The sequence below is a fragment of the Luteibacter sp. ME-Dv--P-043b genome (assembly GCF_030209605.1).
Lineage (GTDB): Bacteria > Pseudomonadota > Gammaproteobacteria > Xanthomonadales > Rhodanobacteraceae > Luteibacter.
The window spans coordinates 113,374-159,274 of the sequence record NZ_JARVRT010000021.1 but is presented as its reverse complement, the minus strand read 5'-3'; the positions used below and the strand labels follow the sequence as shown (position 1 = coordinate 159,274).

The 45,901-nt window shown below is 65.7% G+C and carries 45 protein-coding genes (1 of these 45 cut by a window edge); 19 read left to right on the top strand and 26 right to left on the bottom strand.

Annotation, left to right across the window (positions count from 1 at the left end; translation table 11 throughout):
* Positions 1-88: 88 nt before the first annotated feature.
* Positions 89-601 carry a DUF4232 domain-containing protein gene (locus QRN34_RS13985; protein ID WP_285405291.1) on the bottom strand — a complete coding sequence of 171 codons (513 nt, stop codon included), beginning with the start codon at positions 599-601 and terminating at the stop codon, positions 89-91.
* Between the two features lie 142 nt (positions 602-743).
* Here QRN34_RS13985 and metF point away from each other — a divergent pair, with 142 nt between their 5' ends.
* Positions 744-1,565: a methylenetetrahydrofolate reductase [NAD(P)H] gene (gene metF, locus QRN34_RS13980; RefSeq protein WP_285405289.1), complete on the top strand. Its 822-nt coding sequence runs from the start codon at positions 744-746 to the stop codon at positions 1,563-1,565.
* Between the two features lie 53 nt (positions 1,566-1,618).
* Positions 1,619-2,656, top strand: coding sequence for a CDP-glycerol glycerophosphotransferase family protein (locus QRN34_RS13975; RefSeq protein WP_285405287.1), 1,038 nt, complete (start codon positions 1,619-1,621; stop codon positions 2,654-2,656).
* 3 nt (positions 2,657-2,659) lie between these two features.
* Here the strand turns inward: QRN34_RS13975 and QRN34_RS13970 are convergent, their stop codons facing one another.
* Positions 2,660-3,448: a glycosyltransferase family 2 protein gene (locus tag QRN34_RS13970; RefSeq protein WP_285405285.1), complete on the bottom strand. Its 789-nt coding sequence runs from the start codon at positions 3,446-3,448 to the stop codon at positions 2,660-2,662.
* Between the two features lie 150 nt (positions 3,449-3,598).
* Between QRN34_RS13970 and QRN34_RS13965 the strand changes: the two genes are divergently transcribed.
* From QRN34_RS13965 to QRN34_RS13955, 3 genes are all read left to right on the top strand, one after another.
* Entirely contained in the window at positions 3,599-4,111 is a 513-nt protein-coding gene (locus tag QRN34_RS13965; protein ID WP_285405283.1) for a DUF4124 domain-containing protein, read from the top strand.
* Between the two features lie 85 nt (positions 4,112-4,196).
* The gene (locus QRN34_RS13960) at positions 4,197-5,114 is read left to right on the top strand and encodes a branched-chain amino acid transaminase (protein ID WP_036137753.1); all 918 of its coding nucleotides are present in this window, start codon (positions 4,197-4,199) and stop codon (positions 5,112-5,114) included.
* A 64-nt stretch (positions 5,115-5,178) separates the two neighbouring features.
* Entirely contained in the window at positions 5,179-5,991 is an 813-nt protein-coding gene (locus QRN34_RS13955) for a DUF2846 domain-containing protein (protein WP_285405281.1), read from the top strand.
* Position 5,992: 1 nt separating this feature from the next.
* On the opposite strand, the gene QRN34_RS13950 is transcribed toward QRN34_RS13955, so the two are convergent.
* From QRN34_RS13950 to QRN34_RS13915, 8 genes are all read right to left on the bottom strand, one after another.
* Positions 5,993-6,868, bottom strand: coding sequence for a hypothetical protein (locus QRN34_RS13950; protein WP_285405279.1), 876 nt, complete (start codon positions 6,866-6,868; stop codon positions 5,993-5,995).
* Positions 6,869-6,879: 11 nt separating this feature from the next.
* Positions 6,880-8,379 carry an esterase-like activity of phytase family protein gene (locus QRN34_RS13945; RefSeq protein WP_285405277.1) on the bottom strand — a complete coding sequence of 500 codons (1,500 nt, stop codon included), beginning with the start codon at positions 8,377-8,379 and terminating at the stop codon, positions 6,880-6,882.
* Entirely contained in the window at positions 8,379-10,691 is a 2,313-nt protein-coding gene (locus tag QRN34_RS13940; RefSeq protein WP_285405303.1) for a TonB-dependent receptor, read from the bottom strand. The genes QRN34_RS13945 and QRN34_RS13940 overlap by 1 nt, the downstream gene beginning before the upstream one ends.
* 162 nt (positions 10,692-10,853) lie before the next feature.
* Complete coding sequence (locus tag QRN34_RS13935; RefSeq protein WP_036137760.1) at positions 10,854-12,137, bottom strand: HAMP domain-containing sensor histidine kinase; 1,284 nt, start codon at positions 12,135-12,137, stop codon at positions 10,854-10,856.
* A complete protein-coding gene (locus tag QRN34_RS13930; RefSeq protein WP_036110317.1) occupies positions 12,121-12,807 on the bottom strand; it encodes a response regulator transcription factor in 687 nt (228 codons plus the stop codon). The genes QRN34_RS13935 and QRN34_RS13930 overlap by 17 nt, the downstream gene beginning before the upstream one ends.
* A gap of 196 nt (positions 12,808-13,003) precedes the next feature.
* Positions 13,004-13,939 carry a 30S ribosomal protein S6--L-glutamate ligase gene (gene rimK / locus QRN34_RS13925; RefSeq protein ID WP_285405273.1) on the bottom strand — a complete coding sequence of 312 codons (936 nt, stop codon included), beginning with the start codon at positions 13,937-13,939 and terminating at the stop codon, positions 13,004-13,006.
* Positions 13,936-14,385, bottom strand: coding sequence for a RimK/LysX family protein (locus tag QRN34_RS13920; protein WP_285405271.1), 450 nt, complete (start codon positions 14,383-14,385; stop codon positions 13,936-13,938). The genes rimK and QRN34_RS13920 overlap by 4 nt, the downstream gene beginning before the upstream one ends.
* 187 nt (positions 14,386-14,572) lie before the next feature.
* Complete coding sequence (locus tag QRN34_RS13915) at positions 14,573-15,880, bottom strand: MFS transporter (RefSeq protein WP_285405269.1); 1,308 nt, start codon at positions 15,878-15,880, stop codon at positions 14,573-14,575.
* Positions 15,881-16,015: 135 nt separating this feature from the next.
* Here QRN34_RS13915 and QRN34_RS13910 point away from each other — a divergent pair, with 135 nt between their 5' ends.
* On the top strand, positions 16,016-17,884 hold the full coding sequence (locus QRN34_RS13910) for a DUF1302 domain-containing protein (protein ID WP_285405267.1): 1,869 nt from the start codon (positions 16,016-16,018) through the stop codon (positions 17,882-17,884).
* An 18-nt stretch (positions 17,885-17,902) separates the two neighbouring features.
* On the opposite strand, the gene QRN34_RS13905 is transcribed toward QRN34_RS13910, so the two are convergent.
* Positions 17,903-19,108, bottom strand: coding sequence for a GAF domain-containing sensor histidine kinase (locus tag QRN34_RS13905; protein ID WP_285405244.1), 1,206 nt, complete (start codon positions 19,106-19,108; stop codon positions 17,903-17,905).
* A gap of 156 nt (positions 19,109-19,264) precedes the next feature.
* On the opposite strand from QRN34_RS13905, the gene QRN34_RS13900 reads away from it, so the two are divergent.
* On the top strand, positions 19,265-20,392 hold the full coding sequence (locus QRN34_RS13900; protein ID WP_285405243.1) for a Gfo/Idh/MocA family oxidoreductase: 1,128 nt from the start codon (positions 19,265-19,267) through the stop codon (positions 20,390-20,392).
* 7 nt (positions 20,393-20,399) lie between these two features.
* Here QRN34_RS13900 and QRN34_RS13895 read toward each other — a convergent pair whose 3' ends face one another.
* From QRN34_RS13895 to fabR, 4 genes are all read right to left on the bottom strand, one after another.
* Positions 20,400-21,176 (bottom strand): HAD-IIA family hydrolase, encoded by a 777-nt coding sequence (locus QRN34_RS13895; protein WP_036137774.1) that lies wholly within the window; start codon positions 21,174-21,176, stop codon positions 20,400-20,402.
* Positions 21,177-21,243: 67 nt separating this feature from the next.
* Positions 21,244-22,452, bottom strand: a complete 1,209-nt coding sequence (gene nhaA, locus QRN34_RS13890; RefSeq protein WP_285405242.1) for a Na+/H+ antiporter NhaA — start codon at positions 22,450-22,452, stop codon at positions 21,244-21,246.
* Positions 22,453-22,561: 109 nt separating this feature from the next.
* Positions 22,562-23,017: a hemerythrin domain-containing protein gene (locus QRN34_RS13885; protein ID WP_285405241.1), complete on the bottom strand. Its 456-nt coding sequence runs from the start codon at positions 23,015-23,017 to the stop codon at positions 22,562-22,564.
* Positions 23,018-23,132: 115 nt separating this feature from the next.
* Complete coding sequence (gene fabR, locus QRN34_RS13880; protein ID WP_285405240.1) at positions 23,133-23,786, bottom strand: HTH-type transcriptional repressor FabR; 654 nt, start codon at positions 23,784-23,786, stop codon at positions 23,133-23,135.
* Between the two features lie 92 nt (positions 23,787-23,878).
* Here fabR and QRN34_RS13875 point away from each other — a divergent pair, with 92 nt between their 5' ends.
* Positions 23,879-24,949 (top strand): ferredoxin reductase, encoded by a 1,071-nt coding sequence (locus QRN34_RS13875; protein WP_285405239.1) that lies wholly within the window; start codon positions 23,879-23,881, stop codon positions 24,947-24,949.
* Between the two features lie 9 nt (positions 24,950-24,958).
* Positions 24,959-26,080, top strand: coding sequence for an acyl-CoA desaturase (locus tag QRN34_RS13870; RefSeq protein WP_285405238.1), 1,122 nt, complete (start codon positions 24,959-24,961; stop codon positions 26,078-26,080).
* 72 nt (positions 26,081-26,152) lie between these two features.
* Here the strand turns inward: QRN34_RS13870 and QRN34_RS13865 are convergent, their stop codons facing one another.
* The 6 genes from QRN34_RS13865 to QRN34_RS13840 form a co-directional block, all read right to left on the bottom strand.
* Positions 26,153-26,728, bottom strand: a complete 576-nt coding sequence (locus QRN34_RS13865; protein ID WP_285405237.1) for a hypothetical protein — start codon at positions 26,726-26,728, stop codon at positions 26,153-26,155.
* Between the two features lie 73 nt (positions 26,729-26,801).
* Positions 26,802-27,626, bottom strand: coding sequence for a hypothetical protein (locus QRN34_RS13860; RefSeq protein ID WP_285405236.1), 825 nt, complete (start codon positions 27,624-27,626; stop codon positions 26,802-26,804).
* A gap of 149 nt (positions 27,627-27,775) precedes the next feature.
* Positions 27,776-29,107, bottom strand: a complete 1,332-nt coding sequence (locus QRN34_RS13855) for a sigma-54 dependent transcriptional regulator (RefSeq protein WP_285405235.1) — start codon at positions 29,105-29,107, stop codon at positions 27,776-27,778.
* Entirely contained in the window at positions 29,098-30,534 is a 1,437-nt protein-coding gene (locus QRN34_RS13850; RefSeq protein ID WP_285405234.1) for a HAMP domain-containing sensor histidine kinase, read from the bottom strand. Before QRN34_RS13850 ends, QRN34_RS13855 begins: the two co-directional genes overlap by 10 nt.
* 81 nt (positions 30,535-30,615) lie before the next feature.
* Positions 30,616-30,840, bottom strand: coding sequence for a hypothetical protein (locus tag QRN34_RS13845; protein WP_036137792.1), 225 nt, complete (start codon positions 30,838-30,840; stop codon positions 30,616-30,618).
* Between the two features lie 126 nt (positions 30,841-30,966).
* On the bottom strand, positions 30,967-31,314 hold the full coding sequence (locus tag QRN34_RS13840) for an energy transducer TonB (RefSeq protein ID WP_285405233.1): 348 nt from the start codon (positions 31,312-31,314) through the stop codon (positions 30,967-30,969).
* 169 nt (positions 31,315-31,483) lie between these two features.
* Here QRN34_RS13840 and QRN34_RS13835 point away from each other — a divergent pair, with 169 nt between their 5' ends.
* Positions 31,484-32,314 carry a transporter gene (locus tag QRN34_RS13835; protein ID WP_345782904.1) on the top strand — a complete coding sequence of 277 codons (831 nt, stop codon included), beginning with the start codon at positions 31,484-31,486 and terminating at the stop codon, positions 32,312-32,314.
* Between the two features lie 86 nt (positions 32,315-32,400).
* On the top strand, positions 32,401-32,901 hold the full coding sequence (locus QRN34_RS13830; protein ID WP_285405231.1) for a hypothetical protein: 501 nt from the start codon (positions 32,401-32,403) through the stop codon (positions 32,899-32,901).
* Between the two features lie 68 nt (positions 32,902-32,969).
* Here the strand turns inward: QRN34_RS13830 and QRN34_RS13825 are convergent, their stop codons facing one another.
* The gene (locus tag QRN34_RS13825; protein WP_285405230.1) at positions 32,970-34,592 is read right to left on the bottom strand and encodes a methyl-accepting chemotaxis protein; all 1,623 of its coding nucleotides are present in this window, start codon (positions 34,590-34,592) and stop codon (positions 32,970-32,972) included.
* Positions 34,593-34,961: 369 nt separating this feature from the next.
* Between QRN34_RS13825 and QRN34_RS13820 the strand changes: the two genes are divergently transcribed.
* From QRN34_RS13820 to QRN34_RS13810, 3 genes are all read left to right on the top strand, one after another.
* Positions 34,962-35,393: a hypothetical protein gene (locus QRN34_RS13820; protein WP_285405301.1), complete on the top strand. Its 432-nt coding sequence runs from the start codon at positions 34,962-34,964 to the stop codon at positions 35,391-35,393.
* A gap of 241 nt (positions 35,394-35,634) precedes the next feature.
* Complete coding sequence (locus QRN34_RS13815; RefSeq protein WP_285405229.1) at positions 35,635-36,663, top strand: hypothetical protein; 1,029 nt, start codon at positions 35,635-35,637, stop codon at positions 36,661-36,663.
* Between the two features lie 257 nt (positions 36,664-36,920).
* Entirely contained in the window at positions 36,921-37,511 is a 591-nt protein-coding gene (locus QRN34_RS13810) for a DUF3060 domain-containing protein (RefSeq protein WP_285405228.1), read from the top strand.
* A 42-nt stretch (positions 37,512-37,553) separates the two neighbouring features.
* Here the strand turns inward: QRN34_RS13810 and QRN34_RS13805 are convergent, their stop codons facing one another.
* Positions 37,554-38,792 (bottom strand): OmpA family protein, encoded by a 1,239-nt coding sequence (locus tag QRN34_RS13805; protein WP_285405227.1) that lies wholly within the window; start codon positions 38,790-38,792, stop codon positions 37,554-37,556.
* Positions 38,793-39,075: 283 nt separating this feature from the next.
* On the opposite strand from QRN34_RS13805, the gene QRN34_RS13800 reads away from it, so the two are divergent.
* The 5 genes from QRN34_RS13800 to QRN34_RS13780 all read left to right on the top strand — a co-directional run bounded on the left by QRN34_RS13800 (position 39,076) and on the right by QRN34_RS13780 (position 43,632).
* Complete coding sequence (locus QRN34_RS13800) at positions 39,076-39,318, top strand: zinc-ribbon domain-containing protein (protein ID WP_285405226.1); 243 nt, start codon at positions 39,076-39,078, stop codon at positions 39,316-39,318.
* Positions 39,319-39,418: 100 nt separating this feature from the next.
* Positions 39,419-39,802, top strand: coding sequence for a VOC family protein (locus tag QRN34_RS13795; protein WP_285405225.1), 384 nt, complete (start codon positions 39,419-39,421; stop codon positions 39,800-39,802).
* A 179-nt stretch (positions 39,803-39,981) separates the two neighbouring features.
* Positions 39,982-40,818 carry a helix-turn-helix transcriptional regulator gene (locus QRN34_RS13790; RefSeq protein ID WP_285405224.1) on the top strand — a complete coding sequence of 279 codons (837 nt, stop codon included), beginning with the start codon at positions 39,982-39,984 and terminating at the stop codon, positions 40,816-40,818.
* A gap of 143 nt (positions 40,819-40,961) precedes the next feature.
* Positions 40,962-42,155 (top strand): FAD-dependent monooxygenase, encoded by a 1,194-nt coding sequence (locus tag QRN34_RS13785; protein ID WP_285405223.1) that lies wholly within the window; start codon positions 40,962-40,964, stop codon positions 42,153-42,155.
* Positions 42,156-42,804: 649 nt separating this feature from the next.
* Positions 42,805-43,632 (top strand): hypothetical protein, encoded by an 828-nt coding sequence (locus tag QRN34_RS13780; protein ID WP_285405222.1) that lies wholly within the window; start codon positions 42,805-42,807, stop codon positions 43,630-43,632.
* Between the two features lie 7 nt (positions 43,633-43,639).
* On the opposite strand, the gene QRN34_RS13775 is transcribed toward QRN34_RS13780, so the two are convergent.
* The 3 genes from QRN34_RS13775 to QRN34_RS13765 all read right to left on the bottom strand — a co-directional run.
* The gene (locus QRN34_RS13775; protein WP_285405221.1) at positions 43,640-43,888 is read right to left on the bottom strand and encodes a plasmid partitioning protein RepB C-terminal domain-containing protein; all 249 of its coding nucleotides are present in this window, start codon (positions 43,886-43,888) and stop codon (positions 43,640-43,642) included.
* Between the two features lie 691 nt (positions 43,889-44,579).
* The gene (locus tag QRN34_RS13770) at positions 44,580-45,299 is read right to left on the bottom strand and encodes a DUF6624 domain-containing protein (RefSeq protein ID WP_285405220.1); all 720 of its coding nucleotides are present in this window, start codon (positions 45,297-45,299) and stop codon (positions 44,580-44,582) included.
* A 465-nt stretch (positions 45,300-45,764) separates the two neighbouring features.
* Positions 45,765-45,901, bottom strand: partial view of a MobA/MobL family protein gene (locus tag QRN34_RS13765; RefSeq protein ID WP_285405219.1) — the 3' end only. Its footprint extends 628 nt past the window's final position; the window shows 137 of its 765 coding nt (coding positions 629-765); its start codon lies off the right edge, out of view; the stop codon is at positions 45,765-45,767.

Sequence of the window (45,901 nt, the reverse complement as noted above, 5' to 3'; positions counted from 1 at the left end):
GAGCGAGTTCGGCCGCTTGCGGCCGCTGCTCGAGCGCAGAGGGTGACCGCCCGACACCTCCTCCCCGGTAACGCGCGAAGAACCTTTTTTATGGCTTCGATGTCATCGGCGGTTGCTCGACCTTGGCCGGCGCATCGCCCTGCGTGCAAACGTGGGCCTGCATGGGCCCCTCGATCATGGCAGTAGCGCCGAAACGGACGCGGACACGCGCCGAGGTGAAGCAGCGGCTCCGATCGTAAACCTCACCACTTATCCAGCGCAGGGTGGTCACCGCCTCTGCGCCTGGCGCAACCCGCACCGGCAACACGATGGGACCGGGATGCATGCCGGGAGGTGCGTTGCGTAGGGTCGGTTGCTCGGCGCCCGAGGCATCCAGGAACACGACGGTCGGCAGGCCGGGAAGCAGGCAAGGCGTGTGGCCCGTGTTGCGCACGATCAGCCGCGTGCCGCCGTGTGACATACCGTTGAATTCGCCGTCGCCCGCGTCGGTGCGCACGGCGAGGTCTTCGGCGTGGCAGGCGGTGGGTGGAGGGGCAGAAGCGCCGGTGGCGGCGAGTCCCTTGGTAGCGATGAGCGTAGCGAGTGCGAGGGAAGCGATCATGACGGGTCTCCTTGATGCCTCGTTTCTAGAGGCTACCGGTTGAACGGACGTGCAACAGGGCGGAGGCACCTTCCCCAACAAGCATCTTTCCATCGAGATATAAAGATATATACAATGGCAGCGACCCTCCTGGATGCCGACCATGCCTGCGATCAGCTTCGAATTCTTCCCGCCCAAGACCGAAGAGCAGCGCGTCCAGCTCGATGCCGCGGTGAGCCGACTGAAGAAGAGCGAGCCGGACTACGTCTCGGTGACCTTCGGTGCCGGCGGCTCGACCCTCAGCTACACGGATAAGACCGTGAAACAGCTGCGCCAGGAGCACGGGCTGTCGGTGGCCCCGCACCTGTCTTGCATGGGCGGCACGCGAGCCGAGATTGGCGAACTGCTCGACACGTACAAGGCCTCGGGCTGCCGGCGCATCGTCGCCCTGCGCGGCGACCTTCCCTCAGGCATGGCCACGCCAGGCGATTTCCGCTACGCGGCGGAGCTGGTCGCCTTCATCCGCGAGCACAGCGGCGATCACTTCCACATCGAGGTGGCGGCCTATCCCGAGACGCACCCGCAGGCGGAGAATGCCCTGGCCGACCTGCGCCATTTCCGGAACAAGGTGGACGCGGGCGCGGATGGCGCGATCACCCAGTATTTCTTCAATGCCGACGCATACTTCCGCTTCGTGGAAGACGTGACCCGCCTCGGCGTGAGTATCCCCATCGTGCCCGGCATCATGCCGATCGCCAATTTCAGCCAGCTGCGCCGTTTTTCGGAGCAGTGCGGCGCGGAGATTCCGCGGTGGATCGTCAAGCGCATGCAGGCCCATGGCGACGACGCGGCAGCGGTACGTGAACTGGCGGCAGACGTGGTCGCCGAACTGTGCCGCCGATTGATCGACGGCGGCGCACCGGGCCTGCACTTCTACACGATCAATCGCGCACGCGCGACGACGGCGGTGCTCGACCGGTTATAGAGGCGTCGTCTTCTATACTTCGGCCCGTTCACCGACCCACCAGGAATTCCTGCATGCGTGCCTGCGTCATGTTCGCCACCGAGGCCTATGCGCTGCCGATCCTGCGCCCCCTGGCAGCGGCTGCCATGGCGCGGGGTATCGCGGTGCGCTGGCTGACGACCGATGCCGTGGCGGCGCGGCTGGGCAACGACGAAGTGCGCCTGCGCCAGCTGTCCGAAGCACGCGCCTTCGCGCCGGATGCGACGTTCTGCGCTGCGAACTGGGCGCCACCCGGCATCCCGGGGCTCAAGGTGCAGGTGTTTCACGGCTTCAACGCGAACAAGCGTGAGCCGGACCGCGGCCACTTCGCCATCCGCGGTTTTTTCGATCTGTACACCACGCAGGGGCCCGCGACGACGTTGCCCTTCCAGGCGCTGGCGGCGCAGCACGGTCATTTTGCCGTGGTCGAGACGGGCTGGCCCAAGCTCGATCCCCTGTTCGGCCCCGAGCCCAGCCCACTGATGGCACGCGATGGTCGACCGGTGGTGATGTTCGCCTCCACTTTCAGTCATCGCCTCAGTTGCGCACCGGCGATGCAGGAGACGTTGCGTTCGCTGATCGCCCGTGGCGACCGCCAGTGGCTGCTGACACTGCACCCGAAATCCGAGCCGGAACTCATCCAGGCCTATCGCGCGCTGGAGGCGCCCAATGCGCGCTACCTGGATGCCGAGCGCCTGATCGACATGGAACGCGCCGCGGACGTGCTGGTCTGCGACACCTCGTCGGTGATCCACGAATTCGCGGTGCAGGACAAACCGGTGGTCACCGTGGCGAACCGGCGGCCCGAGCCGTTCATGCTGGACGTGGCGACGCCGGCCGACGTGGATGCGGCCATCGACGTGGCGTTGTCGCACCCGGCAGCGTTGATGGCGGCGCTCAAGGCCCACGGCGACGACATCCACCCCTACCGCGACGGGCGTTCGAGCGAGCGTGTGCTCGATGCGACCGACGCCATGCTCGCTACCGGCGCGGCGCGGCTCGGGCGCAAACCGCTCAATCCCGTGCGTCGCTATAAGGCCTGGCGCGATCGCGCGGCCCTGTTCGCCCGGTAATGGTCAGGGCTTGAAGCCCTTCTGCAGCAGGTATTGCTTCACGTACTTGCGTCGGACGTATTCCACGCGCAGCAGGGCATAGATCAGCCCGCGCCAGCCGTCGAGGAAGCCGCCACGGAAGACATAGCCCTTGAGGAAACGGAACGCGGGACTGAGCACGATCTGCGCCAGGCCCGTGCGCTTGCGCTTGGCGAAGGCCTCTTCGGCCATGAGATGCGCGTAGCGTTCCTGCTTGGCCAGCATGGCTGAGAGCGAACGGTAGGGATCGTGGTCGAGCCAGCCGTCGATGGCATCCGTGCGGCCTTTGACCACGACGGACTCGTGGATCTCCCGGGCACCGTGCCAGCCCGCGGTGCGCCGGTCGAACAGGCGCACGACACGATCGGAGCCCGCGTTGCCGTGCTTCATCACCTTGCCGAGGAAGCGGTTGCGCCGGACGATGCGGAACGCGGCGGTGTCGCCGGTGCCCTTGGCGAAGCGGGCCAGGATCGCCGCACGAAGACTGGGGTCCACCCATTCGTCCGCGTCCAGGCAAAGCACCCAGTCGTTCCGCGCGGCCGCCACGGCAAAATCCTTCTGCGTACGGAAGCCGTCGAACGGGCGGTGGATCACGCGCGCGCCCGCCGCTTCGGCCAGCGCGACGGTCGCGTCCAGCGAGCCGCCGTCCACGACGACCACGTCGTCGCAGAAGTCGGCGGAGGCGAGGCAGGCGACGATACGGTCGGCTTCGTTCTGCGCGATGACGCACAGGGAGATCGGCAAGCGCGACGTGTCGGCGGGGGTCGGGGCCATGAAGGTGTGGGCCGCTGCGTGGTGGGATGTGCCACTTTACCAGAGCCCCCCTACCGGACCGGTCGCGCTTCTCGCCCTCCGTTGCCGTCCGTCACCGTCCGTGGAGGCGTCGTGGGAGACGATGGTCACCCCCTTCCTCGCATGCCTCCCGTGAACCGTCAGCGCCTCCTTCCCATCCTCTGCACCCTGCTTGCGATCGCCGTACCTGCCGCCGCGCAGACGGCCATCCATCGTTGTGTGGGGACGGACGGGCGCCCGGCCTTTACCGACCAGCCCTGCGCGACCATCGGTGCCACCCCGGTCCTGCCGCCCGCGGCCACGTCGGCCCGTCCCGGCGGAGCCGCCGCCGATGGCGCCACGGCGGGGCTGCTCTGCGCCAAGAGCCTGGCGGACCTGCGCACCGGCATCGCCCAGGGCTTCGCCCTGAAAAGCGCCAACCGCATCGGCGGGCTGGTGTTGTGGAATGCCTCCGGGCAAAGCGCGACCGAGGGCATGCGCAGCATCGAGGCGCTCATCCGTCAGCCGCTGGTGTCGCTGGACGGCGACGAGGCGGTGGGCATCGACGTGGCGACCTCCGTACCCGGCGGCGGGCTCGCCACACGGCATGCGCACTTCGACGTGGTCCGCGACTCGGGTTGCCTGTGGCTGCGCCCGCGGCCCTGAGTCTTCCACCGATGCCCTGACGCAACGCGCCATGTGCCGCCGGCTGGCACCCGTTATCATGGGCGGTCCCCTCCGGAGCGCTCACATGTCGCAGAATTACCCCGAATGGATCTGGCAGAACGGGCAGATCAAGCCCTGGCGCGATGCCACCGTCCACGTCATGGCCCACGCGCTGCATTACGGCTCGTCGGTCTTCGAAGGCATCCGCAGCTATAAGACGCCCGACGGCGCGGCGATCTTCCGCCTTACCGACCACCTCAAGCGCTTGTACCTGTCCGCGAAGATCTACGACATCGAGATTCCGTATTCGATTGAGGAGCTTGCGGCCGCGTGCCGTGAGGTAGTCAAGAAGAACGACCTGCAGGCGGCCTACCTGCGCCCGGTCGCGTTCCGCGGCCTGGGCGGTTTCGGCCTCTCCGCCGACTGCCCGACCGATGTGGCCGTCGCCACCTGGCCCATGGGTCCCTACCTCGGGCCCGAGGCGCTGGAGAACGGCATCGAAGCCTGCGTCTCCAGCTGGCAGCGGTTCGCGCCCAACACCATCCCGGCCGGCGCCAAGGCGGGCGGCAACTACCTGTCCGGCCAGCTGATCGCCCGGGAAGCGCGCCGCCTCGGCTTCGGCGAGGGCATCGCACTGGCCTCCACCGGCCTGCTGAGCGAAGGCGCCGGCGAGAACCTGTTCCTGGTCTTCGACGGCGCGCTGCACACCCCTCCGGCCAGTGCGTCGATCCTCACGGGCATCACGCGCCACACGCTGATGACGCTTGCCCGCGAGGAAGGCCTCGAGGTGATCGAGCGCGACCTGCCGCGCGAGTACCTCTACCTGGCCGACGAGATCCTGATGTGCGGCACGGCGGCGGAAGTCACGCCCATCCGCTCGGTCGACGGCAAGCAGATCGGCACCGGCAAGGCCGGCCCGATCACGCGCCGCCTGCAGGAACTGTTCTTCGGCCTGTTCAGTGGCAAGACGACCGACCGCTGGGGCTGGCTCGAACCGTTGTGATAAAACATCGCGCGCAGGGGTGTGCCCTGCGCGCGATGTTCCGCATTCCACAGGGGGAAAACACATGAAGGTCCAACAGGTCGCCGTCTGGGCGATAGCCGCCGCGTGCGCCGTCAGCGGTTGCGCCAGCGTGCACAAGGCCGGCCAGGACGCCGACGCGCGGGCGAAGCGTTTCGCACCGGTGCCGGACAAGGCCGTGGTCTACATCTACCGCAACGAGATCCTCGGCACCGCGATCAAGCTTCCGGTACTCGTCGATGGCATCGCCGTGGGCGACACCGGTCCCAACAGCTTCCTTGAAGTTGCCGTTCCCGGCGGCAACCACATCATTACGTCCAAGGGCGAAACGGACTCCACCCTCTCCCTGGCCACTACCGCGGGCCAGGTGTATTACGTCTGGCAGGAGGTGAAGGTCGGCATGTGGGCAGCCAGCTCGCTGCTGCACCGTGTAGACGAAACCAAGGGCCAGAAAGGCGTGCGCGAGAGCAAGCTGCTCGTGACTGAAGCGCCGGCGCTACGGGCTCCCGACGACGCCATGGTCGCCCCGGCCAGTGTTGCACCGGCCCATGCCGACGCTGTCGCAGCCCGCGTGACCGCGCCGCAGCGCGGGGCGGTGCCCTCATCGGCGTCGATGGCCGCGCCAGCCGCGCCAGTGAAGGCCGAGTACGGCCTGGCCGCCATGGACAACCGTATCGGCAAGCCGATGTTCGAAGCGGCGCAGGACGTGGCATCCGCCCACCAGTGCGAGCGGATGCTGCGCGTGCGCAGCGTGGACGGGGACAACGCCCACTTCTTCAGCCGTTGCGACAGTGGCGGTGCACCGATCGAGATCCTGTGCAACGCCACCAGCTGCCACGAAGGCCCCCCTCAGGGGTGAATCAGTTACAGAAGCCGTTCGGGAACGACGACGAGCGATAGGCGTACAGCCAGCTCGTCTTGCCGCCGTCGTTGGCGATGTTCCAGCCGTTGCCGATCGAGCCCATCGCCGTGTTCAGCACCTGCGAACGCTGCAGCACCGGCGTGGTGAAGTACTTGTCCGCATCCGCGTCCACGCGGAACGACAACTCGGCCAGTGCCGGCGTGGCTGCGCCGTCCACGTACCACAACGTGAGCGTGAACTCGGCCACGGACTGGCCCAGATCGGCGGTGGGGCCGTCGTATTCCTGCTGCGTCACGGTAACGCCGGCCACCTTCGACAGCGTGGACGACGACAGCGACGACAACGCGGAAGCGCCGGGGAACTGTTTGATCAGGTCCGCCACCGTGCCGGGCGTGGTCGTCGCATCCTGCTTGGTCGAATGTGCCAGCACGAGGCCGCCGGGCGTGACGTCCGTTTCCAGCTTGGTCTTCTTGTTCTTGCCCGCGCCGGACACGTCCGTGGCGTAGGACAGTTCCTCGTCCGGGTGGCGGAACTTGAACTGGATGTCCAGGTCGTCGCCGGCGCGCGTGCGCACCGAGTAACCCGCCTTCATCAGCGCGCAGCTGTGCGCCGTGTCGTAATAGGCCAGCGTGTCACGGTTGCCCGCGGCGAAGCCGCCGCCGACCGTCTTGTCGAAGCCCAGCGCGCTCAGGCGCGTGGACAGGTTCTGCAGCAGCGTACCGGCCGCGCTGGACGGGTTGCTGGCGAAGCGCGACGCGTCCAGCAGCACTTTGTATTCCTTGCTGTCGACATAGGCCGGGCTATTGGCGTGGCTGGCGAACGAGCCCAGCAGGAGGCTCGCCGAAAGCAGCGAGAGAACCGTACGTTTCATCATGCGCGTAACCCTTATCGGTGGTGGGGAGCGGTGGCGGAACGCATGCCCGGCAAGCTCAGCCGGTACACGAGGATGCGGTTGTCGTTGTCGATGTCCGAATCGCAGCGCTGGCCGTCCATGACACAGTGCCGCGCGATGAAGTCGTTGTCGTTGCCGACCAGCAAGAACCAGTCGTCGGGATGCGCGGGATCGAGTGCGGGCACCAGGTCCATCGCCTCCCATTTCTCCGACAGCTGTGCCTTGCCCGCCTCGTCCGCTTGCATACCGAGGCCGAAACGGGCCAGGTTGGCCGGGTCCAGCAGGTTCACGAACGGCCGCGTGGTGGCCGTATGGATGTCCGTACGCAATACACCGTGCGCATCGATGAGCGGTGTGGCGGCGGTTTCGTACGGCGTACCCGCGAGGTTGGTGGCGCCGTCGGTATCCACCAGCAGGACGCTCTTGAAGACGATGGGCCGCTTGCCCTCGGCGCCGTAGCCACTGCCGTCACGAGCCAGCATGAGGAACCGATGGTCGTCGAGCGCGCGGATCTCGCTCTGCGCCGCGGTGCGGTTCGGGCTGCCGCCGTCACCCCGATCGGTATAGGACGGCAGGCGCACCACGTAGTGCGCGATGGGCGCCGACGGCACCGTGGTGCGGCTCGTGTCATAGACGACGACGCGCGCGAGCGTGCGGCCGGACGCGTCGCCGGGCGCGCTGTCCTGCACCAGGGCACTTTGCAGCACCACGAACAGGCGCGTGCCGTCGGGCGACAGCGCCATGCCTTCCACGCCCTGGTTGTTGCGCCGGCCCGTGGCCGGCGGACGCAGCGAGGTGAAGTCCGGGCGACCGGCGGCATCCCGCGGGCGCACCGCGAGCGGCGGCACCACGATGCCGGTGAGTCGTCCACGCGGGTCGAAGCGATATACGTTGGCCGCGTATTCGTCGCCGACGTAGAAACCGCCATCGGGCGTGAACTGCAACGACTCGGCGTCCAGCGACACCTTGCCGGCCCCCGTCCCCTTCGCCGGTGACGGCAACACGATGCCATGCTCGCTACGGGTACCCTGCCCCGGCTCGGCGCCGGTGAAGGGCCGGCCATCGAAGTCGCGCAGTTCCCGCCCGCCGTCCGGCAGCAAGGTCAGTTGCGGCGTGTCGCCCAGGCGCAGGGTGAGCCTGAAGCGGTGCAGGCGTCCCCGGTAATCGAAGAAAAGCTGGTGCTCGGGGTCGTTGCGCCCGCGATCCGGCAAGGTCCACAACACGCCGGTGTACGTATCGCCCTCCCGTTTCCAGGTGCCCGGCTGGATCGCCAGCGACGAGAACGAGCCCAGCGTGTCACCGAGGAAATCCACCGTGCCCGCAGGCAGCGAGCCCGCGGCCACCAGGCCGTGGTCGACATAGGTGATACCGCCCATGTCGACGCTGCGCGGCAACGGCGTCGCCGCGAGGTCGGGCACACGCAGTTCGAGCGTCTGTGCCGGCAGGCCGCCGAGCGCCAGGCTGGCGACCAGGCCCGCGATGAGCCGACGCATCAGAACCGCACGTCCAGCGTAGCGAACAGCTGGCGCGGTGCCGACGCGTGGAAGACATAGGCGGTACCGTTCGGGTCGCTCGGCACGAAGGCGCTCGAATCCAGGTTGCTGGCGTAACGCTTGTTAGTGAGGTTGGTCACGTTGAGCGTCAGGCGCACGTCCCTGGCCACGGAGAACGCACCGAAGTCATAACCCGCCGACATGTCCCAGGTGGTGAAGCCGCCGAAGCCCTGGTCGTTGGTGTACGTGTAGAAGCGCTCACCGGTGTACTTGCCGCGCAGCGAGGCGAACCAGGGGCCCTGGTTCCAGTCGAGTTGCGTGGCCAGCAGCCGCCCGGGCGTGTCCGTCTGCGTCTTGCCGCGGGTGTGCTGCACCACGCCGGCCTGCGTATAGTCACCGGCATAGGTGGAGCGGTTGTACGACGCGGAGTTGTACCAGCGCAGGTGATCGGTCGGCTGCCACACGAAGGTGGCTTCCACGCCACGGCTGTTCACGCCGCCCACGTTGTAGAAGCGGTTGCCGCAATTGGCGCCGACCGGCTGGCGCGAATCGCACGGGTTGTACTGCAGCAGGCGATTGTCGAAGCGCACGTCGTAGGCCGCCAGCGATGCGGCAAAGCCGTCGCGCTCCAGACGGTAGCCGGCCTCGAGGCTGCGCGACTTCTCCGGCTTCAGGTCGCCCTGGCTGTTCCAGATCGACTGGCTGACCGCCTGCGGACCGAGCTTGAAACCACCCTGGAACATGGCGATGTTCTTGGCGAAGCTGGCGAACACTTCCTGGCCCTCGGCCAGCTTGTAGCGCGCACCGAACTGCGGCAGCAAGGCCTTGCTCGCACTCAGCTTGCCGGTGGCGAACTGGTTGTTGGAGGTCGGGCTGATCGGTGTCCTGGCCACGCCCGGCAGCGCTTGCGCGTCGGAAGTGACATGCGGGCTCTTCACGCCCACGTCGACGGTCAGCGCATCGTCGAGGAAACGCATGGTGTCCTGCAGGAAGGCCTGCCGCGTGTTCCACACGGTGCGCTGGTCGAACACGCCCAGGTTGGGCTGGGTGTCGATCCTGCCGCTGAGGTCGCGCGGGCCGGTGACGTAGCTGCTGTAGCGCGAGGCGCTGGAAATGTTGTGCTCGTACCAGACGCCGCCTTCGAGATGATGGTTGGCGAAGTCCCACGCGGCCGAGAGGATCGCACCCGAGCGGTTGATCGTGTAGAGCGTGTTGCGGAAGATGATCGGCAACTGCTGCGGCGTACCGGGATACGAATAGGTACCGCTGTTCCAGTTGTGGCCTTCGCCGGCGTCCTCGTGATGGTAGACCTGGGCGTGCAGGGTCACCGTGTCGCTGGGGAAGAAATCGCCCGCGAGGTAGTACAGGTTGTCGTCACGCAGGATCTGCCCCGCGGTGAAGGCACCGTCCGCATCCGTGTCCGCGCCGCTGCGGTCGCAGCGCCGCGCATTCAGGGTGCCGGCATTGCAGTACGCCTTGCCGATGGCCCGCTGCCAGTTGGGGGCGTAGCCACCCCAGTCGTAACCCAGCCCGCGCGCCAGCTCGCTCTTGGACAGGTAGAAATAATCCGCCTGCGAGGTACGCGAGGTGTCGGCGAAGGCGGTGAAACGCGCCCAGTCGAAATCCCACACCGCCTTGCCGTTGAACTGCTTGGTGGTAGAACCGTTGTACACGCTCTGGTTGTTCCACAGGTCCGACGTGGTGCGCGCGCCCGACAGGTACATCGAGAAACCGTCGTGCTCGCCGGTATCGAAGCGGGCAAAGGTACGACGGTTGGCGTCGCTGCCGAAGGTCTGGGCCACGCGGCCACCCATCGTCTTCGCCGGGTCGTTGGAGCTGTAGGCGATCGTGCCACCCAGGTTGCTGGTGGAGGGCGTACCGAGGTTGCCGATGCCTTCGGAAAGCTCCGCGCCGGCGAAGTTCTCGGAGATCAGCGCGCGGTTGATCGACAGGCCGTTGTAGTTGTTGTACGCGCTGTCACCCAACGGCATGCCGTCGAGGGTATAGCCCAGGCGCGTGCCGCTGAAGCCGCGCAGGCTCAGCGTCATGGACTGCTCGTTGGTACCCAGCGCGTCGGCGGACTGCGCGTTGACACCCGGCAAGGTGTTGAGCACTTTCTGCAGGCTGGTACCCGGCGGCAACGCCTTCTGGTCGGTGGTCCGCAGGCGCTGCACCTGGCGCGTCTCGCCGCTGCCGATGACGGACACCGTGTCCAGGTCCTGGGCCTTCTCGCGTCCGGCGGTGGCGCCGGTGGTCGCAGGCGGCGGTGTGGTGTCGTTATCCGTGGCGTACGCGGAGGAGGCGAGGGCCATGCCCAGGGCAACGGCCAAAGCGGAATACTTGAACAAGGGGGCGTCCTTACATGCTCGGGCGCCGCGGCATGTGCCTCCCCTGAGGACCGCCCTTCTCGCGCCGTTAAGCCCCAGATGGTGCGACAGTAAAATGAAAGCTTGGTGACAGCTATTGTTGCTACGTCAGCGGAAGTCGATGGTCGAGATCGCGCCGGCCATGTCGGGGCGCGGCCGCAGCGACACGTCCCAGTCGTACAGTTCGCACAGGCGACGCACGATCGCCAGGCCCAGGCCGGCACCGCCGCCCGTGGCGCTTTCGCCGCGGATGCCGCGCTGGAACAGCTTTTCGGCGTCTTCCGGCTTAATGCCGGGGCCGGTATCGATCACGTCGACGCGGCCGTCGAGCACGCGCACCGTCACTTTGCCTTCCATCGTGTACTTGATGGCATTGCCGATCAGGTTGGTCAGCGCCACCGACAGTACCGAGGCCGGCGCATTCACCGTGACGCTGCCGTCCGCGATCAGCTCGATCTCGATGGGCTTCATGCCCATCTGGGGGCGCTGGCTCTCGATGACGTCCGCCGACACCTTGGCCACGTCGGTGGTCTCGCCGCGCGTGGGGCCGCGGCGTTCCGCGCGCGACAGCAGCAGCAAGGCCTCGATCAGCTCGGTGGCCTGGCGCGATGCGCGCTCGATGCGCTTGAGCCGCTCGCGCAGCTTGTCGGTCAGGTCCGGTGAGCCCTGCAGCAATTCGGTGGTGCTGGCGATGACCGCCAGCGGCGTGCGCAGCTCGTGGCTGACATCGGAGTTGAACTCGCGATCGCGCTCCACCACGGAGGTCAGCCGCATGGCGTATTCGTCCAGCGCTACGGCCAGCTCGCCCACCTCGTCGTCGGCGAAGTGCGGCGCCAGTGCCTCGGCCTTGCCCACCCGGCGGAAGTCGCGCAGGCGGCGGGCCAGGTCGGTCACCGGGCGAAGCACACGCGACGACAGCCACACGCCCAGCACCAGCGAGAACAGGCCGAACAGGAACACCGCCGCGACCACACTGGTGACCAGCTGACGCTTGCCCAGCTCGTCGCGGGATACGTCGAACTGGATGAAGCTGATGATGCCGTCCTCACGCCGCACGGCCACCTTGTAATGCCGGGGCTTGCCGTCCTTGCCATCCTCGTACACGTCGTGCACGCCCGTCTCCAGCGACTGCCAGTTCAGCGGCGCCTTGTAGAGCGTGCGGTCGCTGAAGGTCGCGCCCTTGATGATGTCGAAAGGCGGGCGCTCGGCCGGGTTGGCGCGGACCTTCGCGTTGATCGAGTCCACCTCGTCCTGCAACGCGGAGTTGATCAGCTGCTCTTCGACGCGGGTGCGGATGTTGACGGCCGCGTACGCGAACAGCGCGCTGAGGCCGAAGCCGAACAGCGCGAAGGTGACGATCAGGCGGAAACGAAGCTTACGTCTGGACCGCATCCGGATCGACCATGCGATAGCCAATACCGTGACGCGTGTGGATCAACGGTTTTTCAAAGGGTTTGTCGATCGCGGCGCGCAGGCCGTGGATGTGCACGCGCAGGGAATCGGAATCGGGGAGTTCCTCGCCCCAGACGCGCTGTTCCAGGTCCTGACGGGTGACCACCGACGGGCTGGCTTCCATCAGGGCCTGCAGCAGCTTGAGGCCGATCGGGTTGAGCTGGATCGACTTGCCCTCGCGGCTGACCGTGAGGGTGTCGAGGTTGTAGGTGAGGCCACCGACCTTGAGGACACGGCTTTGCGGACCCTTGCCCCGGCGCGCAAGCACCTCCAGCCGGGCCGCAAGTTCCTGCAGCGCGAACGGTTTGGTCATGTAGTCGTCCGCGCCGGACTCGAAGCCGGTGAGCTTGTGCTCCAGCGAGTCGCGGGCGGTCAGCATCAGCACGGGCGTCTGCTTGTGCGCCTCGTGGCGCAATTTCTTGGCGACGTCCAGGCCGTCCATGCCCGGCAGGGTGAGATCGAGCACGATGACGTCGAAGTCGTGGACCACGGCAAGGTGCAGGCCCGTGACGCCGTCGCCGGCGAAATCGACGACATGGCCGCGATCCTCGAGGTAATCCCCGATGTTCGTCGCGATGTCGGTGTTGTCTTCAATGACCAGGACGCGCATGCGGCACTCCGTTGGGCGGTCGCTCTTGTGAATCTTGCAAGTATTGCGACAGCAAGCTTAACGGGGAACCCGTGAAGCGGACAGCACTAAAAGAGAGGCCCGGGCGGAAGGACCGCCCGGGCCGAAAGAACTACCGCCCCGATACCGTCATTCCGCCCCGCGGAATCACAGTGGAACCTTTATAGGTCAGCACCGTTTAAATCGCTGTTAATCCCTTGGGCGCCTTGGGCTTGCGTGCCTTCGGCACGGCCGGCCGGGCGGCCAGGCGTTCCTCGCAGTGCGCGATGATGGCGCCGGCCACGTCGACGCCAGTGCTGCCCTCGATACCCTCCAGCCCCGGCGACGCATTGACCTCCAGCAGCAGCGGGCCGCGCGAGGAACGCAGCAGGTCGACGCCCGCCACCTCCAGGCCCAGCGCCGACGCGGCCTCGATCGCCACCCGTCGCTCGTCGTCGGACAGTTCCACCTGGGCGGCGCTGCCGCCACGGTGCAGGTTGGCCCGGAACTCGCCCGGCGCGGACGAGCGCTGCATGGACGCGACCACCTCGTTGCCGACCACGAAACAGCGAAGGTCGCTGCCGTTGGCCTCACGGATGAACTCCTGGACGAGGAAGTTGGCATACAACCCGCGGAACGCCTCGATCACGCTCTGCGAGGCCGATTTCTTCTCCGCCAGCACCACGCCCGCCCCCTGGGTGCCCTCGTTGAGCTTGATGATGTGCGGCGGGTCGCCGAGCATCGCCAGCAGGTCGGAGGTGTCGTCGGGGTTGTCGCCGAAGGCGGTCAGCGGCATGTCGATACCACGGGACGCCAGCAGTTGCAGGCACCGCAGCTTGTCGCGGGCGCGCAGCACCGCGTCCGAGGGGTTGGGCGTGTAGACGCCCATCTGCTCCAGCTGGCGCAGCACCGCGGTGCCGTAGAAGGTGCTGGAGGCACCGATCCGGGGAATGACGCAGTCCACCGGGCCCAGCGGCTTGCCCTTGAAATGGATGGCGAACGATCCCGGCGAGATGCTCATGTAGCAACGCAGGGGGTCGATCACACGCACGGTGTGGCGCCGCTTGCGCGCCGCCTCGACAAGCCGCTGCGTGGAATACAGCCGCGCGTTGCGCGACAGGATGGTCAGCTTCATGGATGGTCCCGGACGACGCGGCGCGGCGTCTGCGAATAGGAGAGCGCGGGATCGACCAGGAAGCGCCCGAAGAGCGCCGTCCGGCCGAGCAAAAGGGGGAAAAGCATGTGCCGGCGATCGGTCAGGTTCACCTCCGCCATGAAGCGGCGACCGGCGAGTTCGATCTCGGTTTCGATGAACCAGCGCGTGGTGCGATGACCGCCTGAATCGGTGACGTTGCGCCGGCCGGTCGCCCTCGCCTCGCAGGGCTCAGACAACCCGCCCTTGCGGGTGGTCCGCGCCTGGAAGCGCAACCATGCGCCATCGGCGCGCTCGTCCACCTCCAGCCACTCGACGTGCAGCGACGAGGTGCGCGCGCCCGTATCGAGCTTGGCCTTGAGGACGGTGACGCCGAGCGACGGAAGTGCGAGCCGTTCGCGCCAGCCAAGGGTGATGACATCAGTCATGGGTCTGGTGCGACGTGTAGGGGACGAAAGGGAATGCGGGAAACCGTCGTGGCCGTCACCAGGGACGGTGCACGATGAGGAAAGCATGCCCAAGCCCGGACCGGCGCGCAACCGGGTTGACGCCGATGGCACCGCGCCACGCCGTCACCCGCATGAAATCGATGTGAAGCCCCGCGCTGCGTTGGGGTCAGGACCACACGGCGTGGCGCTTGTCCACGATCATGTAGACGGACGCGGCGACCCCGACCAACGACACCAGCGCAACATAGTGCGCCGGGCCGATGCCGCCGGCCGCCCTGGCCAGGTAGCCCACGACCAGCGGCGTTACCGCGCCCGCGATCGCATAGGCCACGTTGTAGGACACGGAAATGCCCGAGAAACGGATCGGGGCGGGAAACGCCGCGACCAGCACGGCGGGCACGACGCCCGCCACCCCGGCGAAGGCCCCGGCCAGCGCATACAACGGATACAGGTGGGCGCCACCGGCCTGCAGGTCGAAATACAGCGCGTAGGTGCTTAGCATGAGGCCCACCGATGCGATGAGCATGGCGCGACCGCGGCCCAGCCAGTCCACCAGCAAGCCCCCACCGACACATCCCAGGCAAAGGGTGAACGCGCCGATGCTGCCGCCGGTGAACGCCCGCACGGCATCGACGTGGAACGCCGTCTGCATCAGCGTGGGCGTCATCAGGATGACCACCACGATGGCTGCCGTGAGTACCCAGGTGACGGCCATCGACAGCAGCACGCCCGGCAGATGGTCGCGCACCACTACCCACGCCGGCAGTTCCTCGGACAGCTGCCGACGCTCGCGCATGCGTGCGAACACGGGTGTTTCGCTGAGCCAGCGACGCAGGTAGACGGCGATGAAACCGAACACCCCGCCCAGGATGAAGGCGATGCGCCAGCCATGGTCCATCAGCGCCTCGGGCGACATGTGCGCGTTGAGGTAGGCGGCCAGCAACGAGCCCAGCAGGATGCCGAAGGTGAGGCCCGCGGAAAGGCTGGCCACGGCGAGGCCCTTGCGACGCGAGGGCACGTGCTCCGACACGAAGACCCAGGCGCCGGGTACTTCGCCGCCAATGGCCACGCCCTGCACCACGCGCAGCAAGGTCAGCAATACCGGCGCGAACAGGCCGATGCTGGCGTAGGTGGGCAGTACACCGATCAACAGCGTCGGCACCGCCATCAGGAACACGCTGAGGGTGAACATGCGTTTGCGGCCGACGCGATCGCCGAAGTGCGCCATGACGATGCCGCCCAGCGGGCGGGCAAGGTAGGCCACGGCGAACAGGCTGAAGGCCTGAAGCTGCGCCAGCCAGTCCGAGCCGCCCGGCGGAAAGAACAGGTGGCCGAGGGTCTTCGCGAAGTACACGAAGATCACGAAGTCGTAGAACTCCAGCGCGCCGCCGAGCGCGGAAAGCACCAGCGTTTTCGCATCGCGGCGATCCAGGGGGCGCGCGTCGACGGTGTCATCGGGAAGGGTTGCACTCATGAGCGGTATTCGCCGGATACGAGGGGGAAACGAGTAAAGCTGCGACGAAAGTCGCAGAAGACGGACGTCCAGACGCCTTGCGCCCAATATAGCTGCCATGTCTAGAATGCCGTCAAGCTTTCCAGGGAACCAACGATGCATCCACGCCGATGGCTACTCGCGGCGGCCCCGCTGACGGCGCTGTTCGCCACCGCCTTGCACGCCACCGACTTCACGCTCGCCGATGGCCAGGTAAAAGGCACACTCAAGACCCGCATCGTGGCAGGTGCCGGCGTGCGCCTGAACGATCCGTCGAAGCACCTGATCGGCAAGGGCTTCCGATCCGACGGCAAGCCCAAGGGCGGCGATGGCGCCGACACCGCCGATGACGGCAACCTCAACTACGGCAAGAACGATGTCTATGCCAGCCTGTTCAAGGTCACCAGCGCACTGGACCTGAAGTACGAGAACATCGGCCTCGCCGCCAGCGCGCGTGCCTGGTACGACCCCACGCTCGAACACCACGACGTGCCGCAGGGCAGCGGCGCCAGCGCATTCGCCGCCGACCGGCCGCTGGACGATCACGGCTTGTCCCGGTCCAATCGTTTCTCCGGCTTCATGTGGCTCAACGCCTATGTGTACGGCCACTTCGCGCTGGACGACCAAGCGGCGCTCGACCTGCGACTGGGCAAGCAGACGGTGAAATGGGGCGAAGGCCTGTTCATGCAGGGCGTGAACCAGGTGAACCCCACCGACTACACCACGCTGCACCGGCCCGGGACGGATCCGGCCACCGAGGCGCAACTGCCGGTCGAGATGCTCTGGGGCAAGCTGACCTTCGATCCGCACTGGAGTGTGGAAGCGTTCTACCAGTGGAAGTGGCGCCCCGCTGAACTGGACCCCTGCGGCACGTTCTTCTCCGGCACCGACCTGGGCGTGGACCCGGGCTGCGGCGGTATCGAGAGCAACGCCTATTACCCGATCAACGCCTATAGCCCGGGTGCCGGGCGGTGGCTTAGCGACGGCTACCAGTATGCGGTCGGTGGCGTGCTGCCCCGCGCGGACACACGCGATGGCAGTGACCACGGCCAGTACGGCGCCACCCTGCGCTACACCTTCGATCGCCCGGCAACCAACCTGGCCGTGTACTACATGCGTTACAACTCGCGCCTGCCGATCCTCGACGCCACGACGATCGATCCCGCGCAGCAGAACAACGCCGTCGTGCCCCTGCTGCTGGCGGCCGGCGCGCCATTGGCGGACGCCCAGCTGTCCGCACGGCTTTCTTCCATCCACGTCTTGTGGGATTACCCCGACGACATCCGTCTCTGGGGCGTTTCCGCCAGCACACGCGTGGGCGCCTGGAAGATCGCGGGCGAGGCCAGCTACACGCAGGACCTGCCGGTGCAGATCAATACCGCCGACATGTTCGCCGCGCTGACGCGCAGCGGTGGCCCCATCGGGGCTCGCAACCCACGCCTGCCGCCGGGCGGCGTGCTCGCAGGCTCCGACCGCCACGACCGCACGCAGTTGCTGTTGAACACCACGCGGGCCTTCACCGGAGTGCTGGGCGCGGCCAGCGGCAGCTTTGCCGCCGAGCTGGCCTACAGCCATACCGACCTGCCCAGCCTGACCGACGTGCGCTACGGGCGCGGCTTCCACTGGGGCTTTTCCAGCGAGGGCTACGGCGGCGCCTGTACCGCCATCCAGAACCCCGCGGGCTGCCACGACGGCGGCTATTACACTCGGTCTGCCTGGGGCTATCGACTAAAGACCGCGCTGGCCTATCCCGTGGCGCACGGCTGGGTGGTGTCGCCCAGCCTGGGCATCGGCCAGGACGTGCATGGTTATTCGGTGGACGGCCAATTGGTGGGCGGCCGCAGGCAGGTCACCCTGGGGGTGGGCGCGACCCTGGACACCACCTGGTTCGCCAACCTTACCTACACGAACTATCTCGGGCATCCCACGTACGACACGCTGGCCGACCACGACTTCGCGACGCTGTCGATCGGTGCGACGTTCTGACCCGGACGTGGGGTGGGCTCAGGCCGTTTCAGCGGCCGGCGAGCCCGACACCTCGTCGAGGACCACCCGGAAACAGGTGCCGCCACCTTCCCGCGGAAGGATGCGGACTTCCGCGCGCAGCGCGTCCGCGCTCTGCCGCACCAGCCACAGGCCCAGTCCCAGGCCTTCGGCTTGCGGGTCGGCCTGCCGGAACGCGGCGAACAGTTCCTCGACCTTGTCGGGCGCGATGCCGCAGCCGGTGTCCTCGACATCGATGATGACCTTGCCGTCGATGGCTTGCGCCGCCATGCGTACCGTGCCGTCCTCGGGGGTGTACTTCACGGCGTTGGACAAGGCGTTGCCCAGCACCGTCTCCAGCAGCAGTCCATGCGCGAGCACCACCGCCGTGGTGGGCTCGATCGTCAGCGCCACGCGCTTGCGCTGCGCCGCCCGTCGCCAGGTGGTGTCCAGCGCGTCGAAGACGTCTCCCAGCACCACCGGGGTCAACTCCACCGTGTCGCCGCCGGCATCCACGCGCGTGGCGGCCAGCAGGCGGTTCAGTTGCTGGTCCATGCCGAGCAGGTCGGCGCTGGCCCCGTCCAGGCGGGGCAGCTGGTCGTCGGGCACCGAGCCGCGCACCCGCGAGATCGCGTAGAGCGCCGCGCGCAGTGGCGCCTTGAGGTCGTGGCCGGCGGTCGCCACCAGGCGCGCAAGGTGATCACCACGCCGCTCCGAGCGGCGCAGCATGCGGCCCAGCTCCAGCTGGGACATCACTTGCCGGGCCAGCCGGCGCAGCGTGTCGAGCTGGAAGTCGTCGAGCGTGCGCGGCTTGGTATCCAGGACACACACGGTGCCCAGCGGCAGGCCGTCCGCGGTCTTGAGCAGCGCCCCCGCGTAGAACCGTAGCCCCGGCTCGCCGGTGACCAGCGGATTGAAGGCGAACCGGGTATCGCGCGTGGTGTCGGGAACGACCAGCAGATCGTGCTCGAGGATCGCATGGGCGCACAGCGAGGTGTCCAGCGGCGTCTCACGCACGCCCAGCCCGATCTCCGCCTTGAACCACTGCCGCTCGGCATCGATCAGGTTGACCACCGATATGGGCGCCTGGCACACGTAGGACGCGATCCGGACGATGTCCTCGAAAGGCCCTTCCTTCTCGGTATCGAGGATGCCGAACGACGACAGCGCCGCCAGGCGACGGGCTTCCGCCGCAGCGGGCAACTTGGGGGCGGGCGCGTGGGACATGGGTTTCTCCGGGACGCGCCATTCTGGCAGGTCGCCGTGTGGAAGCAATGTGGGCTGCCGCCTGCGGCAGGCTTTCACGGTTTCGTTCGCCTGTTTACCACGTGCCATGAACACCTGCGATTCCATACTGGACGCTCGATATCCAAGGAGCATCCGATGTCCGTAACCACTCCCACCCCGACCGACCGCAAGGTCCGCTATGGTTTCGTTGCCCTGGGCGACATCACCCAGGAAGCGATGTTGCCCGGTGTGGACCACACGGGTAACTCCGTCGTCACCGCGCTGGTCAGTAGCGACACGGCCAAGGCGGCCAAGGTGGGCGAGCGGTACGGCATCGACAGCGTCTACAGCTACGACCAGTTCGACGAGCTACTCGCCTCCGGCAAGATCGACGCGTTGTACATCGCCACGCCCAACTGGCGGCACGCCGAATTCGTCATTCCCGCGCTGAAGGCCGGCATCCACGTGCTGGTGGAAAAGCCGCTGGAGATCAGCAGCGAGGCCAGCCGCGAGATCCTGGCGACGGCGGCGGCGTCGACCGCCAGGCTGATGGTGGCCTACCGGCTCCACTTCGAGCCGTCCACGCTGTCGCTGATCGACCGTATCCGTTCGGGCGAATTGGGCCAGGTGCACACCTTCAGCGCGACGTTCGCCCAGATGGTCGACCCGAAGAACCATCGTGCGACCAACGGCGCGAAGGCCGGCCCGGTGTTCGACATGGCCCCCTACCCCATCAATGCCGCGCGCTACGTGTTCGATGCCGATCCGATCGAGGTGGTGTCGGCCGTGGGGCTGCGTCACCCGGACTCGGGGCTGGGCGATTTCGACCATACCGTGGCGGTGACGCTGCGTTTCCCCGGACACCGGGTGGCCTTGTTCTCGGTGTCGTATTACGGCCACGCCGTGGACGCGTTCTACGCCGCAGGCACCAAGGGCAGCGTCCACATGCGTCCCTGCTTCACCTACGGCAAGTCGCTGGAGCAGACGGTCAGCATCGGCGATACGCAGGAAACAGTCAGCCCCCCGGTCACCGACCAGTTCGGCGGCGAGCTGAAATACTTCTCCGAATGCATCCTCGGCAACGAGGATCCTGAGCCGGACGGCCAGGAAGGCCTGATCGACGTGCTGATCGTCGAGGGCATCATGGAGGCCCTGGCCAGCGGCAAGCCGCAAAAGCTCGACTTGCCTGCGCGCGAGCGCCGCATCGATACGCAGCGCCAGAAGATGACGCTGCCGAAGGTGGAGGCGCCCGCCCCCGTGGACGCCGCCAAGCCCTCGAAGTAAGCGACCCTCAGCCCTCGAGCAGGTCCGCGACCGAATCGAGGATTTCCGCCGGGCGGAAGGGATAACGATTCACTTCGGCCCGGTCGGCGATGCCGCTGAGCACCAGCACCGTGTGCAGGCCGGCCTCGATGCCGGCCACCACGTCGGTATCCATGCGGTCGCCGATCATGCCCGTGTTGTGCGAGTGCGCGCCCAGCTTGTTCATGGCCGAGCGGAACATCATGGGGTTCGGCTTGCCGACGATGTAAGGCAGGCGACCCGTCGCCTTGGTGATGAGCGCCGCCACTGCACCGGTCGCCGGCAACGGCCCTTCGGCACTGGGGCTGGTCACGTCGGGATTGGTGGCGATGAAGCGGGCACCCGCGCCGATCAGGCGAATGGCCTTGGTGATCGCCTCGAACGAATACGTGCGCGTTTCACCGAGCACCACGTAGTCGGGTGCGGTGTCGGTCATGATGAACCCGGCCTCGTGCAGCGCCGTGGTCAGGCCCGCCTCACCGATGACGAACGCGGAGGCACCGGGGGACTGGGCTTTCAGGAAAGCGGCCGTCGCCAGCGCCGAGGTCCACAGCTGATCTTCCGGCACGTCGATGCCCGAGGTGCGCAACCGCGCGCTGAGGTCGCGCGGGGTGAAGATCGAATTGTTGGTCAGAACCAGGAAGGGCTTGCCCTGGTCGCGCCATTGCCGGATCAGCTCGGGGGCGCCCGGCAAGGCCTTGTTCTCGTGCACCAGCACGCCGTCCATATCGGTGAGCCAGCATTCGATGTCTTTGCGATCGGCCACGAAAGGCTCCTTCGAAGGGATGAACGTTCACCCCGAAGCATACCGCGATGCACAAGGCGTTACGGCGTCAGCTGTCGTCGAACTCCGCATCCGGGGAAGCGGGTGCCGTACGCAGCACCACCCATCCGGCGAGTCCCGCCAGCAGCGAACCGGCGAGGATGCCCAACTTCACCTCTTCCTGGTAGTCGGGATGATCGGGAAAGGCCAGCATGCCGATGAACAGGCTCATCGTGAAGCCGATGCCACATAGCAAAGCGGTACCGAACAGCTGCATGCGGGACGCGGCCCGCGGCATCCGCGCCCAGCCCAGCCGGATCGCCAGCCACGCAGCGCCGAACACGCCCACCAGTTTGCCCAGCAGCAACCCCAGACCGACGCCCAGCGTGGTGGGCGCCAGCCACTGCGCCAACCCCACCCCCGCGAAGGAAATGCCGGCGTTGGCAAAACCGAACAGCGGCAGCACCGTGATCGGCACGAGCCGGTGCAAGGCATGCTCCAGGCGCAGCAGCGGGGAGTGGCTGCAATCGTCGTCCGACGGCAAGCGACCCTGGCGATCGGCCAGCGGAATGCACAGCGCCGTCGCCACGCCCGCCAGCGTCGCGTGGACGCCGGACTTCAACACGAGGACCCAAAGCACGGCACCCAGCAGCAGGTAAGGCCACAGCCGGGCAACCCCGAAACGATTCATCAGCGCCATGATCGCAACAGCCAGCACGGCGAGGCCGAGGTAGAGCGTGGACAACCCCGGCGTGTAGAACACCGCGATGATGACCACCGCACCCAGGTCGTCGATGATCGCCAGGGCGGCGAGGAAGGCTTTCAGCGAGGCCGGTACCCGGCTGCCCAGCAAGGCCGCCACGCCTAGCGCGAAGGCGATGTCGGTGGCCGAGGGAATGGCCCAGCCACGCATGGATGCGGCATCGCCACGATTGACCAGGAGGTAGATCGCCGCGGGCACGATCATTCCGCCCAGCGCCGCAAGCCCCGGCAGCACACGCAACGGGTTGGAGGCGAGTTCACCGTCGAGGAACTCGCGCTTGATCTCCAGGCCCACCAGCAGGAAGAACACCGCCATCAGGCCGTCGTTGATCCAGTGCAGGGCGCTCAATGGCCCGAGCGTCGTGTGCAACGCCGCGAAATACACGGGCGCCCAGGGCGAGTTGGCCACCGCCATGGCAAGCGCCGCCGATCCCATCAGCACCAGGCCACCCACGGCCGAGCCCGCGACGAAGTCGACCAGTCGTTGCAGCGGTCGCCAGATAAGTGTCTTGAGCAATGGACTCTCCTGTCCCTGAAAGCCCGAGATGGTCACATCATGCGCCAGACCAGGCAAACCCGCGGCTTGCCGGATCGCCGCGGGCCGGTGCCGGCGGCGACGTCACGGGTCACTCGGCGCGCAGGCGCTTCTCGTGCGCGGCGAAATCCTTGCGATATTTCTTCGCCAGGCTGGTCTTCTGCGGCTCCTTGAGGATCTTGCCGGCCAACTGGAAGAAGATCTTTTCCTCTTCGCGCAGATGGTCGTGCAGCTCTTCCGAGAGCTTCGCCAGGTTGGCCGTCCAGCTGCGACCCGCATGGCTGCGCGTCTGCATCTCTTCGATCAGGTCGTCCATCTTATGGTGATCGGCCAGGGCGTCGCGGGATGAATGCAGCCCGCGATCGTCCATCAGCATGGGCACGTAGAGGTAGCGTTCCTCCGCCGCCTCGTGCGCCGCCAGCTCGATACGCAGGGCGGTGAACAACTCCACACGGTGCGGGCCCGGCTCCGAGCGCTGCAGCTTGCGCACGAGGGAGCGCTGGGTCGCGTGGCTTTCGCGCAACGCTTCGAAGATGGTTTCGGACATGGCAGGCCCTGGCGGCGGCTAAGGAATGAGACCGCGCGATCATCGGCCACCACGTGTCGATGATTCGTCAGGCCGATTCGGCGCGTCCCCGGTGGCGCCTGCCGGGAAGAGGGACCTAACCGCCCGTCTGGTCCAGCACGCGCGACCCGGTGATGATCATCCGCAACATCTTGGCGATCTGTTCGATCACCTGCGGATCGTGCTCGGGCGGCTGGTCCATGGCCACCGCGCCCATGGCGAAGACCAGGCGGGTGATCGCCTTGGACACCAGCGCCGGCTCGTGCAGGGTGGCGTGCTCCGCAGCGGCTAGGCGGATCAGATCGACCCGCAGTTCGTCCTCGAAGTACATCAGCTCGCGCTCGACCGCGCGCTTGAAGGCGTCCGAGCCCACCGCGCCCTCGCGCAGCAGGACATGCAGCAGCTTGTCGTCGGCGCGCAGCTGCTCCATGAACGTCTCGACCGAGACGCGGATGACGCTGCGGTCGGTGGACGTGGCGCGTTCGCGCGCCGAGCCGATGATGGTGCGCAGCGAACGACCGGCCAGGTCGATGAGCGCGATGGCCAGTTCGTCCATGTCACGGAACTGACGATAAAAACTGTTCGGGGCGATGCCCGCCTCGCGGGCCACCTCGCGCAGGCTGACCGTGGAGAGGCTGCGGTTGGGGCCGATCAGCTTCAGCGCGGCGGCCAGGAGGTCCTCACGGGCGATACCGACCTTGCGTGGCAGCGTCGGGTTGGCCAGGGACGGGGTGAGGATGATGGATGTCATGAGGCAGCGGTGGCGGGCAAGGCCCGATCATACTCCTCCCCGCCACTGCACAACTGTATAGACATTCGTAAACATGGGCGTATAGTGAAGGCATGAACGCCCTCCCCGTTCCGAAGCCACCCCGCCTGCAGCGCGCCGTCCGGCGTGCCGTGTCCCCCGCCCTGTTCGACTTCTGGGCCACCCGGTTCAATCCACTGTGGACCCTCGAACAGCCCATGGCGCGCCTGCTCTCGCGCGCGCCGGCCGGCCGGGATGCCGTGACCCTCGTGCTACGGCCCAATCGCCACTGGCGCGGCATGCTGCCGGGTCAGCACGTCAACGTCGGCGTGGAGATCGAAGGTCGTCGGCTGGTCCGTAGCTACAGCCCCACCCCCCTGGTCGACGGCACACTGGCCATCACGGTGAAGGCCATGCCGGGGGGCCTGGTCAGCGGGCACCTGGCAAGCAAGGCACGGATCGGCGACGTGGTCACGCTCGGCCAGGCATTCGGCGAGATGACGCTTGCCGCCCCGCGCGACGACCTGCTGCTGCTGGCCGCCGGCAGCGGCATCACGCCGATGCGCGCACTGGTCCGTTCGCTGGCCGCGCAGGGCATGCCGGTCAAGGTCGACCTGATGTACTGGGCCCGGCAGCGCGATGAACTCTGCTTCGTCGACGAGTTGCAGGCCCTGGCCGCCGCCCATCCGCGCCTGCGGTTGCGCACCCTGCTGACGCGCGACGAAAGCCACCCCGACGAGCGCATCGACGCCATCGCGCTGACCTCGGTGGACGGCCTTGCCTCGCGCCGTGTGCTGGCCTGCGGCCCCGGCGGCTTCATCCAGGCCGCCCGCGCGCGACTGGAAGGCCGCGTGGCGCGATTCGATGCCGAGGCGTTCAGCGCACCGGCCCTGGTGGACGGCGAAGAAGGCGAGGTCCAGGTCCATCTGGCGCGGTGCGGTCGCACCCTCACCCTCGCCCGCGGCCAGTCGCTGCTGGAAGGCCTGGAAGCGCAGGGCCTTCGCCCCGCCCACGGCTGCCGCATGGGCATCTGCAACACCTGCGTCTGTGGACGCGAGTCAGGCACGGTACGGCACACGCTGACCGGCGCACACAACGGTGAACCGTCGACCCAGGTACGCCTGTGCGTCAGCGCGCCGAGCACCGATCTGGTCCTGGACCTCTAAGGAAATCACATGGCCCGTATCATCAACCGCATTCTTTCCGCTGCCGAGCTGCAGTCGTTCGGCGACGAACTGGACGCCCTGCGCGCACGCGTCACGGCGGATGTCGGCGCACGCGATGCACGCTATATCCGCCGCATCGTGGCCGCCGTGCGCTGGACCGGCGTCGCTGGCCGCGCCCTGCTCTTCCTCGGTGCCTTCGTGCACGCCGTACTGGTACCCGGGTGGATACTGGGCGTGCTGTGCCTGGGTGCGTCGAAGATCCTGGAAAACATGGAACTCGGCCATAACGTGATGCACGGCCAGTACGACTGGATGGGCGACCCGAAGCTCAACGGCAAGACCTACGAATGGGACATCGTCGCCACGGGCGATGCCTGGCGCAAGACGCACAACTTCCAGCACCACACGTACACCAACGTGCGCGGCATGGACGACGACATCGGTTACGGCCTGCTGCGCATCTTCCCGGAACAGCGCTGGCGCCCGTTCTACCTGATGCAGCCGTTCATCGCGGTGGTCTTCATGCTGCTGTTCCAGTGGGGCGTGGCGATCCAGGACCTGCGCGTGGGCCGCTGGTTCGCCGGCAAGATGAAGGGTGCCGAGCTGCGCCGGGCGTTCCGTCCGGTCGGCCGCAAGATGGGTCGCCAGTTGCTCAAGGATTACCTGGTGTTCCCGCTGCTGGCGGGCCCGTTCTTCCTGCCGGTGCTGCTGGGCAACATGGTGGCCAACGGCATGCGCAACGTGTGGACCTTCGTCATCATCTTCTGCGGCCACTTCACCGCCGATGCGGAAGTGTTCCCGAAGGAAACCATCCGCAACGAAACCCGCGGCCACTGGTACCTGCGCCAGCTGCGCGGCTCGTCGAACATCGCCGGCGGCAAGCTGCTCAACGTGATGTCGGGCAACCTCAGCCACCAGATCGAGCATCACTTCTTCCCCGACCTGCCGGCCAACCGCTACGCAGCCATGGCCGTGGAAGTGAAGCAGATCTGCGCGCGGTACGGCCAGCACTACAACACCGGCTCGCTGCCGAAGCAGTTCGGCCAGGTGATCTGGCGCATCGTGCGGCACGCGTTCCCGAGCCGGGCCCGTGCGGTGCGTATCCCCGAAGCGGCCATGCAGGGCGGCTGAGGCCACGAAAAAAGGGCGGCGCGTCGACTCATCGACGCGCCGCCCTTTTTCATGGGCGCGGAAGCGGCTGGATCAGTGCTTGGGCTTGGGCTTCTTCGGCAACGCCGTCACGGAGCCCGCGTCCTTGCCGAGGCTGTCGGCTTCGATCACCGCGCCGTGCGGCGTATCCAGCCAGCGGCCTTCCACGCCGATACCCCGGCCGACCACGAGATGCTTCGACAGCGCATCGGCGGCATGGGGCGGGATGCGCACGATCACGCCATCGTCCAGCAGCACGCCGTGCACGTTGCCCTTGGGACCGTGCAGCAACCGCTCCACGGTGCCCTCGTACGACCAGCGCGAACCGTCATCGGCCACTTTCGGCTTGTCGTGTCCCTTGCCGGGACCCTCGTCCATGATGCGCTTGCCACGGGGCGGGTCGATGGCGACGGCCACCACGAGATCGACGTCACGCAGCGCCACGCCACGCACCTCGATGGTCACGCCGGGCTTGATGGCTTTCTCGATCGCGGCGGAAAGGTGCGGCGGCGTGTGCACCTCCATGCCGTCATCGAGCAACAGGCCGTCGATGAGACCGTGACCGTTGAGGAGGAAACGGTCCAGGGCGCCGCGGATCACCGGCAGGCGATCGGGGTCGAGATGATGCATGGGTATCTCCAGTAAAAAAGGAAAGCAGGACGGCCGCCCGTAAAACGGGCGGCCGTGTAACGCGGTGATCGGCTTAGCGGACGGGCGGCGGAACCATGCCCACCGTGTTGGACGGACCCGGCACCGTCTGCGTGGGCGCCGGAGGGGCGGGCGGCGGCGGCGGGAGCTGACCCGGCTGCGGCGGCTGCACCAGCGGCTGTTCGGTGCCGGGGGAAGCGCCGATCGCCGTGGCCTGCATGGCCCTGCCGAACGGAGACTCCACACCGAAACCCTTGGCGCTCAGGCGCGCGCCCGGTTGCAGCAAGGGATTGTCCACCGCAGCCGGCGGCGGGACCCGCACGATCGGGCCGCTGTCGAGGACCACGCCGTTGACCTCGCCCATGGGCCCCAGCAGCGCCTGGGTCACCCGACCCTGCGCATCCATCGGCTGGAGAGCCGGCGGAACGGGGGGTGCCGGCGGAACGGCGGGCGGCGTATCGACCAGCTTGTCACCATTGGGCAGGCCGAGCGAGGCGGCTCGGACCAGCGGCAACGTACCCACACGGAAACCGTCGATGTCGAGACGGTCGCCCGTCCTGGCCTTGGCGGTCAGCGACGCGCCGAGAGTCGGCGGGAAATCGACCTGCGTGTGGTCGGCAAGCAGCACGCCGTCCACCTCGCCGTTCGGGTTGACCAGGAAGCGGGCAATGCGACCGCTCAGCTGCACGCTGCGCTGGGACGATGTCATCGGCGGCGGGGGCGGCGGTGGCAGCGGAGCCGCCTGGTCCGGTGCCGGCGGCTGGGCCTGGGCCGCCACGACGGGCCGGGGCGCGGCGGGCGACGGAGCGACGGCGGCAGCGGCGGCCGTCATGCCGCCGCAAGCGGCGAGGATGGCAAAGGAAAGAACGCGAGTTTTCATGTTCGACTCCGAGGTGCGGTGGGGAGGCCGCATCAAGGTCGATGCATGCGCCGTGCCAACCCTCTGGACGCCGTATGGCGCGGCCGCGCGCAGCGGGTGCAGGTCGCGATGTCCCTTTCCGGGACACCCGGGTGTCCGCCCGCGGGACATCATTCCAGCCCGTAATCCACCAGCTTGCGGTAGAGCAGCTGGCGCCGGATACCGAGGCGTCTGGCTGCCTCGGCACGGTTGCCCTGCGCCTCGCGCAGGGCGTCGACGATCATCGTGCGCTCGAGGCGCGCCACGGCATCGGGCAGGCTCTCCGGCGCGGCATCGGCGGCGATCGCCACGGCGGGCGCGGCCGTGTTGAGCATCGGCGCGAGATCCGCCGCGTCGATGCGCTGGCCCGCCACCAGTACACGGCAACGCTCCATCACATTGCGCAGCTCGCGCACGTTGCCCGGCCACGCATACGCCTGCAACAGCGCCAGGGCGGCTTCGGTGAGCTGCTTGCCGGGCCGGCCGTCTTCCCGCAGGAAACGATCCGCCAACGCCGGGATGTCTTCGGGGCGCTCGTGCAACGCGCCCAGTTCGATCGGCAGCACGTTGAGGCGATAGAACAGGTCGCTTCGGAACGTGCCTGCCGCGATGAGGTCGCCGATGCGGCGGTGCGTGGCGGCCAGCACGCGGACATCCACGCGGACCGGCTGGCTGCTGCCCAGCGGTGTCACGGCGCCCTCCTGCAACACGCGCAGCAGTTTCGCCTGCATGGACAGCGGCATGTCGCCGATCTCGTCCAGCAGCAGCGTGCCGCCGTCGGCCTCACGAAAATAGCCTTCGCGCTCCGTGGTGGCGCCGGAGAACGCGCCGCGCCGGTGTCCGAACAGTTCGCTCTCGAGCAGGTCGGCGGGGATGGCCGCGCAGTTCACCGCGACGAACGGCCGGGCGGCGCGCGGGCTGGCCCGGTGCAAGGCGCGCGCGACCAGCTCCTTGCCCGTGCCCGTCTCGCCCGTGATCAGCACCGGCACGTCGCTGGCGGCGGCCAGTCCGATGCGTTTCTGCACCTGACGCATACCCTGGCTGCTGCCCGCCAGCTCGGTGTCGTCGGCCGCCACCGCCGGCACGCTGGTCCGACGGCCGGAGGCCAGCGCGCGCGCCACGATCTCGGCCAGTTCGGCCCGCCCGATCGGCTTGGTCAGGTGATCGAAGGCACCCAGGCGCATGGCGTCGATGGTGTTCTGGCCCGACGCGAAGGCGGTCAGCATGATGACCGGAATGGCGCTGAGGCGATCGTCGGCCTGCCGCTGGCGCAGGAAGCTGATGCCGTCCATCGTCGGCATGCGGTAATCGACGAAGGCGAGTTCGACCGGCGCGTCGGCCAGCATGGCCAGCCCTGCGCTGCCGTCCGTCGCCACGATCACTTCGTGCCCCATCGAACCCAGGGTGACAGCCAACGTCGCGCCGAAATCGCGATCGTCGTCGATGAGCAGGATCAGCGCCATGGCAGCTCCACGCGAAAGGCGGTCTGGCCGTCGTGCCATGCATGGCCGACGGTTCCGTTATGGGCTTCGACGATATCGCGTACCAGTGCCAGTCCGAGCCCGTTGCCGTCGATGCGGTCCGTGGCGAACGGCTCGAACAGATGGTCGCGCACCTCTTGCGACATCGGCTCGCCTACGTTGGCGACGATCATGACCAGGCGACCATCCATGGCCTCGATGGACCAGTTGACGATACTGCCGGCAGCACGATGACGCAGCGCATTGCGCAGCAGGTTGTCGACCGCACGCTCCATCTGCGCGGGATCGAGCGACCAGGTGGTCGCCCCATCGCCGACGCGCAGTGCGACGGCGGTTTGCCCGTCGCCCAGCTCGGCCAGCACGCGCCGGGCCCAGTCGGCGATGTCCACCTCGGTGCGCTCCACGCGCACCGGCTGCACCATGCGCAACAGCGTCTCCACCAGGGCATCCAGCTTGCCCACCTGCGCCAGCATCAGGTCCAGCGAGGCGTGTGTGGTCGGGGACAACGCTTCGGGTGCGATCGCCAGCGCGTTCTCGGCGGCCAGGCGCAGGGTGGCAATAGGGTTGCGGATCTCGTGCGCCACGGTGGCGGTCATGCGGCCCAGCGAGGCCAGGCGCTCATGACGGCTGAGGTGACTGGCCAGCGTGGCCGCCTCGCGGTGGCTCTCGGCGAGCCGGGTCGCATAGCCGACCACCGTCTCACCCAGACGATCCAGCTCCGGCGCACCCGTTCGCGGCAGGTCGGGAATGGCGTCGCTGTGCGCGAGCGCATGCTCCACCGCAGCAAAGCGTCGTGACCAGCGGCGCATGATGGCGCCCAGCGCACCGGCCGAAGCGAGCGCCAGGGCCAGCAGTACGCCTGCCGCCGCGGCGAACAATCCGGACGAGCGGCCCGGTGCATGGGCCAGGTGGGTCATCGTCCATCCCGCACGGTACGCGTCGATCGGGCAGGCGGCGATCAACAGCGACTCGCGCTTTCCGGAACGGGTATAGCCGACCGTCTCGTGCCGTGACAGGGCCGCCGCGGCCGTCGTTACCAGGTTGCCCCGCTCCGCGTCCGGCACGTCGGACTTGCTGCCCGATCCCTGGTACGTGGGGTAGGCATAGGCAACGAAACCCGTGCGGTTATCCCAGACGCCGCCCTCGATGCCGTCCTGGTCCGCCAGCACCAGTTGGACCACCACATTGGCAAGGCCGTTGGCCAGCGACTCCGAGCGTGCGTCCGCGCTGGCGCCGTTATAGCGGGCGACCAGGGACGCGCAATCGGTGTCCAGGGTTTGTCGCGCCTGGGCAAGCTGCATGCTGCCGGACTGCTGCCAGGCGGCGAAGAGCAAACCGGCCATGCCGACGCAGCCGGCAAGGATCAGCACCCAGACCAGAAAGAGCTGACGGGAAAGGGTGGCAGGCATGCGTCACCGGGAGGAAGAATCCGGCGAGGGTAGGCGTGTTACCTGTACGCTTTCGTGAACGACGCTGCGTGCTGCGCGCCGTCAGGACTCGTCGAAGCCGACGCCGGTAGGCGACGGCATGTAGAGGTCATGGGCCAAAAAACCCAGGCACACCAGGGTAAGAACGACACCCGCCGCGATCCATATCCGACGGCGCGTGGGATTCCAACGGGCGCAGTACTGACGCCACCAGGGGAAGGCCGCCGCCGCCGCGCGCACGCCGTGCAACGCCCATTGGCTGTTTTCCAGATGCTGGAGTGCCCACATCGTCCTTGATCCTTCTGCTCAGGCGTCGTCGTCCGCAGGATTATGGATAAGAGCGACCAGGAGCGGTGTAGGCCTACGCCCTACAGTTGTGTAGGCATTCCCCTACACGGGTTCTGTCTTCTTTCTCTAGGCTTGGGGCGCCACAGGGGCATGCGCCACCGCGGCTCCGGAGGGATCGAGCTTGACCGGTACGATCGCCTCGACACTCCGTCGGGTCCCATGCTGGACGGGTGGGTTGAAGGCGTGCGCCTCGACGACTGACAGCGCCTTGCGGTCCAGGTCCGCATTGCCCGTCGTGCGAACGATCCGGGCATGACTCGCATGTCCGTCAGGGTCAACGGTGACCTGAACCATAGCCTCGCCCGAGGCCGGCCGCCCCGAGGCGTCTTTCGGCCAGTCGTCGGCATGCACTGCCTGCGCCAGCAACGCACCAATGACCAGCAGGACCCCATAACCCGCGACGTGTCTGCCCATGACCTTCTCCGGAAAATGTCCGGCCGAACTGTAACGCCGATCGCACGCGCGACGAACCGTAAGTTTGCGCGTTGTTTACGGCATCCCGTCCAGGAAACCTATTGCTTTTACGGCGTCTCGCAATAACTTGCGTGTACCGGCACCGATTGCCTCCGATATCCCGCACGCCATGAATCCATATCCCCGCCTCCGCCATCGGACGCCTGCGCTGGCCGCCTGTCTTGCGATGGTCCTGGTGGCCATGTCGTCACCATCCTTCGCCGACGATGCCGCAACGCCCATCTGCACCGACCGGCCGACCAAGGCCAACTCGACGTGCACCGTGCCTGCCGGTTCCGCCCAGGTCGAAATCGATATCGGCAACACCACGCGCGATCATCAGGCATCGACGACCACGCGTACGGTCAACATCATCAATCCGACGCTGAAGTATGGGCTCGACGATAAAACCGACATACAACTCAGCTGGTCGCCGCACATCGCCGTGGATATGCGCGACCACGCAAGCGATGCGCGCAGCCACGCGTCCGGTCGTGGCGACGCCTATCTGCGCCTGAAGCATAGGTTTGTCGATACCGATGCTGTCTCCGTAGCAGTCATCCCCTTCGTCAAAGCGCCTACCGCAGCGCATGGCATCGGTAACGATCGTTGGGAAGGCGGCGTCGCCCTGCCTGTCGCGGTTCCGCTCCCGGGGGGCTTCGCACTGACGCTGGGCCCCGAAGTGGATGTGCTGGCCGATCTCGATGGCTCGGGGCACCATGCGGCGCTGGTCAACCTGGTCAATGTCGCCCACCCGCTGGGCAGCCGCATGACGCTCGCCGTGGAGGTGTGGGACCTGGTCAACCGCGATCCCTCTGGCACGGTACGCCAGCGTTCGGCGGATGTAGCGCTGAGCTACCTCGTCACGCCCGCCTGGCAGGTCGATGTGGGGGCCAATGTCGGCATGACCCGTGAAACACCCGATCGCCAGTTCTATGTTGGACTATCGGCCCGTTTTTAAACGGGGCGCCATCGATCATGATCGATGCTGGTGCGACAATGTCTGGGCGAACCGTTGTGTCGGTGGCTCGGGGGTCGCATGGCGTAATGAACGAGGGTGACAGCGTGTTGATGAACGAACTCGGCCCGCGCATCTGCATCCTCGGGCCATCCAATGCGGGTAAGTCGACCCTGGCGCACACCATTGCGTGCGCCAATGACCTGATGTGTGTGCACCTCGACCAGTTGCGGCACATACCGGGTACACCATGGACGCTTCGGGACGACGAAGCCTTTCAGGCACTGCATGATGCCGCCATCGCGGAAGACCGCTGGGTGATGGAAGGCAACTATTCGCGCCTGCTGCCCCAGCGTCTTGCCCGAGCGACCGGTCTCATCGTGCTGGATGTATCGACCGGCACGAGCCTTTTGCGGTACGTGCGGCGATGTCTGGGCGGCGGTCCACGCATCGGAGGTATCGGCGCAACGCGCGACCCCGTCCGCTGGGCGATGCTCATGCACATTATCGGACCGACGCGAGCCGGTCGCAGGCGTTATGCCGAGGTGTTCGCCCAAAGCGCCCTGCCCAAACGGTACATCAGTGGATAGGGAACCTAACCCGATCTGCGAGCATGTGCTGGCAGACGACAGCGCAGCCATGGCTGCGCTGTCTAGGTTTATGCCGGCAACAGCACGGCTAGCGGTGGCACGGGTTCAGCCGATGTCTCACGCTGCTCGGCGTCGTGACTGACACGAAATTCTCCAACCAGCCTGGCAAGTGCATCGGCCTGCCCCTTCAACGATTTGGAGGCAGCCGAGGCTTCTTCCACCAGCGCGGCGTTCTGCTGGGTGACGTCGTCCATCTGGTTGATCGCCTGACGCACCTGGCCGATGCCCTGGCTCTGCTCCGTTGCCGCCGCGGCGATCTCGTTGACGAGATGAGTGACCTGCTGGATGGCCACACCCATGGAGTTCATGTTCTCGCCCACGTCGCTCGCCTGATTGACGCCTTCTTCAATCAATTCGTTGGAGGCACCAATCAGTGTTTTGATCTCACGTGCAGCCTTCGTGGAGTTCTGGGAGAGGATTCGCACCTCACCGGCAACGACAGCGAAACCCCGGCCGTGCTCACCCGCACGTGCCGCTTCCACCGCGGCATTCAGCGCCAGGAGGTTGGTCTGGAAGGCAATGCCTTCGATCAGCGTGATGATGTCGTTGACCTTGCGCGAGCTATGGCGAATGTTACCCATGGTGCCCAGCATCGTATCGAGCGATGACGCACTCTTCTTCGACAAGTCGTTCATGCTATCCGCCAGCTGGCTTGCCTGACGCGTGTTGTCGGCGGTCTGCCGGACGGTCTCATGCAGTTCGGTAACGCTGGCAGCAGTCTCTTCCAAAGAAGCGGCCTGCTGCTCGGTTCGCGATGAAAGGTCTTCATTGCCCGCTGCAATTTGAGCCGACGCGCTGCTGACCGACTGGGAGGCAACGTTTACCGAGACGAGCGCTTCGGACACCCGTTGCATCAGGCTGTTGAACGCCGTCGCCATGGTGCCTATTTCGTCACTGCGGGTTGCATCGGCGCTGACTGTAAGGTCGAGGCGCTCGCTTGCAACCGTCATGGTGTTTCCGATATCCCGAAGACTTCTGCGCACCCGAAGAATGGTGACCAAGGCGAAGAAGCCAAGCAGCAAGATGGTGGCCGAGACACCCGCGGCAATACCCCAGACGGTCTTGCTGAAGATGCTGTGGTTGGTGACGCGCAGGTCCTCGCCGATCTCGATGTTGATAACAAGCTGTTTCTGATAGTCCGAAATGAGCTGGCGAATCGCACTACCAATACCGTCAGTGCCTTCGACAAGGGGAAGACTTACGGCATCGTTATGTGCCCGGGACGCGGCCAGAAAGGCAGGCAGCTTTTCTTCGACCTTTCGGATGTTGTCAAAAGCCACGTGCGTCAGTCGTTCGTCTTCCGCGCTCGAAATGTCGTTCGCCAGGTAGTACTTCGTCAGCTCCTTCAGCCCGGATATCTGGTGCTGGATGCGCGCTTCCACGTCTGGCAGCTTCTTGTCATCTGTCTGGCTTTGATGCACGTAGAGAAGAATGGAAAGTTCGTTGCTCTGATCTATCAGTTTCCCCAGATCCTTGATCGAGGGAATAGCATTGACCTGGACATATTCAAAGCGAGCTTGAAAGCCGGAAGTCACCGTGATGGCGACAATACCCAATGCAATGAGCGCGGCAGAAAAAAGTGAAAACGTAAGCAACAGTCGCTGCGTGACACTCATGTGGTTCTTTTTCATTTTGGCAATTATCTTTTAGAAGTGCTGGCACTCCCCTTTCCGAAAAAAGTGGAAGTTACCGATTTAATAGAGGCAAAATCCGTTGCGGTTGTCATGCTGGATATTCCTCGGTTATCGGCGCGCGGTAACAAATATTGAGGGTGAATCGAAAGATGATGCGGGGCACTCATGCATGGGCGACATTCGACGCCAAATGCGACGAATACCGCATAGATGTCTCGTTCGCACTTCATAAATTGCGCAGAGGCGCACTGACGACCGGTGAATTCACAGAAGTTCGACACGCTTTGTAACCGTCGTTTACGTGGATACACTCCGTTGCACTCAGGCCGGAGAGTCATTCCCATGAAGCACCTACGCTGCGTGTCCCTGCTCGCCCTGTCGCTGCTCGCCTTGCCCGCGTTCGCGCAATCCGATCGCGAAGTCGTGGAAAAGATGGTCACCCGCTCCGCGAACGTCTGTCCGGGCCATAGCGCGGATCGCACTACGCCTACCGTCAAGGCCACGCCCGTCGGCGCCCTCCGCGTCATGCTCGAGCGCGGTTTGGTGATGTGCCCCGATCGTCGCCTCGATGCCGACGCACCCGCCGTCTTTTACGGCCGGGTCGGCGTATTCGAGTGGAACCCGGAAGTGAAAGGCAGCTCGGAGGTGATCGTGAAGCAGATCGACGCGATGACCCGTAAGGATGCGTATCCCTCGGACACCTTGGTGTGGAACACCCAGGGCGTGGAGCTGAAGCAGCGTACCGTGCCCGCCTTTGAGGCCAAGCCCGGTGCCGCGGTGCTTTATCACGTGGAGTGATGGCTTTTAGTCCTTACACCGGATGATGCCGCTTGTGCTCGTTTTTTAGACTCGGCGATCCCGGGCTCGCCAGGTGCGGATGGCACCTGGGGTCCGCCCCGCGTGGATGGTGCGATACCTGACGACACGCCGTCCACACGAGGCGCTCACGGGCCTCAGGACACTGTCACCGCACACCACCGGATCGCCCTAAAGAACGACGCCGGCTCATCTCATCTGGCCGATGGCCAAAAGGACTTCCATGAACACCATCCGCTCCGAATCCGGCTACAACGCCCCCGTAGGCTCCCGCATTACCGAAGGCGACGTGACACTTATCCGTCGTATCTCGTGGGGTTCGATCTTTGCCGGCGTCATCATGGCTGTGGTCATCCAGCTCGTCCTCAGCCTTATTGGCGCAGGCATCGGCTTCAGCACAACCGACGCAATGGCCCATGATTCGCCCGATGCCTCCAGCGTAGGCATCGGTGCCGCGGTCTGGTGGGGCGTCAGTAGCGTACTAGCCCTGTTCACCGGCGGCTGGGTCGCCGGACACCTTGCGGGTGCGCCCGGGCGGACGGACGCCATGCTCCACGGCCTCGTCGCCTGGGGTCTGGCCAGTCTTCTGGGCGCGTACCTGGTGGCCACCGCTGTCACGTCCATCGTGAAGGGTGGGGCCACGGCGGCCGGTGCAGTCGCGACCGTGGCCGGTAGCGGTATTGCCGCCGCCGCGGGTCCCGTCGTGGACGCAGCGAAGAATCAGCTGCAGGAAAGCGGCATCACGATGGACTCGCTGAAGGGCCAGGCCCAGCAGCTGCTGGCGCAGACGGGCAAGCCCGCCTTGCAGCCCGACGCGCTCAAGCAGCAGGCCAACGGCGCGGCCAACCAGCTCAACGACGCGGCGCAGAACCAGGCCAACGGCGACACGGGCGAAGACGTGCAGACCGTGGCGCAGCGCATCATCACCTCGGGTAGCGACACCGTGCAGCAGGCGGACAAGCAGGCCCTGGTCAACGTGGTGATGGCACGCACCGGTGTGTCGCAGCAGGAAGCCGAGCAGCGGGTGGACACCTGGATCACCCAGTACCAGCAGACCAAGGCCAAGATCGCGCAGGCGAAGGCCGAGGCTGAGGTCAAGGCTCGCGAAGCGGCGGATGCCGCGGCTAAGGCTGCAGCCAAGGCGTCGTTGGGCGGTGCGATTGCGCTGATCCTTGGTGCGATGGCCGCTGCCCTTGGTGGTGCGCTGGCCGGCCGCCGGTATGTCGTGGTCGTGGACGACCGTCTGCGCTGATCGCTACCGCGATCGAGCAAGCCCCGGCGCGCAACGATGCGCTCCGAGGTTGCCGAGGCCCAAGGGCTACACGGCAGGCATCCACAAAGGCGACGGTTTTTACCGTCGCCTTTTCTTTGCCCGCGCTGCCCCTGCATTGTCTCCTACGCGAATGATGAACGATCGCCTGGCGGTAGCTGGACGATTCCCGGGACGCAAAGCACTATCGGGACTCTCGGCCACCGTGCGGCCAGGGCCTGTCCCACAAGGAGATCGCGATGACGCTTCGCCCGCTTTTTTACCTGTCATGGTTAGCGCTTGCCGCGTGCACCCAACCATCGACATCGTCGGCCGACAGCACCGCTGCACCGCCCGCTGCACCGCAGGTCGATCCCGCACCACCGGTTGCATCCGTGCCCTCCGTGGCATCGATGCAGGCCGGGGACGGCCACGGTGAACGCGAGACCCTGTCGGTTACCTCGACCACCGGCACGATCAACTGTGAGAATCGCAACGTCGATATCACCGGGCAGCATGCGACCCTGATCCTGCGTGGCCACTGCGGCATGATCGCGCTGCTGGGTGCCTACGGAAATCTGCAGATCGAGCATGCGGAAGGTCTGAGGGTGGTCGGCGCCAATGCTCAGGTCGTCACAACGAGCGACCTGAAGACTGTCGAGATCTTTGGCGAGCGTGGCACTTTCCAGGTCGGCCATGTCGATGAGCTGCGCGTACCGGGCCGCGAAACGCGCCTGCGCGCCTTGTCCATCCGCTCGGCCACGCTGCACGGCAGCAACAACGAGATCACCCAGCAGGACGGCACCGCCGTCGTCGAAGACTACGGAAAGGACAACCGGATCGGCTCCTGACGAACGAAGCTGCATGGTCATCCTGACCGGGGAAACGCCGCCCTAGGTCCGGACGAATACCTCGACGCGCCGGTTCGCTTGCCGTCCGGCGGGATTGTCCTTGCCGTCGACCTCGTTCGGGGCGACGGGTTTTGACTCCCCGTAACCCTTTGCCGTGGCCCCGATCGACAACCCACGCTGGACCAAGGCGTCGCGGACCGACACCGCCCGTCGCTCCGACAGCTGCTGGTTATAGTCGTCGCTCCCCTTGCTGTCGGTATGGCCGCGTATCTCCATGTCGCGTGCCTGCACATGGGACAGGGCGCCGGCCAGCGCATCCAGAATGCGCGCGGCGTCCGGGCGTATCGCCGACTTGTCGAAATCGAACAACACACGATCGCTCAAGGTGATGAGGTAGCCGCACGGCGCGCCGGGCGGCGCGAACCGCTTCATCGGGGGGAAGCGTCCCGCTGGCACCACCCTGGCTAGCGGCGCCATCGTCACGGGATGCGGCGGGGTACCTATCTGGCCGGTGCCGTCGCCGTTGTTGCGAAGCAGCCCGTGGGGACCGTTCCAGGTGCCCGAGCCGTCCGCGTTGATGGTCACCAGGCCCTCGGGGCCGTTCCATGAGCCACTGCCATCGCCGTGGTTCTGGATCACGCCGCCCTTGCCGTTCCAGGTGCCCGCCCCTTTGCCGTCCAGGCTGATGATGCCAGCGGGACCGTTGTACGTACCCGATCCATCGGCATGGACCTGCACGATCGCGTCGGCGCCGTCACCCACCGACCCGTTGATGGTGCCGCTGCCATCGGCGTTGACGCTGACCACACCACCCTCGAAGTTGGCCGTGCCGGCACCATCGGCACCGATCTTGAAAACGCCGTCCTTACCGTTGCGAAGCAGGTTGCCCTGTGCATCCACGCTGGTGATGCCACCGTCGTTGACCAGTGTGCCATCGGTGCCGCAACGCGCAGGCGCCACGCTGATGCCGGCCACGGGATCGATGGCATCCTTCATCGATGCTTCGAGCGCCCGCTGCGCCGGGGTCACGCCCAGGATATCCGGCACGACGATCGGCGGGATGACCGGGAAGTCGGGGACGGCCGCCGTAGCGGCGGCGGCAGTGTCGTTAGTCGCGGTAACGTCGCGCGCAGGCGGCGGCACGTCGCGCGGCGTTTCATGGCGCACCGGCGGCGGCGCGGCGACCGCGTGCTCCCGATCATCCGACGCGCCGCAGCCGACCAGGAGCCCCATCGACAACCACAACGGTAATGCCCTCATCGCTCGATCTTCCCGTGTCATGATCCCGTGGTCCGTAGTGCATCACGAAACCCGGTCGTAGCGATACCTCAGACGAAACCCCGATTGACGATTGCCATTCCGAGTGAAGGCGCAGTACCGTGAATACGGCGGCCATGACGCGGAGCGCGATGAGGACACCCATGGCAGCACTGCGCGTCGCCGGAATCGTCCTCACCTCTGCCTGATGCGACAAACGCATGGCACCTCGCAGTCTGACGCACAAGGTAAGCATCTTTCGCAAGCAGTAACTGGGTGAACTCCAAGTCTTACGCGAGGATCAACTATGGCACTGATTCAATGTCCAGAATGCGGACACGATGTGTCCGACAAAGCGGCGGCTTGTCCACACTGCGGCCATCCAGTGCGCGGGCAGGTCAAGAGTGATCGCGTGTTGAACAGCAGCGTGGCAAGCAAGATCGTTGGCATGCTCGGCGGCTGGCTTATCGTTCCGTGGATCGCGCGGCTTTTGGCGATGGTCTTGTTCTGCATCGTTCTCATTGTGATGTTCATGAAAGGGCGCGGCTGAAGTAACGGAGCGCAAAGCGTCCGCGAACCTGTAGCGCTACCGTGCGGTATCTCGCGGTTTAAGTCTGCCAGCTACAGCTCAGCCTACCCTGGAGTTCCATATGAAACGAGTCACCGGTGTTGGCGGCATTTTCTTCAAGGCCAAGGATGCGCCCGCCCTCAGGGCGTGGTACCAGAAGCACCTCGGCATCGATGTCCAGGCATGGGGCGGCACGGCCTTCCGATGGGACGACGGCGACGGCAATCCGATCAACGGGACAACCGTCTGGTCGATTTCATCCGGCGCGGATGAGCAGGTGCCCGATGGGCACACCTTCATGATCAACTATCGCGTGGATGACCTGCATTCGCTGATCGAGGTTCTTCGCGAGGAGGGCTGCGATGTTCTCGATAAAGTCGATGACTCCGAGCACGGCAAGTTCGGCTGGGTGATCGACCCGGAAGGTAACAAGGTTGAACTGTGGGAACCGCCTGCGGGCGAGTGATGAAGTGAATCCGTGGTGAGATGACCGGACACTCACAAGGGACTCGTCCAGGGCTTGCGGTTGCGGCATGCTGCGCCAGCGGCGCTATCAGGCGCGGCCTTTGATGACGGGGAGAGCGCCTTGAAGTCCAGCGCGGCCGATCTTCTTAAGTGTCAACTCGCGCCCGGCGAGGACCTGGTATGGAGCAGTGGCTTGGCGCCTCGAAGCAGATGGCTGCCCGGATCGATCTTATGAGTGACCCGATCGACTACCTGTATCCACAGCATGTTCCGCGCCCGGTGTTCGCCATCAGCGGCGAATTGGTCACGGGTGGCTTCAAACAGTCCCCGCACGCCCACCGTAAGGCCCAGCTGTTCATGGCGCTGCGCGGATTGGTAACCTGCGAAGTCACGAAAGGGCTATGGATGGTCCCGCACCACTGCGCCCTTTGGATCCCGGGCGACCTGGAGCACAGCATACGCTGCGTCGGCGATGTCCTCGTTTATACGCTTTTCGTCGAGCCCGCCGCCGCGACCGGGATGCCTCAGGAATGCTGCACGCTGGCCGTCACGCCGCTGCTGCGAGAGCTGATCATCGCGGCCTCGCGGCTTTCGACGCTTTACGACTGCGAAGGCCCGGACGGGCGCTTAGCCCAGACGTTGCTCGATCAGCTAGCGATCGCTCCGCGCGAGCGTCTGCACCTCCCGATGCCAGAGGACGCCCGACTGCATACCATTGCTGAGGCGCTAGCTTCCCGCCCCGCAGACCGTGCCACCATCGCGGAATGGGCCAAGCGTGTGGCCATGAGCGAACGAAGCCTGTTCCGCCTGATTCAGCAGGAAGTCGGGATGAGTTTTGGTCGATGGCGACAGCAGTTTCACATCATGGTCGCCCTCGAGCGCCTGGCTTGTGGCGATTCAGTGCAGGCCGTCGCCTTTCACCTGGGCTACCAGAACTCCAGTGCCTTCATCACTATGTTCAAAAAAGTGATGGGACAATCCCCAGGACAGTATCAGCCCGCCTGGAGCGAGGGATAGAAAAGTCCACGCCGCATCGATTATGGCGGGTTCTCGGCATCCATTGGCGGGATGGCCCCATGTGTTCAGTCCTGGGCGTCATTAGGCTTTGCGTTTCAATGCTGCGGTTGGTGAATTCGCCGCGCTCCAACGCGAGACCTGCCATGAAGCTCAAAAACAAGATTCTCATCTGTGGCGGCGGCATCGCCGGACCGGCATGCGCGCACTGGCTCCAGAAATACGGTTACTCGATCGTGATTGTCGAGAAAGCCTCAGGCCTGCGCGACGGCGGCCAGAATGTGGACATAAAGGGAGCCGGTCAATACGTCCTCCACAAAATGGGTCTCGCTGAGGACGTCGAAGCCAAGAATACGCGCGAGCGTGGAGTGAAGTTCCAGGACACCAGCGGTCGAGTTTTTGCCACCTTTCCACGCGGTGCCTTCGCTGGGCTAACCGAGGATGTCGAGATCCTGCGCGGGGACCTCGCCCACATCCTTCACAGCAGCGTCAAGGACGTCTGCGAGTATCGGTTTGGCACGTATGTGACTGCGCTTTTGGACACTGCGGAGGGGATGGTTGCGTCGTTCAACACTGGCGAGGAAGAGGTCTTCGATGTGGTGATAGCGGCTGACGGTCTTGGCTCGTCGACACGCGCGATGGTGCTGGCGGAGGAGACAAGCTTCCGCTACCTGGGCGCTCACATGGCTTTTTTCGACATCCCACGCCGGTCAGGCGACGATGGATGGGCCATGTCCTCCCTGGGAGGCGGCATGGCGGTTTTTCTTCGGCCCGGAAAGAGCGGCCATACGACAGTATTGACGACTTTCCTGGCAGAAGAAACGCTGCATCGTGGAACCCCAGCCGAGCAGCGGAGCGCGCTGGCGGAGGCATTGACCGGGCGCGGCGCGCTGGCTGACCGAGTCCGGAGCGAACTGGCGTCGGTCAGCGACTTCTACTTTGGGCCAATGAGCCAAGTGAATGTCGCTCGGTGGTGGAAGGGCCGCGCCGTTTTACTCGGTGACGCAGGCTACTGTCCCACCCCATTCACCGGCAAAGGCACCGCGCTTGCACTCGTTGGCGCCTATCTTCTAGCCGGCGAAATCAAGCGATCTGCCACGCTCATCCAGGCCTTCGCCAACTACGAACAGCTCCTTCGGCCCTACGTGGAGGCTTCGCAAAACCAGTTGAGCGCCAGAAGCATCCGAATGATGCACCCCTCAAGCCCGGGAGGAGCGTGGATAACTCGCCAGGCCCTCAAAGTGCTGGCGAGCAGGCCGGTGCAATTCTTGTTTAGGCCAACGCCCGACAAGCGCAAGAAAGCCATCGCCGAAGACTTCGTCTTTCCGGATTACACGTGACATTCGGGTCGAAAAAAAGGGTTGCGGTCTCGCGACTTGAACCAGAGCCCAGCATCTTATCGATTAGGCACCGCTTTATCATTCGGCCCACGCAGTTATCTCGCCTCCTCCCTGCCGCATCCTCCTGAATACGTTGGAGAGTGCCACGTCCAGAAGGGCCGTGGCGCGTCGGGCTGCTTTTTTGGGTGCCGGAGTGGGCGCACCAGGAAGCGGAACCCCACGCGGTCGCGTACGTCCGTCGGCACGCGGAAGCGCGTATAGAGGCCAGCGGGTCGGTGGAGCAGAAGTGGCTCTGGCACGGAAAACGATACCTAAAACGATACCCCGGGAAGGCGTTTCAGGTTCGCTGCGTCGGCCGAAGAAGACGTCACAGAGAAGGCACTTAGCTTCGATAAGACCGAGGTTGGAGCGGGTGAAGGGAACACCCTGGCTCATCATTTAACCCGCTGAGCTGCCTCAATAACCAGGCCAGACAAGGGGTTGGGCGGTGCGATACCCAGAACGGGACTATGTCGGAAGGATACCAGCAAGTCCGGCGGACGATTTCGGCTGGCAACAACCTATACGCGTAATCGGCCGCAAACGCGGTTGTTGCCTCCAGAAATCTCCCAGAGAGCCGACCCCATGGACACCCACATGGAAGGCGCATATGGACCACGCTCGCTGCACACTCGACGACAAGCCTTACACCGCGTTCGACTTCTCCAAATTGGCTCCGGTAACCCTGGAGAATTATCGGCGCAACCTCGTTTGCGCAGAGTGCGAAGGGCCAGCCTTTTTCCGCAAACAATCTGCGGATGGACGGGCGCCCTGCTTTGGAGGCCGTCCCCATAAGCCCGGATGCAGCCTGGCAAGCCAGGAAGGCGGTGGCTGGGGCGTTGATGGCGGGGATGGCGAAGACGAGCGCTTGAATCCAGGCGACCGCATCGTGGTCGACCTTCGCCTGGACGTCGGGAGCGCAGGGGCGCCCGGAGGCAACCCGTCCGACCGACAGCATGGTCAGGGCCGCTTCTTCGGCGGCGCAAATGGAGAGCAGCGTTCTCGAACGTACAAGCGGCTTCGGGCGATGCTGAGGGCCCTCGTTGAGGGCCACGGACTAGCCACCTCGAATCAAATCATTGAGCTCACGGGTGTCATCGAAATGCCCGCGAGGGAATTCTTTGTGCCCTTCGGTGAGGTTGCCAGCCTTCCCGCAGGCCAGTACAGAGGCTTTTGGGGATCTCTGTCAGACGCGCGGCACGGGAAGGACGGCGCAATTTATCTCAACACCGGAGGACTGACCGAGCCAAGCATTCGCGTACCGGAAGCCGACAAACAAGTCCTTCTGGAAATGGTGAAAGCCGGGAACCTCGAAGAACTTTCAGGTGCGTATGTTTTGGTGCTGGGAAAGGTCGGGACTGCTAGGGATAACGGAAAACGTTTCATCACTCATAAAAGCGCTTTGTATCTGGCGATGCTCGTACAAAAGCAGCGCTGACACTTGCCTATCCCGCCCCCACATCCGCAGTTTCGGAAGTCCTCTGGAACTCCTTGAGATACTCCGGCCGGTGGCGGGCAAGCCAGCGAACGACCGACGCGTTGCCCAGCCACTTGCCCAGATGTCCCTTGACGATGGTCAGGTGCAGCACGTCTGGGCCATAGGAATCTTCCACGGCTGAGGTCTGCATCTGGAGTGCGGCAAGCTCGCGCTCCATCCGCCCGATGGATTCGACCGTCCCTGGTCTTGCCGCCACCTTGGACTCATAGGGGACACACACCTCTATGACTTTTTACCTTGTGCCCCACCCGATTTGCTCGGCGCGTTGCCGCGTCCGCCACCTGAGGGCTTTCCCGGATTCTTGCTCGGTGCATTCGGAACGGGTGACTTTGCCATATCGTTGCTCCTGTGGTGTCAGGCCGGCCGAATGGGCATCTCGAAAATCGCTGGCCACACTCCTGACGTATGCGTGGATGTACCTCTCCCTCCGTCGAGCGGAGGTCAAAACCGTGGCGCAATTTCAGGTCATCCGGGAAGTGGCTGGCATCACGGGATGGGTATCGTCAGAAATCGACTCACCGGGCCGAATGGCTCCGCCCTGCTTTTCCGATAGGGTGTAGGCAGGTACCGACAGACGGCAAGACCCTCGGGTGGCAAACATGGAGTTCCCGGTGGCGCGCGCCATCGCCCACCGGCTCGCGGCCCTCGCAGCCGACGCGGGGCATGCCGACGTAGTCACCGCTGCACTGCGCGTCACCGAGGTGCTCGGTCCTCCGGGTTCTTCTCCCAAAAAGGGATGTGGTCAGGCAGTCGAAGCGTTGTCTCTCGCCATCGATTAGGCCCAAAACGCACTCAAAAGCGGTCGTCCGCGCATCCACTGAAGGTCGGCGGCGGGCAAACGGGCACCGGTTGGCTGGGGTCGACCCGCCTGCGGCAGGCAGGTCCAGTTAGTGAGGCCCTTGCAGCACGCCCATCATGCACATGTAATCCGACATCGGCATGAGATGGACCGCCGCTCGCCGCTTGTCCACCTCACCGAGGTCATCAACAGGCTTTCTCGGCGCGAGGTGACCGTTCTCGTATCCGAGCTGTGAGCCATAGGGCTGCGCCTTGCCGAGGCGAAGGGCGACACGGTCAGCCAGCATGGCAGCATCGTCCGGGGCAAACCCCGTGCTCCCCTGCTTTGCATTCTCAGCCAGGACGCGCTCTTGCAAGGCAGGGTCCATGTCTGCGTGCTGCACAAGAACAAACAGCGCCGCCTGCCCGTCTTCCCCGATGGCGTCGCGCGTCGGCAACCCGTGTGCCGTAATGGCCCGCAGGCGTTCGAGGTGGCGCTTGTCCACGTCCATCACCGCCTGGACGACAGCCTGGGACGGATGTTCACCCGCTTGCTGGAGAGGTGTGCGAACGCGGACATCGTCCGCTTCCATCTTCAGGAGCTCGTCGTGCAGCGCGGTGTCGCGGGGCTTGGACTTGGCGCTTGCCTGACGCAGGGAGGCAACCTGGGCCTCCCGCGTCTTCAGCCACTGTGCTGCCGAGGGGCAAGGCTTGGCAAGCATGTCTTCGAGTGAGACATCCTGGCCGTCTTCGGCATGCACGGCGGGCAAGGAAAATGCGGTGCCCAGCACAAGGCCTGCAAGGACGACATGAGCGAGCAGTTTGGTCATGCGACGGTTTTCCCTTCGGCGGCTGAATACATATGTTGCCGACCTTGCCCCGCTGCGTCTGTCAGGGAACACCTACATTCGTTCGCTGGAGCAGATTCACCGCCCATGGGCCAACCTCGTCCCATTCCCACGGTTCCCACCGGCTGGTGTCCGACCATGGCGCCAGCAGCGCCACACATCGACGGTGGCCCTTGCTTCGTCCACGGGCGGCCCTGAGAAGGGGTTCGGACCGGTGCTCAAGGGGATTGCTCACAGGCAGCAGCAGCTCTACGCATCGCCAGTGCCCCCGATGCGCCGCATGGAGCAACGCAGCTGAGCGCTGGCCGGCGGGGTCGACATCGGGGTGGCCAATGAGCAGGGCGACGGTGACGTGGTCACCATCCCACGCTGCATCCTGCAAAAGCCTTTGGAGCTGCATATCCATAAAAGTGGGCCTCCTTGCCCGTCGGTCATCCCTTTTCGAAATCAAAGCCGGCGAGCCGTCCGCGCTTCCCGCAAGCCCGCTTTCCGCATCTTGCGGTCGAACATCCGTCGGCGCTCCGATTGCACCAAGGATTTCACTGCGGCGATGTAGCGGGTCGCGCTCTGTCGGTCGAAGTCAG

Bases quoted from the DNA above. Each gene is read 5' to 3' on its own strand.
- QRN34_RS13985 (WP_285405291.1), bottom strand. From the start codon at position 601: ATGATCGCTTCCCTCGCACTCGCTACGCTCATCGCTACCAAGGGACTC.
- metF (WP_285405289.1), top strand. From the start codon at position 744: ATGCCTGCGATCAGCTTCGAATTCTTCCCGCCCAAGACCGAAGAGCAG.
- QRN34_RS13975 (WP_285405287.1), top strand. From the start codon at position 1,619: ATGCGTGCCTGCGTCATGTTCGCCACCGAGGCCTATGCGCTGCCGATC.
- QRN34_RS13970 (WP_285405285.1), bottom strand. From the start codon at position 3,448: ATGGCCCCGACCCCCGCCGACACGTCGCGCTTGCCGATCTCCCTGTGC.
- QRN34_RS13960 (WP_036137753.1), top strand. From the start codon at position 4,197: ATGTCGCAGAATTACCCCGAATGGATCTGGCAGAACGGGCAGATCAAG.
- QRN34_RS13955 (WP_285405281.1), top strand. From the start codon at position 5,179: ATGAAGGTCCAACAGGTCGCCGTCTGGGCGATAGCCGCCGCGTGCGCC.
- QRN34_RS13950 (WP_285405279.1), bottom strand. From the start codon at position 6,868: ATGATGAAACGTACGGTTCTCTCGCTGCTTTCGGCGAGCCTCCTGCTG.
- QRN34_RS13945 (WP_285405277.1), bottom strand. From the start codon at position 8,379: ATGCGTCGGCTCATCGCGGGCCTGGTCGCCAGCCTGGCGCTCGGCGGC.
- QRN34_RS13940 (WP_285405303.1), bottom strand. From the start codon at position 10,691: ATGGCCCTCGCCTCCTCCGCGTACGCCACGGATAACGACACCACACCG.
- QRN34_RS13935 (WP_036137760.1), bottom strand. From the start codon at position 12,137: ATGCGGTCCAGACGTAAGCTTCGTTTCCGCCTGATCGTCACCTTCGCG.
- QRN34_RS13930 (WP_036110317.1), bottom strand. From the start codon at position 12,807: ATGCGCGTCCTGGTCATTGAAGACAACACCGACATCGCGACGAACATC.
- rimK (WP_285405273.1), bottom strand. From the start codon at position 13,939: ATGAAGCTGACCATCCTGTCGCGCAACGCGCGGCTGTATTCCACGCAG.
- QRN34_RS13920 (WP_285405271.1), bottom strand. From the start codon at position 14,385: ATGACTGATGTCATCACCCTTGGCTGGCGCGAACGGCTCGCACTTCCG.
- QRN34_RS13915 (WP_285405269.1), bottom strand. From the start codon at position 15,880: ATGAGTGCAACCCTTCCCGATGACACCGTCGACGCGCGCCCCCTGGAT.
- QRN34_RS13910 (WP_285405267.1), top strand. From the start codon at position 16,016: ATGCATCCACGCCGATGGCTACTCGCGGCGGCCCCGCTGACGGCGCTG.
- QRN34_RS13905 (WP_285405244.1), bottom strand. From the start codon at position 19,108: ATGTCCCACGCGCCCGCCCCCAAGTTGCCCGCTGCGGCGGAAGCCCGT.
- QRN34_RS13900 (WP_285405243.1), top strand. From the start codon at position 19,265: ATGTCCGTAACCACTCCCACCCCGACCGACCGCAAGGTCCGCTATGGT.
- QRN34_RS13885 (WP_285405241.1), bottom strand. From the start codon at position 23,017: ATGTCCGAAACCATCTTCGAAGCGTTGCGCGAAAGCCACGCGACCCAG.
- fabR (WP_285405240.1), bottom strand. From the start codon at position 23,786: ATGACATCCATCATCCTCACCCCGTCCCTGGCCAACCCGACGCTGCCA.
- QRN34_RS13875 (WP_285405239.1), top strand. From the start codon at position 23,879: ATGAACGCCCTCCCCGTTCCGAAGCCACCCCGCCTGCAGCGCGCCGTC.
- QRN34_RS13870 (WP_285405238.1), top strand. From the start codon at position 24,959: ATGGCCCGTATCATCAACCGCATTCTTTCCGCTGCCGAGCTGCAGTCG.
- QRN34_RS13865 (WP_285405237.1), bottom strand. From the start codon at position 26,728: ATGCATCATCTCGACCCCGATCGCCTGCCGGTGATCCGCGGCGCCCTG.
- QRN34_RS13860 (WP_285405236.1), bottom strand. From the start codon at position 27,626: ATGAAAACTCGCGTTCTTTCCTTTGCCATCCTCGCCGCTTGCGGCGGC.
- QRN34_RS13855 (WP_285405235.1), bottom strand. From the start codon at position 29,107: ATGGCGCTGATCCTGCTCATCGACGACGATCGCGATTTCGGCGCGACG.
- QRN34_RS13850 (WP_285405234.1), bottom strand. From the start codon at position 30,534: ATGCCTGCCACCCTTTCCCGTCAGCTCTTTCTGGTCTGGGTGCTGATC.
- QRN34_RS13845 (WP_036137792.1), bottom strand. From the start codon at position 30,840: ATGTGGGCACTCCAGCATCTGGAAAACAGCCAATGGGCGTTGCACGGC.
- QRN34_RS13840 (WP_285405233.1), bottom strand. From the start codon at position 31,314: ATGGGCAGACACGTCGCGGGTTATGGGGTCCTGCTGGTCATTGGTGCG.
- QRN34_RS13835 (WP_345782904.1), top strand. From the start codon at position 31,484: ATGAATCCATATCCCCGCCTCCGCCATCGGACGCCTGCGCTGGCCGCC.
- QRN34_RS13830 (WP_285405231.1), top strand. From the start codon at position 32,401: ATGAACGAGGGTGACAGCGTGTTGATGAACGAACTCGGCCCGCGCATC.
- QRN34_RS13825 (WP_285405230.1), bottom strand. From the start codon at position 34,592: ATGAAAAAGAACCACATGAGTGTCACGCAGCGACTGTTGCTTACGTTT.
- QRN34_RS13815 (WP_285405229.1), top strand. From the start codon at position 35,635: ATGAACACCATCCGCTCCGAATCCGGCTACAACGCCCCCGTAGGCTCC.
- QRN34_RS13810 (WP_285405228.1), top strand. From the start codon at position 36,921: ATGACGCTTCGCCCGCTTTTTTACCTGTCATGGTTAGCGCTTGCCGCG.
- QRN34_RS13805 (WP_285405227.1), bottom strand. From the start codon at position 38,792: ATGACACGGGAAGATCGAGCGATGAGGGCATTACCGTTGTGGTTGTCG.
- QRN34_RS13800 (WP_285405226.1), top strand. From the start codon at position 39,076: ATGGCACTGATTCAATGTCCAGAATGCGGACACGATGTGTCCGACAAA.
- QRN34_RS13795 (WP_285405225.1), top strand. From the start codon at position 39,419: ATGAAACGAGTCACCGGTGTTGGCGGCATTTTCTTCAAGGCCAAGGAT.
- QRN34_RS13790 (WP_285405224.1), top strand. From the start codon at position 39,982: ATGGAGCAGTGGCTTGGCGCCTCGAAGCAGATGGCTGCCCGGATCGAT.
- QRN34_RS13785 (WP_285405223.1), top strand. From the start codon at position 40,962: ATGAAGCTCAAAAACAAGATTCTCATCTGTGGCGGCGGCATCGCCGGA.
- QRN34_RS13780 (WP_285405222.1), top strand. From the start codon at position 42,805: ATGGACCACGCTCGCTGCACACTCGACGACAAGCCTTACACCGCGTTC.
- QRN34_RS13770 (WP_285405220.1), bottom strand. From the start codon at position 45,299: ATGACCAAACTGCTCGCTCATGTCGTCCTTGCAGGCCTTGTGCTGGGC.